The organism is Pseudomonas lurida (assembly GCF_013522705.1).
In the GTDB taxonomy this organism is placed as follows: Bacteria; Pseudomonadota; Gammaproteobacteria; order Pseudomonadales; family Pseudomonadaceae; genus Aquipseudomonas; species Aquipseudomonas quebecensis.
Map to the genome: position 1 here is coordinate 1 of NZ_JAAMRE010000039.1, position 53,510 is coordinate 53,510.

Consider the following 53,510-nt stretch of genomic DNA (forward strand, 5'->3'; position numbering starts at 1 on the left):
TACGGAGGGTAAACGTGCCTGCCGGAATGTTGATTTCCAGCAGCGGTCGGCCTTTCGAATCCACCGCCGGCGAGCGAAGCACCATGCCCAGGATGATTTCCTGAATGATCGCCTTACTGATGATCGCCGTGTTGAACACAGCTTGGCCGTTCTCGATGACGAACATCGGGTCAACCTTTCCGCTCACCTCGTTCACCACCGCAAAGCGCTGAGCGAAGATCAAGAATTCCGACTGCTCTCCATTCGATCCAAACGCTAGCCCCGACACCACCTTCCTCCCATCCACGATTGTCTGGGCCTTCATGGTGGTCTGTGCCGAAACTCTGCCGTCCAGACGGACGACTGTCTCGCTCACCGCCTGCACGGACGCACTTGTCTGCCCGATACTCGACTGCAGCGTTTCCGATACCTTGGCCTGCGCCTCGATTTCAGATGCTCGCACCCGCTTCTCAGTGCTGATAGCCGCGGTCGATTCCCACGCCTTAATGGCCCCCGCCAGATCGCCTGAGCCGTTGTCACCGCGGACAGAAGCACGCAGCGCCTCATTGCTCGAAGCCTGCGACGTGATCTTTCCGTCCAGGTTCGTGACTTTCGAATCCAAGCTTGTGATCGCCTGGGCATTGCCGGTCGCCTTCTGATCAACAGCAGAAAGATCGCTTTTAAGCTGGGTGATCTGCGTGGCCGACGTCTCGCGGTTGCTGGCTACCACCTGCTCCAGGACGGTCAGCGACGACTTGTTTTCGCCAACCTGAGCACCCAGGCTAAGCAGTTGCTGGGCCATCGCGTCGTTTTCACTAGCTCGGGTTTTACGCTCAACGGCAAGATCTGCCGTGGACGTCCACCCTTTGATCGCGTCGGCAAGTTCGCCGGCGCCGTCACCACCACGAGCAGCGGAGCGCAGCGCCTCCACCGAGGTAGCAGTAGCCACGATTTGGCCGTCGAGTTCCCCGATCTTCGTCTCGATGATCTGCACCTGGGATGCCAGCGCGTTCGCTGTTTCCAGGATGGTGCCGATGTCGGTCCAATAGTCTGCGTCGGGCGGCGCCTCTCCCACGGGCACCGGACCTTTTGCTTGGTAGAGACGTTGATCAAGCCGGACTATGTCGCCCTTAAGATAGGGCTTGGCCGGGTCGTAAGCGAGCGCATCGGTCACTTGCTGGATCAGGTCTTCCAGTTCCTGCTTGGCTTCCTCGAGGCGTTCATTTACAGAGCCTGGACCGTCGCCGGTGATCAGCTCGATCTCTGCGCGCAGGCCTGGGTACAGAGCGCCCTTGCCGATCTTCTCGGCGTAGTACGCGTCATAGTCGCTCTCGTTGGTGCTGGCTTGGCCATTGACGGCGCCAGGTACCGGGAAGAAAGGGCCGACGTTGCCGGTCCTGTCCACCAGGCGAGCCCAGAAGAACAGGCTTGCACCAGGCAACAGCGCGTGCATCTCGTGCTTCGCCTGCGGATAGCTGAAGTCGCTAAGCTTGATCGCAGTCGTCAGGTCCGCCGATTGGCTGTACCAGAGTTCCGTCCGCTGGGTGTCTTCGGCACCTGGTGGAAATCCCCACTGGATACCGATGCCATAGACCAGGCTGGTGGTGGTCAGGAACGACACCGCCGGCGGCGCCCCGGTTTTCCCTTCCAGATTGGTCAGGACTGAGGTTTTCGGGATCGACGAAACGTTGAGCGCGCTTACCGCCCTGACTCTCGCCATGTACTGACCCGAGTAGATTCCGCGCACGTCGACCATTAGCTCGGCGGTTTGCGGTACCGTCATCCATTCGCGCGCGCCCCACTTCCACTCGACGTCATAAGCGACCGCACCCGGCGCTGCATCCCAGGCGATAGACATAACCGTGACGGCGATACCCTGCTCTATCACGACGTGCTGGCTCAGCATCACGCGCGCCGGAGCATCCTGCGTGCCCACGGGGATGCCGGTGATTGGCCGGGTATCCACCACGGCACCGTTATCGATCGCCGGAAACTTGCTCGGGTCGTGTTGGATTACCTCGAGCTGGTACTGGTGCCACTCCGGCCGCGTGACGTTGCGGACGTAAAACTGCATCAGCTTTAGGTCTTCGTAATCGAGGATCCAGCCGCTTTCTGGCAACGGCTGCTCACTGAAATCTGCCATGACGGTGACATCTCGGCCGGCTACGGACTTCACAACACGGGCCTCAGATTTCCCACTGGGTAGGTTGACCATTAAGCGCGCGCCAACGGGCACAACCGTATCCCGATCAAGCGTAACCACGCGGCCGGCGGACGCTGAGATGCGCCCGCCGTTGTTTCTGCCCACCAACATCGGGTCTGCCACGGCGATGACCTGCCCAGGCTTTGGAATGCCGCCATCCAAGCCGACACGGAACACACCGCCTTGTGTTTGGAGCTTCTCCGTAAGGGCAGCCCACTGGCCGGCGCGCTGCGCCTGGCCCTGCGATGTGCACGCGATAGCGCTCACAGACGTCTCGCGAACGATACCGCCCAACTCAACCATTGCCTCATCGTCGAACACCGGTTCCTTGTCGGTTTCGAAGCCCTGGTCAGGGTTGTCCCAGGCCACCATGTACAGCGTGTGGCGATCACGCGCGCGCGTGCCCTCGTACTTGACGGCGCCGTTGTTCAGGATTTGGGTCTGGTTGTAGGTGTAGACCGGGTCGCCCGGCATATCCGCATTGACCACGATCTGGCTTCCATCCCAGTAAGCCAGACCGTGAAAGATCGATGCCAGGTCCTGCAACACGGCGTAGGCCTCGGCCTGCTTCTGCAGGTACAGGTTGCAGGTGAAGCGTGGCTCCATGCCGCCTTTGCCGTCCGGCACCATCTGATCGCAGTGCTGCGCAATGCGATAAAGCGACCAGCGATCAACCATCGTGGCATCGATGCGATCGCCCAGGCCGTAGTACGGGTGCAGCACCAAGTCGTAAAAGACCCATGCCGGGTTGTTGGTGTAGGCCTCTTTGAATGTACCGTCCCAGATGCCGTTGCTGGTACCGGTGCCCGACGTCGCATAAGTGCGCGTCGAGGCGTCATAGTTGCTCGGCACGCGAACGATGCGGCCGCGCATCAATACCGCAATCTTGGCGATATCGCCGCCGAATGTCTGGGCGTCGTACTCGATCGCGCTGACGGCGGTAAGCGGGTATTCCTGGTCGCTGTCGACTACCTCAGCGATGGCCTTTACCACCATCTGATCGGCCACCAAATCCGAATTGGCGTTCGGCGTCAGCCGGCGAACTCGAATCGTCCAGCGGTTGCCGTCTGGCAGTTCCAGCCGGTGCGCACGCTCGTACTCGGTGACGTTCTTGCGATCAACGAACGACACTAAGGCCTCGACGTACGGCCCGCCGTCAGTTGCGATATCCACGGCGTAATCGATTCGCACGCCATTGATATTGCCGGACGCGTCCTGGCTTCGCAGGGCTGGCCAGCTCAGGCGCAGGCGGATCGCGTCGGCCACCTGGTTGGTCACGGTGTGCAGCCAGGGCGTGCCGAAGATCAACTCCTGCTTTACGTCGATCTCGTTGCTGGCCTCGGTGATTCCTTCCAGCCGCTCCTGGTTGAGCTCGCCGCTGCGGAACTGCCATTTCACGCTCGGGTAGTTGAGCGTACCGTCCTCGCCCTGAATGGGCGTCCCGTCCAACTTGACCGAACGCAGCCCATTCACCGGACCGACGATGGGGCCCCAGCTCCACATGTAGACGATGCGCGCGGTGGAAATCGACGGCACGCTGTTCAGGGCAATGCTCGGCTTTTTCTCTTTGGCCTGGCCGCCCTTGCCGCCGTGCACGGCGCGGCGCTTGGGAGTGATCGCGCGGGGCGCCTTCTTTGCTACTGCGCTCATGCGCCCTCCAGAATGCAAAAACCCGCCGAAGCGGGTTGTGGTGTTGGTTGGATCAGATGTTGTCTTGGGTGTAGACCCCACCCGACTCCACCGCGCCACCGATCTCGCGCTCTCCGTACAGCAACGGGTATGGGTTGCCCTGGGCGATGGTGGTGACGGCGCCGCCGAAACCGTAGCTTGGGTTGTTGCCGTCGTCGTTTTGGTTGTCCGTGGATACGTTCGTGGCCGGCGAAAGCATCTGCACCATTCCGCCCAGGCCGACCGCCGCACCCGCAGCCAACAGGCCCATGCCAAGGGCAGACGACGTGCCGCCGGTGAACAGGCCACCCACAATCAGCGCCACCCCGAGGATGGTCTGGAACAGGCCGGCCTGCTTACTTCCCTGGATAATTGGCTGGATGCGGATATCGCCTTCGGTCCGACCAACCATCCCGAGCTCTTCAAGGCCTATATTTCGCTCGTCGACAAACACAGCGAAAACCATGCCGCGCTCTTCGGCGCTGCGCATGAACTTCTCGAAACCGGGCTTCATCATGCAGAGCGCTGTTGTTGCGTCGTGGATGCCGTGCAGGTCGAGCCGGTATTCCTTGCCAAACTTCTTGCCCAGCACCCCGCCGAGCTTGATGGTGCGCATTGTCATGGGCGGTAGTCCTTGTGCCGGAGTATCAGCCGAACGCGGTTGGCCAGCGACCAGCCGTAGATCTCGCGCGCCGCCAGGCGGCCGGCCATGTGGTGATAAATGAACGGTCCAAAGCCGCCCAGGACCGGTGCAGGTTCACTGGCCAGCGACGGGTCATCACCCAGATAGATCGCGGCGTGGTTGGGGAAATAGCATTCCCGGCCCGGTGTTGGAACCTGCAACACCAGCATGTCGCCCCGCTGCGCCTCGCTCACCTGGTAGAAGCCGACCGCCGCGAAGTTGTCTTCGTAGAGGCTTGGGCCGTCTTTCTTCTCCCACCACAGGTCGGTGCGCTCGAAGTTCGGCAGATCCAGGCCAGCCTCGCGCGCGTACCAGTCGCGACATGCTGCCCAGCAGTCCAGCAGACCATGGGAGAAATCACGGCCCAGCAGTGGCGCCTGGAAGCCCGCTGGCTTGAACCACTCGAAGTCCCCGCCGGGCCAGCCCACGATGCCCCAGGGCAATTCGTGCAATTCGCAGCTGACCCGGTCCGCCATACTCGGCGTGGGCGCCTTGTCAGGGTGGCTGTGGATGATCGCCAGCACGTCACCGCGATCCTCGGCGGCAGCCATGTCCTTGTGGTCGATCTGGAAGTGTTCGCGCGGCGTCGTGGCGAGGTTCGAGCAGGGCACGTACTCCCTACCGGCGGCCGACTTGATCAGCACGCCGCAGGCTTCTGCCGGGTAGACACGCTCAGCGTGCGCGCGGATCTCGTCCTGCAGTGTTTTGTTGATGCGCATGGTCACCTCGATCGTGCGATAAGGCTCGCGCCCATGGACCCACCAAAGCGGCGGGTGTTGCCTCGGATCTTGCAGCTGCTCCACCAGCCGCCGCACCGGTCCAGCGCCGGGTTGTCGGTAGGTTGGTTCTTTTTGTCGAACATCGCGCTGCCGGTATAGGCACAGGCCTCCTGCCGATACCCGCCGCGGCACGCCCACCGGCAAAGCTTGGTGATCTGCTGGGAAGGCAACATCTGCCCTTCCATGTCCGTCGGGCTCGACAGCGAAAACGTGACAGAGATGCTGGGCAGCGCCTCTGTCTTCTGCTCGATAAACCAGAGGTTCGTCCTGCTCTGGTTGCTGGCATCCGGGTTGCCCTCGGGGAAGTTGGCCGCATCCAGGAAGTGACGGAATGTCTCAATGACCTTGACCCGGCATCCAGCCAGGTCGCGGAACTGGAAGCACAGGGCGGTGATTGCGCCGCGCACGCCGCCGAGCTCATCGTCGACCTGGAGCGTCGGCGTGGCCGGCCGGCCGTCACCGCGAATATCGAACCCCTTGGCCTCGATCTGCAAAGGCGAATACAGCTGGCCCTGCCAGATGATGTCGCCCTCATGGGCGTGCCCGTGGAAGCGCCAGATAGTGGCGCCCAGGCGTGTGGCGTCCAGTTCGTAAAGCCTGATTTGATTGCCAGGCTCCAGCTTTTGAAGATCGGAGTTGTAAATCATGGGGCCCCACAAACAAGAAGCCCCGCACAGGGCGGGGCTTGATAAGGGTTAGGGTCTAGGGTTGAAAACCTGCTTCACCGAGAAGGTGACGGTGTAGATGTTCGCGCCCAGCGCTTTCTTCTTGTAGCCGTTGGTTCTGTACCAGCCTTCCGGTTCCCCGGGCGGCGAGTAGCGGAAGGCCTTGTAGCCTTCGTGTCGATCGAGGAACTTGATCAACTCCGGCAACTCTTCGCCGGGGTAGTCTTCGCCGGTGTGCACCAGGTTCCAGACTTGGCTCTTGGTGTTGATACCAATCCCCCCCGCCTGGGCCATGCCATCGCCGAACTGGTTCTCCCATGTGCGCTGACTGACATCGCCGTCTGCCCCAGCCTCAACGTCAAAATCAAATGTCTCAGCCATCAACGCCTCCACAGCAGACCGTTCTGCCCCATTTCACGTTGGAGGAATCTCCTGAACTGAGCCTCCTGCCCCGCTTCCATCGCCTCTCCTTGGCGTCGAGCATCCTGGTCGCTCATCCCTGGTTGAGCCTGAACTGTTACCTGAGGGCTATAGACAATCTGAACGGGGCCGCCAGTAGGCGCGCTTGATGCCCCGCCGGAGTCGACCATGGCAGCACGTCCATTACCAACTGACTCCAGGCTGCCAGCGCCGATCTGCGCATAGGGCTGGGCACCGCTCAGGCTGTTGTCGATCCTGGACAGCATTGCATCCAGTTTCGCGCTGGTTTGAGCAGTGGTCACCCGCTCGCCCTTTTGCAGGAACCAGCTGCCGTCTTCTGGAACCGAGTCGATACCGTCGTGCGCCATACCCGAGAGGGCAGTCATGCCCACCGCTTGCGCAAGAGGGCCGGTGACGGTCAGTGCTGTAGCCATCGCGGCAGGCGCAGCCGCTGGCCCGATGATCGGGATAGCGGCCGTTGACGCGTACGCGTTGAGCCCCGCCTGGAGCGACATCGCCGCAGCATTCGCACCCAATGTCGTCGCGGCGCCCGCCTGGGTGGTCTTACCCACCAATAGTTGCACACCTTGGTAGATCAGCCACTGGGCTGCCATATCACTGAGAGCATTAAGCATTGACTTGGCGAAGTTACCGACCATGTCACCCAGGGCGTCCCCGGCATCCTCTGCGCCACTGGCCACGTCCGAGAAGAACGTGCCGAGACCACTGGTGCCTTGCTGTAGCGCTGTGTTAGTGAGGTCTGCGGCCTGGGCAGAATAGTTCCTCGCCGCGTCTGCGTAGTTCGCCCACGCTTCGTTGACGCCGTTCATCCAATTGGCTTGCTGCTCATCAGTGGCAGCATAAAAGTTCTGCTGATCTTGCAAACGCTTGTCGTACTCGCGCTTGAGGACCGCCGTTTCCTTCGCGTATAGCGAGTCTCCTATTTGACCGGTGTTGTGCTGCTCCTCAAGGTTAGCCACATCAGCTGCATATTTTTGGCGCATTGCCAGGTCAGCACGCATCCGGTCACGGGCCTTGTCGCCCATCCCGACGCCGGCAAGTTCCTGATCAAACCCGTCCTTTGTGGTTTGAGTGGCCAACGCTTGCGCGTTCTTGAACGCCGTCAGCTTGAGGGCGTCCTCATTAGCTTTCTGGATCTCTTTGAGCTTATCGAGCTCGGCGGCCAACCCCATGAGTTCCTTCTTGCGCGCTTCGCTCAGGTTGCCGAGCTTGCCCTCCTGCAGCTCGAACGAAAGCTTCATTACCTCGGTGGCGTCTTTCTGCTTGTCGCCCGTGGTGTTGATCAGCGCAATCTGCCGCTTGTAGCCTTCCTCAGTCGTCTTGAAGGCGTTGTCCAGTGCCTTCTGCGCGGCCTCAGCGGCTTTATCCGGACCGTTTTTGCCCAGCAAGCCGGTGATGCTGGTGGCTGGAAGTACGGTCGCAGGCGTCTCTGGTGTTTCCGACTTGCCGTCATCCCACCCCATTTGCTTGGTGTAGCGCTTGTACTGGTCCAGCTTGGCCTCGGCCTCGCGCTGGGCGGCCTTCCAGTCCTTGTTCAGCAGAGCGTCACCAACGTACAGCGACGGGTCAGTAGCAATCTTTCCCAGTGGCCCGGATGCATTGTTGTAAGCGGCCAGGTTGTCGACCAGTTCCTGCTGCTTGGCTACGCCAGCCAGGTGGCGGTCCTTGTCGGAGCCGAACGCCGATGCTTTGAGCACCTGGTACTGGTTGATCAGGCTTTGCACGTCCGCCGGGAGGCGGGCTATGCCCTGAGCGGCAGCACCCGTTATTTTGAGCACCATCGCCGCCAGGTCGGTCATGCCCTGCTGAAACTCGGGATCAGTGACAATGGCGTGCAGTGAATCCATCGAGTCTTGCAAGGGACTGATATCAACGCTGGCCAGACCGGCAGCGAACTCGTTTTTGAGACCCTTGGCTTGGTCTTCCATATCCTTCAGCAGATCGTAGGTCTTCACAAGAGCGTCGATCTGCTTCTGGTCCATTGCAATGCCGTAGTCGCCGGCCTGCTTCGCCAGCTTGCGGAAGCCCTCGGCGTTGTTGTCCAGCAAGGGCAGCATCCGCGATAGGTCGTTGCCAAGGCTTTCAAGGATGTTGATCTTCTCAGCCTGAGTGCCGACGCTCTCCAAGCCTTTGGCGATCGCCAGCAGTTGCTGGTCGGGTGTGAGCGTGGCAAGCGCCTTGGCCGAAAGCCCTAGCTTGTTCAGCGCGTCTACCGCCTCACCGCCGTTGGTGATCAGCACGTCACCGATCTTGTCTCCAATGTCCTTGAAGATATCGGCCATGTTGTCGCCGGATAGACCGGCGCGCTCGGCGGCGTACTGCCACTCCTGGAGTGACCGAGTGTTCATCCCAAGGGACTTGGCCCAGCGCTGCGTCTCGGCTGTCGCCTCTGCGGTCTGCTTGAGCATTGCCAGGGAGGCGGCGCCGGCAGCGGCGGCGCCAGTGACCAGGCTGGCGACCGCAGTGCCGGCGAGCTTTCCAGCTTGTTCTGCGGATAACCCCATGCGATTAAAGGCACGGTCCACTACGCCCAGGTTACCGTCGATTTTCTTACTTGCGTTGCCGACAGCGTTATCAGCACGGTTCAGCTCACTGCGCAGCTGTTGCGTCGTCGCTTCAATGCGCACCAGCATCCCGTGTACGTCAGTGTCGGCCATACTTTTCTCCAGGCAAAAAAAACCCAGCACGTGGCTGGGCTCTTCGTTTTCTATTTCTAAAGCGGATTACGGGTTCGCGGTATCTGTAGTGGTGAAGCTCGCCACCTTGCCGGTGGAGTCCAACACAACACTCAATGCTTGGTTGGTGTAACTGGAGCCAGCGAAACCGACCTTTGCATAACCCCAAGACATAACTTGCGTTCCATCAGAGTTTCGCGCGGTAACCAAAGGCTTGCCAAAACTGCTAAGCAAGTCCTGTTTGGTTGTTACGCCCGGTTTGATTTGGTCAAGTTGGGCTTGAGTAACAGGCTTGCCGTATGTACTGCAGGCTACCAGCAGGCATACCGCTATTAAAGTGAGTACCTTTTTCATTACGTTGCTACCTCTCCATTTGAGAGCGCAATCTACCAGAAACAATATGGCTCAAGCTGTCTGCCTACCGGTCAGAGCGTGGCGCAGCTTATCCGCCACGGTAGACGCCGTAGGCTTCTCGGTCTTGGCCTTTGTCTTGCCAGTGCCGAAGGGGTTGGTCATCTGCGCCCACTCGATCTTGGCATCCATGGCCAGGAACAGTTCGGGTATCGGAGTGGACCAGGCCAGCTCCGGCGGCCAACCCAGCCAGCCGGTGGCTACCGCATAGAGCCGGTCGACGTAGCTGCCGTTCTCGACAGCACTTACGCCGCCGCCGGCTTTTCCTTTCCCGCGTCAGGGCCTTTCGGGTTGTACAGCGCCACCAGGTAAGCGTTCAGCTGCACAGAAACGTCCACCACGCCCGCCAGCCAGACCTGCTCAGCGACAGCCCCGGCCGCCTTGCCTGTCAAGCCAGCACCGCCGGCGATGATAACCGCACAACCTTCGATGCTCAGCGCATTGATAGCCTGAGACGCCCCGCGCAGCCCTCCGAAGTGCGCCTCGATCGCGCGGACAGCGCCAAGCGTCGGGGTCAAGGTGTAAGTCTCGTCGCCAAGCTTGATGCCGACCGTTCCGTAAAGGGTCTTGCTCATTTGTCGAATCCTTGGGGTTCGGGGCCGGAGCCCCGCAGGTTAGGCGGCGGCAGCCGGGAGGATTTCCAGGATGTCGGAGTTGATGCCGATGGTGACGTTGCGGCGAACCACGTTGTCAGCAGCGCCGGCGGCGACTGTGTTGTTCATCACCTTGCCACGCAGGTAGAACGTGGTAGGCAGGATTGCCGGGGTGGCATCAGGATCGCCGTCGTTCAGGGTGATCTTGATGTTGTAATCGCCCTTGCTACGGTCGCGGTGAGCGATCTTCAGCTTTGCCTGGCCCAGGTCGCCGTTGTCCAGGCCTACGGCCAGGGTGAGGTCTCCGGCGTCCGCCGTGCCCTTATACTTGCGCACGCGGCCATCGCGCAGCGAGGTGAAAGTCACGGAGCTGAACGTATCACCGAACTCACCCAGGTCTTCCACCTCGCCGATATCGACGTAGGTATCCGCCTTGTAGAGCGCTTCAGTGTCTGCGCCGTTCTTGCTGCCGATACCGATACGGCAGCCGGCGGCTGTATTGAGGTTGTCTTCGGCCATGGGGGATCCTCCAAGGGCACATTGGATAAAGCCGCGGTGCGGCCGGGTGTTGGGATTAGTGGGTGGTGATGACGCGCACCGTTACCGATCCTTGATACGTGACGCCATCAGCATCGCGCTGGGCGTCGGCCTGCTCGACGCGGACCGATACAGCACGCCCGACGGTCAACGGCAGGCGGCGCTCGTCCAGAGCAGCAACAACCTCGCCGAGGATGCGCTTCACCTCGGCCTGGCCATGGGCGTCAGACCAGACCGACAGGTAGATCAGCCGCTGCTCGCGCTTCCGGCCGGCAATGGGCGAGATGTTTGTGGATATCTCTCGATCAAACGAAACGTATGGCATAGGCGAGTTCATGGGCGCGCCGTCGTAGACAGGGCACGACACCTCAGCCAGTAACCGAGCGTAAAGCGCCTCCTGCAGCGCAACAGACGGATCAGCCATTAGATAGTCCCTTGCTTGCCTTGCTGAGTGTCCGGCCTATTGCCGCCTGGATATTGGCAATCACATATTCCCGGTTCACGTCCTTCGCAGGTCGAAGCCATGGATGCGCAGGCCTCGCCGGAATATCCGGATACTTGCCGAAGAAGTTTGAGCCGTCGGCCTTATTCGTCGGTCGGCGAGCTCTGCCGCCGGCACGCTTGTTGCCGGTGTATCCCTTGGTCCCGTATTCGACAAACCGCATGTAGAAGAAACGCTGCTTGTTCTTCTTGCCCCTGATACCGATCTGGGCGTCGAGGCCACTTTGCGAAACAAAAACCGTCAGAGCGGCGGCGGCGGCGCCCGTATCTTTCGGGATCAGGCTTTTCATCGTGGAGAGAATCCGCTCGGCACTGTCGCGCATTACCGGCGCCAGCTCGTTATCCATGGTCGCGTGGATGTTGCGCAGCGTGCGGCGCAACTTGAAATCACCGGACATGCGCGATCGACGGGCGGCCATGGCCTACTCCTTGGGCTTGGCCGGCTTTTCAGCGGCGGGCGCTGCTTCGGGTGCTGGTGCTACCAGGCCGCGCGCAACAAGATCGGCGCCGAGTTTGGCATCGACCACAAACTCATCACCCTTCTCTCGGTCACCAGTGGCGCCAGACAGGGTTCCCAGGGCAACAACTTTCATAATTTACCTCTATGGATTGGGTACGTTTGAACAGAGCAGTCGAAGCATGTCGCGCTCGTTGTTTGGGAGCGCAGCTTCGATCAGGTATGTGGTGGCGATTCCATTTGCGGTGTGCACCAGCCGGTTCCCGGCCACTGCGTCCGCGCGCGGTCTGATGCGTATCTCAGCGGCCACCACCGCCTTCAACTGCTCAGCGACTGGTGCGGTCCGCCCGGTCGGCATGGTGATCTCACACCAAAGTTTTACGAGCTCCACCCATGAAGTGTCGAAGCCGCCCGTTTTATTTTTCGTCAGGACCGGTTTGAACATGGTGCATCGATGACGCAATGGGCCGGCTCTCATCAGACCCCCATGCCGATACGGTACGGCGCCAGCAACGATTTGCTGGTCAGCGGTAGCTCGGTCCCAGTAGTTCCCACTACAACCTCTTCACGGTTGGCGTAGAGGTGTCCAAGCTTCAGCAGGCAGGCCGCCTCGATCGCTTTGTTGGTGACCATCCCGAACTCGTCCATGTCGATAATCTCGAAGGTTTGCACCAGCACTTTGCGAGCCAGCTCTCGCAGCCTGCCGCGATCCTCGGCATTTTCTGGAGCGTCGGCCTGAACCAAGGCGGCCCGATAGACAGCACGCGCTGCCTGGGTGCGCTGGAAAGTTGTAGCCTTCGCTAAATCAAGGGCGGCTTGATCAACAAAGAACGAACGATTCAAGTACGCCATCGCTGCCGCCTCAGCACCATCCAACTGGGATTGCACCAAGTCCCGGTCTTCGCTTTCAGCGCGCAAGTGCTTCATGGCCAACTCGATATCGATCACGCTCATGCTTAATCAGCCTTTTTCTTGTCGGTGGCGTTTGCCTTGGGTGCAGACTTTTGAGTAGCGGCCAAACTAGTGGAAGTCATTGGGGCGGTTTCAGCTTCTGTGTCAGTCAGATCCACCAAGGCCTCATCCTTGCCTTCGTCTGGCTCGGCATAGCCTTTCTGCAATAACTGCCGGCCGTGCTGCTCACCAGTTAAAAACGAGGTGCCTTCAACCAAAGTTCGGCCACCGAGATACAGCGGCTTGAGGGTCTTCAATTTCATGTCAGCCTCCGAAGGGCCGCCACTCAGGCGGCCCCGATATATCAAGGGGTTGGAGTGGCGAAGGTGCCGTAGATGAACGCTTCCGGACGCTTAACAGCCAGCGCCAGACGCTCTTCGCAACGGATCGAGATCATGTTCTTCTCGAAGTCATCGGCGTTTTCGGTGGAGATCACCACGTTGGCGTCCTCGCGGTCGAAGATCTGTGCGCCTGTCTGGAAAGCACCGGTCAGGAACTTGCCCAGGAACGCTGCCAGTTCGGTTGCAACAACAGGCAAACCCCACAGAGTTGGGCCGGCGAGGCTCAGCGGGTTGCCTATGATGTAGCGACCCAGGGTGTCCTTGGTCAGCTCGATCTTCGCCCAGTCGGTGAAGTGGAGCACGTGCCCGCTGGCCGGCAAGCGCGCCAGCTGCGACTGGAGCATGGCCAGACGCAGTTGGTCGATCTGAGTCATGGCGTCAGGCTGGAATGCTGCCGAATAAGCTTCGGCCTGCGGCACGATTCCGTGCAGGTGCACACCAGTGCCGTCGCCGAACAGAATCTCCGACTCTTCCGCGTATTTCAGGCCGTAGCGCATTTCTGCGTCGATGGTCGATTGCAGCTGTGCGAAGTCATCCAGGATCTGCTTCGAAGCCTTGAACATGTGCGCGATAGTGGTAACCGGCGTGATCTTGGTATTGAACTGGATGTCGCTGTACGGTTTCTGGGTGTTTTCAGCGACAACGCGCGCGGCGTTGGTAAAGCCGGTCTGTTGCACCCAGAAGATCGCAGGGGACGTGGTGCGCCCCGGTGCGATGAGATCACGGATGAACAGTCGCTGCTTCGGCATCACGTCGATACCTGGCAAGCGCTGAGGCTCAACAACGCCTTCAGCAACTCCGGTGCTGAGCAAAGCGGCGTGTACGGGGACGCTGACGCGGCGGTTGCCTTGGATGCTCTTCGCGAACTCGGCAAGAGCTTCGCTTTTGATCACGGTGCCGCCAAGGGTTTCGCGCTGAGCGGCAGCTGCCTGGGTTGGAATTCGGGCGAACTCCTGCTCCAGTTCGCCGAGTTGAGCCTTGAGTTGCTTCTCAGCTTCAGTGAGGGTATTGAACTTCAGGGCCATCTCGTCGACGGCAGCCTTGGTTTCTGCGGAAAGGGTGCCGGCCTTCTTGGCCTCGCCCAAGGCGGATTCGGCCTTGGCGCTGAATTCGCTGGAAGCCTTTTCCAGCTCGGCACTCATTTTCGCAAGCAGTTGGGCTTGTTCGGACATATTGAATTTCCTCTATTTGGTAGCGGCTGCCGAGAAACGAGCGAGAGCTCGTTCCAGATCGGCTATCGGTTCGGCCAGATTGGCCAGCGTGTCGGCAGCGTCTTGCGTACCGGGCCCGGCAGCGCAAGGCGTGCCAGACTTGATTTCTTGAATCAGGGATCGGCGCTCACTGCGGGGCATGCCCTGCTTGGCAAGCAGCAGATCAAGTTTTCGGGCGGCTACTAGGCTTGCCTGAGTCTTCCCGCCCTCCTTGATCGAATCGGAATCGAGCAGCGAATCGGCAAAACCCTGGTCAACCGCCGCGGATCCACCGATCCAAGTCTCGGCATCCATCAGGGCCTGCATAGCCTTGAGATCGCCGCCAGTGCGGGCAGAGTAGATATCGCCCATGGCCGCGTCGAACGGCTCCATCATGTCGGCCACTTCGCGGAACTGGTGGCGGTTTCCGGCGGCGATGGTCCAGCCGTTGTGGATCATCAGGAAGCCAGAACGCGCGACCTGTAGGTCGTCGGCAGCCATGGCGATGATTGAGGCCGCAGAGGCGGCTAGGCCCAGCACCTTCACTGTCACATGCCCCTTGTACTCCCTGAGAATGTTGTAGATCGCCAGGCCCTCGAACATGTCCCCGCCTGGGGAGTTCATGTTCACCGTCACGTCAGCGCCGTCCATGCTGCGCAGCGCGGCCGAGATCCACTTGGCGGTAACGCCTTCACCGGACCAGGGATCGAAGCCGATCGCGTCGAGCATGGAAATAGTGTTCTTGGCATCGCCATCAGCAGCCTGGATGGTCGAGTTCCAACGCTCCAATGCCTGTGGCATCAGATCGAAGGAAACACCCGCGCACGGGCGACCCACCGGAGCTGCCGGAAGGCTACGAATTGTCATGGGTTATTCTCCAGATCTGCCGGTGGAACGGCCTTTATCAGTTGGGTTTAGCCAGTCGGACAGTGCAGACCTGACCCTTTCGCCGCTATCCGCCCCCTGGCCAAGCTGCTCAATGGGCAACAGGTTCGATTGCACGGTGTACACGTCGCCACCGGGAATCGGCGGGAGGTTCTCCAGCCGACGGACCTCATTGCGGCTCATCCATCCATTCTGCAAGCAGATGTTGTAATAGCTGGCCCTGCCCTGGCTGTCGGCGCGGAGCAGGCCTTCGACGGCGAACTCGGCGAAATAGCGATCATCACGGTCCAGCAGACACCGGCCGATTTCCTGCTCAATGTTTTCCAGCAGGGGCCGGAGGCAGTTGGTGAGGAACTGCAGGTTCTGGCCCTCAACGCTGGATGCCCAGCTGCTCTGCTTGTCCATGTGCCCGACCATGAACGGGGGCACCCGGAACCACCGGCAAACCTCCTCAATACCATAGGCTCGGGACTCAAGCATCTGAGCCGCCTCGGGGTTCATGGTGATGCCCTGGTACTTCAACCCTGCCTCGGCCACCATGATCTTGCCGGCGTTCTTAGAACCCATGAAGGCCTGCAGGCTGGCTCGAAGCTGCTCGCGCTGCTCGGGCTTGAGAGCGGTGTCGCTGCTCAATATCCCCGATGCCTGCATGCCTTGGGCAAATACCTTCGCCGCCGCCTCTTCAGCAGAAATTGCGGCACCCATGATCTCCTTCCCGGTAGAGACAGGGAGCATCCCGCAGACCCCATCCAGGCCGAAGCCGCGGATATGCATGAGGTCACCCTCAGAGATTACCCTGGGCTTTCCGTCGAGCGTATAGGTGTACTGGAGGCGCCCCGTATCAAGGCGCTTTACCGTCATAAGCTGCGGCAGCAACGGGTTCAGCGCAACGATCCGCGCACCGATGCGCTTCTTCTCGACGAAGGCATTCCCGCGCAGGCAGATGCTGGCCACCACCATAAGCATGAAGCGACCCGGCGTCATTTCTGCGTTCGGACGTTTCGTGAGGATGTCGTAGAGCGGGTGGCTCGTGGCGGCGATACGACTGCCGTCCGCGCCACGCTCATACAACCGCAGAGGCAGAGTGGAAACTGTCTCCGAAAGCAACCGCACGCACGACCACACAGCCGATAGCTGCAGCGCCTTGTCGACCGTGACAACCTGGCCGCTCGCGGAAGTGCCGAACCATTCTTGCCAGAACGCCTTATCGTTCAGGCCTACGGGCACGCCGAGCCAGCTTTGCAGGGCCGATCTGACCCGTCCAGGCTTCTTTTCGCGCGCCATCAAATGCCTACCATAATTGGATTTTCGTAGAAGCCACTCGTATCAGGCTCGCCCGCATTCGCCAGCACCCGACCTATGGCCATGATCAGCGCGACAGCGCCGTCGATCTTGTTGTCATCGCCCTGCTTGATGGGGCGAACGACGTCGTCGTTGCCCGGCAGGTTCTTGCCAATCACGTTGCCGACACACCAGGTCATGATCGGATTGCCGTCGTGATGAAACCGGCCCGCTTCAATGGCGGCCTCCAACTCCTTCATGGGGTCGGACATGTTGGTGTAGTTTTGCGTGATCGTGATCGGCTCAAAACCCTGGTCATCAAGGTCATGACTCAGGCCTGTCGCACCATGAGGGTCAATCGGACACTCGCGAACCGGGGCTTGGTGGTTCGCCTCCTTGGTGTCCTCGAGGATCTCGCGGTAGTCGACCTCTGCCCCGTCGGTCACATCCAGATGCTTGGAGTGAATCCAGGCCTGGAAGCGCTCAGCCATTCGCTTGTTATCGGTATTGAAGGCAGTGTCGTACGGAACCCAGAACTTCGGCGCAATGCTGTAGTAGTGGTTCTTGCCATCGACCACCCGCCAGAACAACCTGGCCCTCGAGTTCATATCGAGCTTGCGCGCTAAGTCGAAACCGGCAATCCACTCCTGCCCCTCGAACTGCTCCAGGGTCAGCGACGTGTCTTCACATGCCTTCCAGCTTTCCATGTTGTAGAAGCCGGACTTGGCGCTCACCCAAAGGTTGAGGTGCTTGGTTTTGAACGTGTTGGCGAAGCGCGCCGAACGAATGGCCCTGGCCTGCTGACTTTCCAGGTACTCCTGAAACACCGAGACGCCGTGGTTCGGATTGGCCTTGGCCAACATCTTCGGGTCGGTCCAGTCGTCTCCCTCGTCCAGCGTCCAGATCCAGCCGAACAACTCTTCGTCCGGTACGGTGCCGGCCAGCATCTCAACGACCTGGCGCCGCTTGTCGTAGCACGGCCCCTCAATATCGGCGCCGGCGGTGGTGATGATGAACATCAACGGCTGACGCCGTGCGCCCATGCCTGTGAGCATGGTGTCGTACTGGGCCGAAGTTGGGTGTTCGTGATACTCGTCGACGATGGCGCAGCTTGGAGATGCACCGTCGCCAGGGTTGCCGATCAGCGGCTCGAAGCGGCTGAAGTCGGACGGGATGTTCATGTTCGAGGCGTTCACCTCGATCCCGGCAGCCTGAATCAGCATCGGCGACTTGCTGACCATCAGCTTGGCGGGCCGGAAAACCTCCCAGGCTTGCTTCTCAGTGGTCGCGCCGGCGTACACTTCGGCACCGAATTCGCCATCGGCGACGAACATGCTGATGCCCACGCCTCCGGCAACAACCGATTTGCCGTTCTTCCTGGGCACTTCCCAGTAGCTTTCACGGAACCGGCGGTGCCCTCCCTTCTTCTTTACCCAGCCGAATGTCACGGCCAGGCCAAAAAGCTGCCAAGGCTCGAGCGTGATCAGCTGACGCTTGAATGCCCACTCACCCTTGGTGTGTGGTAACAGCTGCATCAGCTTGAGCTTTTTCTCTGCCTTCGCTGGGTCGAACTTGAAACGGAACCCGCGCTTACGGCTGGCCGCCAGGTCGTCGAAGTGGCGCTGCACTGCCTGGTGTATGTAGCGGCATGCCGGGACCTTCCCGCGGAGCAACGACCGACCCCACGCCATCGCCTTGTCGACGTTGGGATGGGCAGATTTGGTCATCAGCTACTCAGTAGTTTGGCGAATTCATTGGTTTCTTTTTCCTTGTTGCCGCCGATGAGTCGCGTGCGGCTGGCCGGGTCCAGGCCCAGCATCGAACCGAACGTCACCATCTGGCGCATCGTTTCGTTCGCGGCGGTAAGCGCGGGGTTCTTCATCGGTCCACCGGTGGCTCCGGTAACGACGATGCCGTGCAGCTGTATCGATTCCTGCGCAAGCCTCCAGTTGTCGTAGGCGCTACAGAAGGCCTCGACGTTGTGCAGGTCCGTGATCGCCACCACGTTCTCGCGCAGCAGCTCCGGAACAATCATGTTCCACATGGTGGCGGCCCGAGGGGTGAACCACTCAGGCGGATCGATCTGGGTAATCTTGGAAAACTGCGGCTCGGCTGTGTTCAGCGCGCGCTTGCCAGGGTTTCCGGCGAGTGCTTTTTTGGCCGTTGGCTTGGGTTTGCGACCACGGCCGGCGACCGTGGCGGTGCCTCCCATCGCGCAACTCCTGAATTTTTAATTTCGCGGGTGTAAGAAAAAGGCCAAGGGGACGGTCTAGCTACCAAAAGCCCCAGACTTTTGCCCCTCCCCCTCCGGTATTGAGAATCAACCTCATAAACCCGTCACAGTCGGTCAATTCGCACGATTTCTCGATGGATTGCCCCAACCGCCGTCCTCTGACGCTGTCTTGCGGCTGTGGCACGAGTGGCAGAGCGACTGCCAGTTGCTGCGATCCCAGAAGAGGGCCATGTCTCCCTTGTGAGGCACGATGTGGTCAACCTCAGTGGCAGCCGCAACCTCACCGCGTCGCTCGTGCTCCGCGCATAGGGGGTGCTTGACTAAGAACCCTTTGCTTGCCTGCTGCCACTTATAGTTGTAGCCGCGCTGCGCACTGGTTTCGCGTTGCCTCTCACGCCTCTTTGCCTCGGCACTCTTTCCAATGTCAGCATGGTCATCGCAGTAGCGAGCGTTTCGGGTCAGCGCATTGCAGCCCTGAGCGTTGCATGGTTTCTTCGGTCTCAAAGGCATAACCGCACCAACTCCGAATCATTGAGCAGCGCGACTGAGCGCTTCATCGGCCTTATCAGCTGCCTTGGCCGCCGTGTCTGCCGCCTGGACCGCCGTGTTCGATGCCTCTTGCACCTTGACCGCCGCGTCCTGGGTCTTCTCGGCCAAAGAGGTCAGCCGAAGGTCACGCTTGCCCAGGGCGGCGTCGTAAGCGGCGCGTACTTCGGCAAGCTGCTTGGTCTGCTCGCTGCTGGCTGACCATACACCGGCCTGGTATCCAAGGATGGATCCGCCGGCTACCAGCAACAGCGCGATTACCCAAACCTCAGCCCGCCTCCACCAGTGGCGGGCGATGAAGTTGATTGCGCATCTGTCCATCAGTTGACGCCTCCCAGCTTGGTTCGCAGGCGGGCGATCTCATCGCTCTGCGAGGTGACCGTTGCAGTGAGTTGCGCGACCTGGCTGGTGAGCGCCTCAATCTTGCCCTCCATCCGTCCAACCGCCGCAGCGAGCTCGTTGCGCTCTTTGGCGAACTGGTCGGCGCGTGCCTCGGCGGCGTTCGCTCGTGCACGCTCAGTGTCCAGTAGTTCGTTCAATCGCCTGACGGTGCCGATGTCGGCGTTATCCATCGCCCGATCGGTGGCGTCCTTCGAGAGGAACTTGCGAAGCCAAAGTAGGCCGCCAAGCGCGACGGTGGCACTACCGCCAAGCCAGGTAGCCGTGCCTGGGCCGAAGTCAGTAGGATCCATCCGATACTCCAGAAACGAAAAAGCCCCGCACAGTGGCGGGGCTCAGAATTTTGGGTCGTCTCTCATAACGCGCAAGATCGACATGATGGGGTTAATTTACGGCCAGTCGGCCAATGGGTCAAGCGGCATCTACAAAGATTTGCTCACTGTCGAATATCTCGGTCGCGTGGATGACAGCCTGCTCTTCCAGCTTCTCCAAACGCTTGTGGATTCCGCCGCGCCAGTTGCGGCGCGTCCGCTCCGGGGAGCCAGCAAGATCCCAGGTGTTCATGTCGTAAAACTCGGCGGGCAGCACGATCATATCTGTGGAGCGTTTCCCTATCTGCACGCCTTTCAGCTTCGGTATGGCCCACGCTGTCAGCGCCTTATAGACGAACAGCTGTGGCGCCGGGGAAACCATGCGGGCCACCAGCCTGCCGATGGCACCGACCTTGTTGGCCTTGTGCGTTGAGTACTTGGCCACCAACACATCCCATTGCGCTGGATCGAGTTGACGATGAAGCAGCGCGTACAGGCAGCAGTCGTAATCGAACTTGTCGCGCACGGACAACGTGCTGCCGGTGCCGCCCTGGCGAAGGTCGGCGTCGATCAACTTTTGCCATGACTGCTTGGTGCTGTTGTCTATGTTGTCTGCTGCCAGCACCCGCACCAGGGTACCCATCACGTCCTTATACATAGCCATGGCTCAATCCCCTGTGTAATTGGTGCCGCCGGCGCCGCGGCGGTTGTTCTGTTCGTATTGCTCGTGGGCACCGCCGATAACATGGCGAGCCCTGGCGATCTCGGTGAGCGCGTCTTTCAACCGCGCATTCAGCACCGGCACTACATCGCTCAACGGAAGAGTCTGGAGCGTGTGGCCGCAGACCCAACCAGAGCCCAGGCAGTGATCGCACTCGAGGTAGTGGAAAAGCCCGAGCACTTCGCCCTTCCCGTGGCAGAGGTTGCACTCGACGATGAACTTCAACTCCCGTCGGAATGCTGGGCCATGAGACTTTTTCATTCGGCCTCCAGGGGCAAGAAGTGCACGTCTGCGCGCGCAGCAATAAGCCCGCCACCGACAGCAAAAGTGCCTTTTTCAACCCCCATTACCACTGCAGGGCGATACCACGTTCCGCACCATTCGAAATTATCGAAGTTGGTCGGGCGCTGGTCGAGAACCTCAGTTTTGACCGCAACGCCTTTGACGATATAGCGAACAGTTACCTTCTGTTCGCCATCCTTGACGAGGTACAGCCACGTCGGATTAGCCATTTTTAAACCTCGCCTTTTATGGTTTCTGAATTTGGCTAGAGGCCGCGTCATTCATGGCCTCTGCGTCATTGTGCGAATTTCCGCTTCTAGTCATGGTCGAGCGGTGAATGAGCTTGAAACCCTTCCCGTCTAACCAGTCGTGCCACTTCACCAACGCCTCGCGCTTGAGCAGTTCGGCCGATGTGTGGATGTAGGTCTGCACGTTGCGGGTGAGCGTGTGGTTCACCAGCATCTCGCCAATGAGGAAGTCGACGCCCAGGTCTGTCCACCCGGTTCGGGCCACCTTGCGCAGGTCGTGGCTCGTCCACTCACCCTTGCCCAGCCTGGTGAACACTGCGCAGGCCTGACTGTCACTGATCGGCCCACGGCCCCGCGCCGGGAACACGTAGGTGCCCTTGTAGCCCTTGGCTGACTGCCAGTCCCGATACCGCTCCAGCAGCGCGCACACCTGATGGGTCAGTGGCAGGTGATGTTCGCAACGGGTCTTGGTGTTTTCGGTGGGGATGAACCACTCACCCTGCTCACCCAGGGTGAAGTGGGACCACTGCGCTTGCCTGGTCTCGCCTGCCCGGGTGCCGTGGCACAGCATCATCAGGGCCAGCATGCAGTCCTGTGGGTGCTGATCGAAGCCGGCGGCCAGTTCGCCAATCACTTCCTCGAGCTGTACGGCGCGCAGACGAGACGGCTTTGGCTGGATGCGGGCCTTGGTGAAGTCAGTGAACTTGAACCCGGCAATGGGGTTGGTGGTGATCAGGCGCAGCTTCTCGGCCTGGCGGAACGCAACCACCAGTACGCCCCACATCAGACGGACATACGACAGCGACATTTCAGCCTGCATCGGCCACATGACCAGTTTGTCGAGGGTGGAACGGTCGATGTCCTCCACCGACAACTCCGCGAGCCGTGGCTTCAGGTGGCAGGCGATGATCGAGGTGTTGGTGGAACGCCGCTTGGCTGAAAGACTGCGATCAATGGCTTGGCGCGCGGTGAACCAGTCGAGCAGATCGCCGACAGTCTGCAAGGTGCCGGCGGCGGCCGAGGCCTTTGGGTCAGCGGCCAGACGTTCGCGGATTTTCGGCAACGCGACGATCAACCCTTTCACCGGCAGCTGAGGAAACCCGGCGATCTTGTCCCACTTGCCGCCTGACACGAGGTACCAGGTTCCGCGCTCGCGGTTTTGATGGAAGCGGAAGTACACGCCAGGGTACCGAGCGTCACGCAGATCGCGGATCTGGTTGTTACTGGCCTGCCTGCGGATCTCCGCATCGGTAAACGAAGTGAGCATTGTCTGGGTCATGCGGCAGCCTTGGTTTGAGGTAGGAGTAGGTAGGCCCTCACAGCCTCGATGGCGTCGAAGTGCCCACGACAGACGATGGCCAGGTAACCCTGACCAGTCAGCGCCTGCAGGTATGCGTCCTGGGCCGGAGATACAGCCGCGTCGTGCGGCGCGGTCGCCTTGAATTCGATGTACAGGCCGAAGTACCCGCCGCGGGCCATGGGCAGTACCAGGTCGGGAACGCCGGCCTTCACGCCCTGCTCTTTCAGCTTGATCGCCACCAGCTTGTGCCGGTGCCCACCGTTAGGGACGTGGTAGATCAGCTTCGCAGCAGCGGGATAGCGCAGGCTGATCTCCTTGAGCAAGGCGGCCTGCTCCAGCCCCTCACGGTCGATGGACTTGGCGCGCGCGGGCTTCGCGCCAACGGACTGTGGGTTAAAGGGCTTCAAAGTTTCACCTTCCCTTCACGGATCAGGATGTCCTGGGTGCGCATAACGCCCTCGGCGAGAAACAAGCGGATCTCGTACTTGGTCAGCTGGCCAGGTGCGCGCAGCCGGCCATCGGCGATATCGTGGCAATAGCCGCAGGCCCATGCAGCCTGGAAGTCGTTCGGCTTCATGCCAACGCCGCATGTTCCGGCAAGGCGGTAGTGCGCCAGGACTGTGGTGGACGGCTCGCAAGAACAGCCAGGAAAGCGCACCTGGCAATCGCGATCACGCGCGGCTTTGGTGAGCTTGCTCATCGCGCCTCCCGATACCGAATCTGGCCATCAACTGTTGGCGAGCCGCTTTGCCGTCAGTTGTGATCCCCATTCGGGCTACCTGAGCAGAGGCGACCCGCTCAGTGAGCTCGGAGGCACGTTCCGCGGCTGACTTGTTGCCGTCGTAACCGATGCCGACGGCGATTTCCTCAAGAGGCAGTCCCTGTACCAGACGGCGGATGGTGATGTCGTACGCCCGGTCAAAGACCTTGCTGGCCTTTTCTGGAATCAGGTCGCCAAGGTTGTGCATCTCGCACTGGAGCGCAGCATGTCGCACTGCAACGTGGGACCAAGTGCGCGCGCCGAAACGGCTTGGGTGTGAGTTTTCGAGCGCCTCACGGAACGCCTTATCGTGGGAAGGAATGCCCAACATCTCGGGTGTCGGCTGGCACCACTTGATGAACTTGCCGACGCTTGGAGCGAAGTCGCCACCGATCTGGCGGCAGTTCTGCAGGCCGTAACGGATCTGCTCAAGGGTCGTTATCCCCGCAACGATGAACGCCTTGATCCAGCTGCGCTTGGCAGCATTCAGCGAATCGGCATCAGGCCAGGCCTGTTTCCAGGCAGGGAAAATCGCCTGCAATTCTTTGAACAGCGCGTTCACGACGTCGGCGGTGCCCGGAGGCAACTGCTTCGGCTGAACCAGCGCTACCGGTGGTAGATTGCCCATCGTGCTGAGCAGTTGTTCGGTGCTGCGTGGCTTCTTGTTTTCCATCACAGGTCTCCCAGATCATTTGCCCAGCTGGTGTCATCGAAATCAGGCGCCTTGCCCTGCCCCAACGCTTTGACGCGTTCGCGCCTGACCCACTGAACCAGTCGGTAGCACCAGCCTGCCGATGTATCAACGGTCGCTGGCTTGGCGACGAAGAAGCCCATGAAAGCCCTGATCGCCGGCTCAGGAACCGCATCGGCAGGAAGCCCGGCGATTGCGATCTGATCCGACAGCGCCTTCTCGTTCGGAGCCCAGGTGGCGAACATGGCGAAGCGTTGGCGATCATCCTGCGGCTCCACGGCGGCGCGGTTCTGTTCGTCGAGAGCGGATTGGATCTCGCGCTGCTGCAGCTGCTCTTCGGTTCCTTGATGGTTAAGTGATGGATTGGGTGCAGCGGCTGCACCCCGTTCTGTTCCAGACTGCACCCCGTTCTGTTGTGGGTTGCACCCCGTTGCATCATCTGCACCCCGTTTTGTACGGGGTGCAGGATTTGCACCCCGCAGTATCTGGAGGTCATAAACGACTGGCCGGCGGTCATGCCGATCAATGTGCACAGCGGCGATAGCTTGATTGCCCTTCTGGATCAGCCCGGACTTCTCCAGATCGTCCAGCTTGTAGCGGACGGTACGCTCGGAAAGACCTGTGTCCTGGGCCAGGGTAGAGGCGGACGGAAAGGCACCTGTGCCGTTCGAGCCCGCGTAGTTGGCCAGGCACAGCAGTACGTGACGCGCGCTTGAGTCTTTAAGGGTTTCGGTGGGCAGAGAGAGCGCCCAGGACATTGCTTGAACGCTCACAGCGAGTTTCCTTGGAGTTGTTCGGCTAGGGTAGTAATGCCTTTCCGGGTGACCATGACCTGCTCCACGACCTTGAGGTCTTGCTCGTCACCCTTCCCCACCTTGACGAGCTTGTGCTCCAGCAGGCCCGCGGTGAGGCGAGGTTGGTACGCAGACCAGGCCGAGAACGCGGCGCGGCGGTAGATCCAGCGGTTGTCGCTGAGCCACTTGAAGAGCTTCAGAGGGCCGACGCCGAGCTGCTTGGCGGCCGACGTGATGCAGATCGAGCCTTGAGTTGCAGATAGGCGCTCAAGGGCCAGGACCTTTGGAGCCTGCTGCTGAATGACCTGGTGCAGCGAAGCGTTGTGCTTGGCTTGATCGGCGGCAAGCTGAAGGGCTTCCGCAAAGTTGGAAGGCATCGATATGGTGTGTCGCGACACCTTTTCGAGTTCAGCCAGGCGTTTCACGACACGGTGCCGAAGTGGGATGCTGTAACCGGTGAGCAGCGTTTCGGTCAGTACGCGATCTAGCCGAACCTCCGAGGTGCGACCACGTTCATCCGTGTATCGAATTGCCTGGCTCAAATCTGAGCCAGTCTTTTCGAGAGCATCAAGCATCACATTGACGTCCCTCAAGACGTTCTTGTGCTGCTTGCCGGTGAGATCGGCGATCTCACGGGTCGACATCGTGACGGTATTGCTTGGAGCGACGAGTGTGTTCATAATGGCCCCACAAGTTTTATTGCTGTTGAAAGAGCCGCCCTGCCAGGCGGTTTTTTTATGCCTGCGATTCAGGCGGCCTTCAGCGATTCGCGCAGGATGTGTAACGCCTCAATGGCTTCCTGAATCGCTTTCTCGCCCTGGGCTTTTTCGTGCTGGCTGATGTGGTTGTCCGCAGCCGCGTCGAAGATCAGCCGACCGACGTCACCGCACTCGGCGGATAGATGGCCGAGGGCAACCATCAGCGGCTTGGCTGCCGGCTTCTCGCGCGCGACCAGCTCGTAGCCGAACTTGTCTGCCAAGGCCATCAGCGGGCGCATGTCGCCGGTGTGCAGAAGAACGCCGAACAGATGCTCAATCGTCAGGTGGTGAGCCGAGTTATCCGGATTCGAGCGCTGCAGCAGGCTGACGTGCGCGAGGCACATCTTCCCGGCAAGTTCCTCTGCCCCACTCTCCTTGATGGTGGTGTGGCAAGCCCTCAAGAAATCTTCCATTCGTAAAACCTCAAATTTGTTTCCGTGGAAGCGGCCGCCAGGTCCGACGATCATTCGCTCAACAGATCAATGACAAGGACGCCTTATGCAGCGGTTTTCTTTTTGTCGGCCTTCAATTGGCCGTCGGTTACAAGTTCAAGCTGGTACTGACGTAGCTCGGGGATCTCTTCGCCCCACTGCCGGACTGCCTCGTATGTGATGCCGAGCGCTTTGGCGAGGGGGGCGATCCCTTTGAAATGTTTAATTGCGTCGGCACGGTTCATGGCTGACTCCTTTGGGTATACGGCAATTCAAGCATGCTTGTGTTTACTAAGCAAGCATGCTTGCCAAGCTAACTTGTAGATTGCTTGCATGAAAATTACTGACCGAATTGCGAAACTTGTCCTGGCGCGAAAGCCTGAGATCGGACCGCGAGGATTCAAAAGGGATATAGCGACCACCTGCGGGGTCAGCTATGAAGCTGTTCGTCAGTGGTTTGCCGGAGATACCGGCAACATAAAGAACGAAAACCTGGTAGCGATCGCTGAAGGTTATGACACGACGGTCGACTGGCTGCTCTCAGGCAAAGGTGAGCCACCAAGCCGGAAGGCCAATGATGCCCCTAAAGCCGGCAATTATTCTTCGGCGGATTTGGTCAAACAGATGCTCGCGAAGCACGGAAGGGGTCTATCGGAAGAGGCGCGAGCACGAATCGCCGAGGTTGTAGAAGAGGTGGCGCTTGAGTCGAAGTCGACAAATGTTGTGAAAGTCGACTTCACCAGAGCCGGCCAAGTCGGTGACGAAGTATGGATTGCCCATTACGACGTGCGCGCAGCGATGGGTGGCGGGCAGATCCCGCACGAATACCCGGAAATGCTCCAAGACATAAGGGTTAGCCCTAAGCACCTGCGCGACCTGGGCGTCACCTTCAAAGAGCACTTCCATCTCAAGATGATCACTGGGTGGGGACAGTCGATGGCCCCAACGATCAAAGACCGCGACCCTCTGCTCGTCGACATTACGATCCGGGAGTTCACTGGCGACGGCATCTACCTCTTCTCCCACGACGACATGCTGTACGTGAAGCGCTTGCAGAAGAAAGGCAAGGACCGTTTCAAGATGATCTCGGACAACAAGCATCATGATCCCGAGGATATCCGAGTGGATGACACCTATATTTTGGCTAGGGTGCTACTCGTGTGGAACGCGAATTTGCTATAAGTCTCTATGAAAATTTAAAAAACAAGAATATAGCTGCCATCTTGGCAGTTTTTTAATGGGAGCCTAGTGACATGGATGTTTACATGACAGCAAGCCCCGAACTTATGAAAACCTAGGGGGCGTTCGATGGACGGTAAAGTCGTAACTGAATTCACAATATCCTACGATGCAAAAGGTGCTCTGGCTCATCACCAGATAAAAGCCAAGGACTTGGGGAGTGCTATCCTAGGCATGGATGACTTGATTACCAAGTCCGCGAAAATTGTCAGCAATGGATCATCTGAAGCAGATTTGAGCGTGGTCGCCCCTGCAAAAGAAGGGTCACTAGAGATAATTTATTCGATATTCGCCGATCCACTTACTGCTATCACCGTATTAAAATCAATCGGCATAATCGGCGGTGCCGCAATTGCATCAACCGCATCAGCAATCGGAATAATTGACCGAATAAAAGATAAGAAAATAGAAAAGGTAGTTATAAACGCCAGAAAGAAAACTGCAATTATCACTGTTGACGGTAATGAAATTGAAACAAGCAGTGATGTAGCTCAACTCGTTTCAAGCAAAGAAATCAGACAGGCACTTCACAAGGTCATTCAAGGCCCACTCCAAGGCAAGGACAATCCGCGAGTATCATTCAAAGCCGAAGGCAAAGTGACTACTTTAGCAGAGGATAAAATAGCAAACTTCAAGCCCATTAAATCTGATTTAACCGAGAAAGTTAACATTGATACATTTAGAAAGAAAATCCAATTTACCAAGCTAAACTTCAAAGGGAAGAGAGGCTGGAGTATTGCTAGTCGCGATGGGTTTGAAGCTAGCGTATCTATACAAGATGAAGAATTCATGTTGAAGGTTGCCGATAATGAAGAGGCGTTCCTAAAAGACAAACTCTACATGGTTAATATCGAGAAGAAGGAAATCATAGATCTTAGCGGAACCAGAACAACCTATGCTATAGTTAAAGTTTTCGGTGAAGCTGTATAGCTGCCTGAGGTTGGACTATGTGGACTTATGATTTGATCTTTCAGGCGATCGGGTGGAGCATCCTTATTCTTGGATTTCCGCTTATTTTCGTATATGTTCGCAAGATAACTAAATACGCATCGTATTTTCTGTTTCCTAAAGACATGTTAATCCAATACAAAACTGACAACAACGAAACAGAAAGTTTTATTCTGCATCAGTCAATAATTGGTAGAAAGAGACTGACTAAAATTTCGCAGCAACAAGCGGAATCATTAGGAGGCAGCCTGTGAAAAACAATATGTTCATGGCTTTAGCCACCAGTCTTCTCAATGCGCTAGCTTTGGTTCTGATACCAATATTGACTACGCCCGAAGCAAAACAGGGTTTAATGGCCCTGACGGGCATATTAAGTCCATTTGTGTCGATTTGGCTTCTAAAAATATATATACGCGCCGACGATCCTCCAGATCTGACGCGTCGAATAGCTGCTCTCAAAGCATCAATAAAGATATGTAAGGGAGACCTGAAAGACAAGGGTGCAAATGAGATTTTCAAAAAGCGCACTCGAGCCCAGATGGAAAAGCTCCAATACGCTCTGCAAACTGTTAGAGATGACTACGGAAAATCAAAGGAATACGCTTTGAGCGAGATTCAGCCACCAACACCCGATTGATAAATGTGGCTTATCCTATAAAGAGCCCGCCTTGCGCGGGCTTTTTATCGCCTGCTAAAAAGGCGCCGCCTCTCCTTCCTGCTCAAACTCCACCTGGCCCTTCCCCGCCACTTCTACCTCTTGCTGCTCCCACCTCACCGTAACGCTGCTGTCGTCATTGAGTGTCAACTCAAGCTCGTCAGTTTCGGCGATCACCCCTAAAACCTCTTCCCACTCGCGATCGCCATCCGTGTCCAGGCGGTGAATTGTCACCCAGCGCTGCGCCTGCGCCACTGGGTGGTTGATCATCGATGACACCCTCAATCCCAGCCGTTCCATGCCCGTCATTTCTGCCCGTCCCGAGCCTGCCGGGCTTCCCTTCTGCTTAGCCATAACCACCTCCCAAGAATACTGTACATAAATACAGTAATCAAAATAAACACAAGCGTGCTTGCATTCAATTCACAAGCATGCTTTTATTGATGCAAGCCGACTTGTGCTTCTCAGCAAGCACAGGACGCCCACCGCTCTTTAACAGCCAGCGCAACAAACAACAGACCGCATTGCCTCTACCGGCGACCGGCGAGCAGACAGGCCCGAAAGCCTGCCAACGACACGGAAAACCCTGTACGGCTGCCCGATGGTGAAACGCCAGAACTGAGTGAGTGACCCGGCAAGCAATGCGCCCCGCGAATCCCAGCGGCAGAAGGGAGAGATACCGAATCGAATTAGCGGTCCCGATAGCCTCGGCTGGGACCGCCGGACCTCATGCACCCTGCCCCACTCAATCAGGTCACTCAGAGCTGTAGCGTGCATGTTGTAAGGACCTGTGATCCACGGCGAACAGATGCTGTTTGACGCTGTGAGTAGGAAGCTCGAAGCCCACCCACGAAGACGACCGGCCAGCCCTGCAATCAGCGGCGGGTAACTGGCCAGCACCGCTGACGCAACAAACCCAGGCTGTCGCCAGTAGCGGGCCTGGGCCCCACAGATTTCCTCGATGACCTTGGCGACAGGGTCATCCGGAAAATCAACGGAGACACCAAGATGCTGGCGAAAGAAGACACCCCCGCTTCCGGGCCGAGGCAAAGAGCTTCAGGGCTCACGCCAAGGCGGCGAGATCTGAGGCAGCGAAGTGCAAAGCGGCCGGCGACTGGGTCGGCAAGTTGAAAGCCGAGTGCCGGGCAACTGAATACGTTCGGGATGCCCAGGCGCGGGACAAGTGGATCAAAGAACTGAAAGCAGCATGACGGAGCTTTTCACTGATGCCCATCCAGAGCGGTGGGCATTGGGAAAACAACCGAGGGAAGCGAAATGCGTTCAAGACAGTACTACCTCGCCCACGACTGCCCGCACTGCGGCGCCAAAGATGCCCTGAATGAATGGGGCGGCGCTCGAATGAGCAGTTCGGCCTGGGGCCACAGCTTCAGCTGTTGCAGCGACGAATGCGGCCTCGCTTTGGCGAAAACGGTAATACCCGACAGGGAAACAAAGGCCGGTCGGAAGCGCCTGAAAGCACTCTGGGAGAAGTTGGCCGGACAAGCTCAGCACCAGTTATCAGGCGAACCATACCCGGGTTACCCATGGCGATGACCATCTGAACAACCAGCGCCAAAGCCAGCCTGGCTATAACTGCCCGATCCTCTCTATGAGAGCGCATCGGTGATCACTCTGACTGATGGCTTACGTCATCGGCTGCGAAACCGGCGAGTACCTGGGGCTGCGGGCAAGACAGAGTGATCATCGATGCGGACGAAACTGCGGCCTATAACCGCCCACCTGCATCTCAACAGACCCAGCACGGAGGATTGGCAGCCATGTGAACTTCAAACCCAGGCGCTCGACCGCCCCCCCTGCGTGACATAGGGAGGTCTATGTAACGCAACGTAAGCCCGGTTTCGACTGGGCTTTTTTACGCCTCGCCTTTACCCGTCAGCACCCTCCCCTGGGCCCACCGGCACAAACCAGGCGGTCAGGGTGCTGACGAATAAACGCAACCCACTGAGGTATTCACCATGCACGCATCAATTCAACAGCGCGTAGACGGGGTTGCGGCCCTGCACATTCGCTCTCGCATCGCCACTGCCGAGTTCTACGCCCTGATCGGCAAGGATCAACCTGTTCAGCAGATCCGCTTCCAGATCAAGAACGTCGGCAACGCCTACCACATCGTGGAGCGCGCCACCGGCAAGGTGAAGGGCTTCCGCTGGACGTGGAAGGAAGCAAGCAACCTTGCCCAGGCCCTGGAAGCGCGTGCGGACGGCGTAAAGGTAACGCTCTCTGGCGGTGCCCGGTGATCGGCGAGCCAATGCCGGACCCGCGGCACTCGATCATCGCTGAGCTGAACCAGCAGTTGGACGCCTTCTTCGGTTCAGGCAAGACGGCTCAGATTATCCCCAACGGCGTCGGAGTCGACGGCCCATACAACGGGACCACGGCGCATCACGAACGCCTCCGCAAAGAGCGCGACAAGCTGGCCCCCGCAGTGCGCGCGGAGGCCGCCAAAGGCGTCGTAGCCAGCGTGGCGGCGAAGAACCTGGGCATGCACATCAAGCGCGTGACGCTGATTGCCCAGGAGAACGGCTTCAAGTTCGCCGACACCCCATGAGGCGCATCAAAAGCCAGGCGTGGCAACGACTTCGATAAGCGGAGCCACATCTACACTGCATTAAATCGAAGAGGTAGCCCTAGCCAGCCGTATTGCGGCGGTTGGTTTCGACCGCTCACACGTTGCGCGCAGATCAATCCGAACCGATCTTACTAATTAAGCGCAACACTTATGAGATATCCGAAAAATATCTCCAAAATTACAGCCAGCTCGATTTTAAAAAACAATCAAACTGAGCGTGTCAATTCAAAAAATTAGATTCTGCTGGGCATTTAATTCCCTATGCGATTTTAGGACCTAAACAACGCCTGCCAACACACCGTTATTTTTTAAAGTCCATCTCGAAGCACTTAGTTTCTTTCTAAGTGCTTTCCGAGCTTCAGCCCTGTCAAGGTTTTCTCTGTTCACCCCTTCAACTGACCAACAGGAAACACCACTTAACGGAGGAACGCCGAGACTCAATCCATAATGACTATTTGTTGCACTACACCGCTGCCACAAACCTTCGATATTCGAACAGTATAAATAGTTCTTACCTATTATCAGCTCTATGCCATTATAAAGAATTGTACCTTTTTCTATTACCACGTCGCCTGGAGGGCGAAATTCTATTTTGAGGAATACTCTCTTCGGTCCTTGACGAATAGTAAGAACCTTGCCAACCCATTCCACGTCCCATTGACCTGTATCTATGACTATCTCATTCTCTACGACTTTCAAAATCAACTTCTGCTCATCATCATAAATATTTAGACTGAGATAGTTCCGCCCTTTCCTATGAACAAATGAAACTACAGGCACGCGATCTATTATTAAAGGACAAAACTTTTCCCCTTCGTTAATATCAGTCAAATTAAAAGAGTTACCACCGAGCTTTAAATCCACCTTACGGCCTGTGAAATGCAGCATAACAGCAGAAGACGCCCCGGCATTTAAGTTATAAGGCGCTAAATTAGCCTCTCTCACTATTTCAATCGGTAGTAGCCCGCTCGTGCGCTGCCCATGATGAAATCTGCAAAGTAGTGTTATTTCAGAAGCTACGTGACGCTTCACCACTGACCATTTCAGCATGTGCTCATATTCGTAAAGCGGTATTCCGCAAATAACGCAACCAAAACCACACCTTTGTCGAATTTCTCTTTTCATAGCCTCTTGAATAGCTGGTCGTTTTTTCAAAGTTCATACCCTGCGATTGCACGTTGACACATCAAAAATTCCCGGCAATTCCCCAACCTCTCGACAACTGCTCATCCACTAATAGCTCATAAAACCTAACGACGCCAGCCGGCGAGGATCCCCTATGCCTACTCACAACATCGTCAGCATGAGCGGCGGTAAAGACAGCACGGCTACGCTGCTGGTCGCCCGCGAGATGGAGGTGCCGAATCTCAGCGCCGTTGTGGCTGACACCGGGCATGAGCATCCAGAGACGTACGACTATATCCATTACTTGGCCGAAGCCACCGGCGTTCCCATCCGTTGGGTGAAGGCAGACTTCTCCAGGCAGATCGCCGGCAAGCGCAAATTCATCGAAACGAAGTGGCGCGAAAAGGGCGTCGCTGAATCTGTGGTGCTGGGCGCTCTGGAAGTCCTACACCCAACAGGAAACCCATTCCTGGATCTGTGCCTTTGGAAAGGCCGGTTCCCCAGCACCAAGGCGCGCTTCTGCACCGACGAACTCAAGCGCAACCCAATCATTGAGCAGATCTACCTGCCACTCATGGACGGCGAAAACATGCTGCTGTCCTGGCAAGGCGTTCGGGCTGATGAATCGCCGGCCCGCAGGCATCTACCAGAGTGCGATGAGGTTGGAGGCGGCCTGTTCAACTACCGGCCAATATTGAAGTGGACAGTTGAGTCGGTATTCGAGGCTCACCGGGCAGCTGGTATCAAGCCGAACCCGCTTTACTTGCAAGGCTGTAATCGCGTTGGCTGCATGCCCTGCATCATGTGTGCGAAAGACGAGCTCCGGCAGATCGCAGCCAGGTGGCCAGAGGAAGTTGACCGGGTGCGCGAATGGGAGCGACTGGTAAGCATCGCCAGCAAGCGTGGCGCGGCTACATTCTTTGCTACCGTCACCGACCCCACCGTCCGCTCAGATGAGAAGGTGAGCGCCGTCACGCACGGAATCGACAGGATCGTCGACTGGAGCAACACCGCGCGCGGCGGCCGCCAGTTCGACATGGTCGACCTCATCGCCCGCACAGACAGCCAAAACAGCTGCTCTTCAGCCTACGGGCTTTGCGAATAATCCCCCACTCCACCGCCCGGGCATGGCCCGGCAAGGATTCCCCGTGATCAACTTGTTCTGGCGCCTTGTCGCCAAACTGCTTGCGCGCCCGGCGGTTGCCGCCTGGCTCATCGCCCGCGCCCAGCGCACCCCATACCTGCACATCATGTCCGCCGACGACACCGAGATGTACATGGGCCGCTGGTGGCTGTTCAACCCCTACTCCCGCGAAACGCACAAGCCGGCGATGTGGTGGTGCCCGTGGTCGTTCCGCGTGCACCACATAATGCGGCCCGATGAAGACCGGGATCTGCATGACCATCCCTGGAACGCCCGCACCATCATTCTGCGCGGCTGGTACACCGAACAACGGCTAGATCCTGCGACCTACTTCGAAATGCTGACACCAGGCCTTCCTCTGCTGTGGCGGGAAGAGCAGGACGATCTCTGCAAGCTGTCAATGAAGAGTAGGAGGCCGGGCGACACCGCGCGCCTCAATCACGGCGAGTACCACCGTATCGACGAGGTCTCGCCCGGCGGCGTCTACACCCTATTCATCACCAGCAAGTGGCGTGGTGACTGGGGCTTTCTGGTCAACGGCGTGAAGGTGCCATGGCGCACCTACACCGGCGCAGATGACTGAAACCCCGACAGGAGTACATCCGTACTCAACCCGCAAAACCTGTAACCCCTCCCCCTTCAAAGTCAGCCGCTATAGCGGCAAGGACGAAGTCATGCCTTTTTTTGCCATCGCCTACATGGCCTGGCTCATCTACAAAGGGGCGCGGTGATGATGGTGGATACCAAAAGCTAAGCGATCATCAACCAAAATACGAAGGCGCCAGAAACGTGGCTTCCGAAGCACTTTTTTAGCTCTCTTTTAGAATCATTCTATGTAGCCTACCCAATGGACCTTTTCGATCATTAATAGCGTCCGCGAGCTTTTTAAGGGCCTCTCTGCGCTTGCCGAAAACCTCCTCAAGCAGATATTCCATCATCTCTAACGCATGCAGCGCATCGTCAGGCTCAATCTCGTTTCCAGGGTGACTGCCATGATTTCCTAACCAGCGCAAAGCGCTAAATAGCTCTTTCACAGATTTTTGTTCTTCTGAGAGTTGCTGGATTCTTTTTCCAAAGGAAACATATGAATCTCCATCTTTCTCAGGAATACCCAAGTGATTCAAGACTTGTTCAGCCGCAATTCTGATGTTATTGCAGCATGAGGCCGGACTTGTGAAATACAAACTTGAAGCAACTGCCAAAGGAGAAGCTACCTCCGCAGGTGCATTTGCGGGATAATCAATTAGTTGAAGTGCTGGATGAAAAAAGGTAGGGGTGTAGTATTCGACGTAGTCGCGATGCCACTCGCCATCGTCATCGACTCCAACCTCTTCTTCTACGACCCCATTGCCTACAACAAACACAAGCTCCCGACATGTTGTGCACTTTAAAGTGATATTGAACACCAGCCGAATCATCTCTGGCTCCCACCAGTCTTCATTGTGTTCGGTACTTGAGACTTCTGTTTCTTCAGAGTTGAACTTCCCTTCAAGGCGAAGTAACCCTGCATAGCAGCGCGGACATTTGTAATCAAATACTTTTTCTTGAGTGAAAGCGCCCTTCAGAATTTCCTTGTTCATCCTTTTCTCCATGCAGTACTGACGATCAAGATCCAATCTTAATCTCGAGACATACTTATGCCCATAGAAAACCGTAAGCTCGGAATAAATACTTACCGACACGCCTTCGCAGCCGTCTGCCCGTCGGACGGCGAATTGATCATCTATCAGCTGGAAATCCGGTCGCCAGCGATGATCCGCGTCGAGCATATCAAGGCCGCAACAGCGATCATCAAAAAAGGCTGGCATGAACAGATTGCCGACCGCCTGGCCGAGGATATCGGCGGCGATCAAACGATCATCGCCAGGCACCAGGGCGTCGAAATCGAAACAGTGAGGCTCAGCGGATGATCCATTACCACGGCACGCCTGTCGGCGGTAAGCGCGAGGACGCCGCTAAGTTCCTGGCCGGCCGGCACGCGCTGGTGCCGTTCCCGCGCAAGGATGACCTCGGGGTTGTCGCCGATGTATGCAAGTCGTTTGTTTTTGATAACGGCGCCTTCACAGTGTGGAAGAAAGGCGGCCAGGTAGACGTCGAGGGCTACACACGCTGGGTCGAAGACTGGCACCGCCATCCTGGATTCACTTGGGCGCTCATTCCGGACGTCATCGACGGTGATGAAGAGGCAAACGACGACCTTGTTCGGCAGTGGCCAGAAGAGCTTCGCGGGGTGCCTGTTTGGCACTTACACGAATCGCTTGAGCGGTTGCAGCGGCTGGCAAGGTGTTGGCGTACGGTTGCCCTGGGCAGTTCTGGGCAATGGGCTTCACCGGGAACTGGCGCATGGTGGAAACGAATGGGCGTGGCGATGGATGCCATCTGCGATGACTTGGGCCGCCCAGCTTGCAGGCTTCATGGTCTGAGAATGCTCGACCCAGCGATTTTCCAGCACCTGCCCTTCGCGTCCGCCGACTCCACAAACGCCGCGGTAAACGGCGGCAGCATCAGCCGTTTCGGCATGTACGCACCGCCGACCGCCGGCCAGCGCGCGAACGTCATCGCCGATCGCATCGAATCGCACAACAGTTCCCCGATCTGGCAGCGAGAAACCCAGGGCGAAATGCCGCTGTAACCCCAATCCCCCTCCCCTACATGCCTGCCGGTGAGCGGCGGGCGAGGTATTCCTATGTCCGAATCCGAAGAAGTCACCAAGCTCAAAGCCGAAATCGCGCGGCTTCGAATGCACCTGGTCAGGCATCACCAGCTGACTGACGCGCCATTCCTCAAGAATTACGAGCCCTACAAGAGCCTGGACATGCCCACGCAAGACGACTTCAACGCAGTTTTTGATGACCTTCGGCGCAAAGGAGCCAGCATCGACGGCGACAACGCCTACAAGCGGGATCTACTGGACTGCGTTGTCGGTGCCCTGGCTACGGGCGCGCAAAACTCCAACCCGCCACCGGCCGGGCACTGGGGCCAGCGCTTCTGGGATATCGGCCGAGAGGAACGCGCCAGCAGCGAGCAACTGCTGAAAGCACTGACAGCGCTCAACCAGGTGGCGGGCGAATGCGAGCAGATCGCAAGCAACTACAGCGGCACCATCGACGGCGTCTTCGAACACGGCGGCGACGATCACGAAGATCCGAGCTGCGCGATCTTCCACCGCCTGTACTACGCCATGTTCGACGCCCGGGCCGCGATCAAGAAAGCCACAACTTAACCCACCTTCAGCCGCCCAGCGCGGCAAGGACACCCCATGTTCGCAATAAAACTCACCCTGATCCTGCTGGGCGCTTTGCTGTACCTGATCGCCAGCGGCTGCTGGATCTTCTGGGTCGGTCCTGACTTGGTTTTCACCGGCACCACTGAGGCACTGCTCTATGCGTTCGGCGGCACCTGCGCGTGGATGCTGATCAGTTTCGGCCTGATCGTTCACGTCATCAAGACAGCGCGGCCTACGGCCGGCGGGAGGTAGGAATGGCAAAAGTCCTTGCTCAAATTACGGTCAAGCTGCCGCGCCTGATGGAGGCCGGCGAATACAGGAAGTTGCGGTACGTCGGCGGAAAGCCGAGCCTGCAGCAGTTGAAAAAATGGATAGAGGAAGGCGAAGTGATCGGAGAGGTAAAAGGCGGGATGTATTTCGTCGATGTGCAGGCGGCGGTCATGGGATCGAATGACCCGCTGCTGGCCAAGATGCTGGAGATCGGGTGATGGCTGCCCGCCCCCGCACGCTGCAAAACAGAAAGCTGCCGCCAAACCTTTACCCGAACGGTAAGTACTGGCGGTACCGCAACCCGGTCACCGGCGTGATGACCAGCATCAACCGCCCTCTTGAGGAGGCAATCAAGCTAGCCCGGGCGGCCAACCTCAAGTTCGCGGAGCTGGTCGTCGATGATGGCTCGCTGCTGGCTGTACTGACAGGCGACCGCCTACCAATCGTTCGTAATTTGCTGACACGCTTCGAAGAGGAATGGCTGCCGGATCGCTCATACGCCGCGCGAACCCTGGAAGAAATCAAGTTCAAGCTCGAGCGGTACCGGCAGGATCTGGGCGACCGCCTGATTGGGCAGTTGGATGTGCTGTCCATGGCCGAGTACCTGGACAACTTCAGCAACAACGCCTATACGAAGCACCGCGGGCTGTGGGTGCAGATCTTCGCGTTCGCGGTGGCCAAGGGCCTGGCCGAGCGCAACAACGCCGAGCTGACCCTGGTGAAGAAAGAGGCCGAGAAGAAGCGCCAGCGCCACACGCTCGAAGGATTGAAGATGATCATTGATGCAGCGACAACCCCGCCGTGGCTGAAGCGGGCAATCCGGCTGGCCCTGGCCAGCCTTCAGCGCCGGGACGACATCGTCACCTGGCTGAAGTCTGCGGCCGACATGGAAAAGAATACGCTGACCGTCTCCCCCGGAAAGACCCAGGGTTATGAGAACCCTGTGCACCTCAAAATCACCATGGGCGCCGCGCTGCGGGAGGTGGTCGGGGAATGCCTGCGCTCGCCGCTCGCATCGCCGTACTTGATCCACTACAAGCCCAAGGCGCGCCGGCGGGAACAGATCGACGCCAAGGACCACTGGACATCCGTGACCCCGGACTACCTGACCAAGGAGTTCAGCAAGGCCAGGGACGCCGCACACGCCTACGACCATGTGCCGGCCGGCGAGCGCCCCACTTTTCACGAGATCCGCGCATTGGGCGCATGGCTGTACGAGCAACAGAAATTCCCACAGGAGTACATCCAAGCGCTCATGGGTCACGCGGACGAGAAGATGACGAAGCACTATCAGGAGGGGCACGACGAAAAGAAGATCGAGTACCTGGAGGTGGGCGCCGAATTGGCGTTCTGAGGTGGGTGTTTTGCAAAAGTTTTGCAAAAGTTTTGCAAATCCCAGAAAGCAAAAAGGGGTCACCGTTTCCGGTGACCCCTCTAGACCGCCCAGCAGAGCGGATTTTGTTTGGTAGGCGCGATTGGACTCGAACCAACGACCCCCACCATGTCAAGGTGGTGCTCTAACCAACTGAGCTACGTGCCTGCTGTGAGGCGGCATTCTACGGAATTCCAAAGGGGTGTCAACATCTTTTTTGCAGCTAACCCTATGAATATGCGAATTTTTTATTGAAGCGCGCCCTGCCCGCTTTTTTTGCATGGCTGGCGGCCGATTTTCAACTCGGGTAGGATCGGCGCACTCGTAAAAAATATAAAACAGAGGTTCCAGGATGGCGAACACCCCCTACCCCCAGTCGTATTACGCCGCTTCCGCTAACGCCGTTCCACCTCGCCCCGTGCTGCAAGGCGAGATCGAAACCGATGTGTGCGTCATCGGCGCCGGCTATACCGGCCTTTCCAGCGCATTGTTCCTGCTCGAGAACGGCTTTCGCGTGACGGTGCTGGAGGCCGCCAAGGTGGGGTTCGGCGCCTCGGGTCGCAACGGTGGGCAGATTGTTAACAGCTACAGCCGCGATATCGACGTGATCGAGCGCAGCGTCGGCCCCAAGCAGGCGCAGTTGCTGGGGCAGATGGCGTTTGAGGGAGGCAGGATCATTCGCGAGCGGGTAGCCAAGTATCAAATCCAGTGCGACTTAAAGGACGGTGGCGTTTTCGCGGCACTCAACGGCAAGCACATGGCTCACCTGGAATCGCAAAAACGCCTGTGGGAGCGCTACGGCCATACGCAATTGGAGCTGCTCGACCAGCGTCGTATCCGCGACGTGGTGGCCTGCGAGAACTATGTGGGCGGTTTGCTGGACATGAGCGGCGGCCACATCCATCCGCTGAACCTGGCACTCGGCGAAGCCGCTGCGGTGGAATCCCTGGGCGGTACGATCTACGAGCAATCAGCCGCCGTACGAATTGAGCGCGGCGCGAACCCGGTGGTGCACACGGCCGAAGGCAGAGTCAGGGCCAAGTTCATCATCGTCGCGGGGAACGCCTACCTGGGTAACCTGGTGCCGGAGCTGGCGGCCAAGTCGATGCCGTGCGGCACTCAGGTCATCACCACTGCGCCGCTGGGCGATGAGCTGGCCAAGTCGCTGCTGCCGCAGGATTACTGCGTCGAAGATTGCAACTACCTGCTCGACTACTATCGCCTGACCAGCGACAAGCGCCTGATCTTCGGCGGTGGCGTAGTGTACGGCGCGCGTGATCCGGCCAATATCGAGGCCATCATCCGACCGAAGATGCTCAAAGCCTTCCCGCAACTCAAAGACGTGAAGATCGATTACGCCTGGACCGGCAACTTCCTGCTGACGCTGTCGCGCCTGCCTCAGGTCGGGCGACTGGGCGACAACATCTACTATTCCCAGGGCTGCAGCGGTCACGGGGTAACGTACACGCACTTGGCAGGCAAGGTACTGGCGGAGGCATTGAGAGGTCAGGCCGAGCGTTTTGATGCGTTTGCCGACCTGCCGCACTATCCGTTTCCGGGCGGGCAGCTGTTGCGCACGCCTTTTGCCGCACTGGGGGCGTGGTATTACGGGCTGCGGGACAAGCTGGGCTTCTGATAGACCACTGGAGCCGGTTCGCCGGCTTCAGCTTCAGTACGCGTTTCAAATCGCACAAACAAAAAACCCCGGTCTTTCGACCAGGGTCTTTGCTATCGAATCAAAGCAACGTTGAGTTTGCTTCGTGCTCCAAGGCGTTCAGTGGGCCTTGGGGCAGATATGGCGCAGCGGACGGGACTCGAACCCGCGACCCCCGGCGTGACAGGCCGGTATTCTAACCGACTGAACTACCGCTGCGTATCGCTTGACCGGTTGAACACACACCTCAACCACGTCGTTAACTTCTGATCAATCAACCTGGGCTGTTCGATCTCAGACCCGACGTATCGAACCTGGAAAATATGGCGCAGCGGACGGGACTCGAACCCGCGACCCCCGGCGTGACAGGCCGGTATTCTAACCGACTGAACTACCGCTGCGCGTCGGTGCAACCTTTAACGTTGCGTCTTGCCCGAAGGCAAAACTCTCAAGAAGTGGTGGGTGATGACGGGATCGAACCGCCGACCCTCTGCTTGTAAGGCAGATGCTCTCCCAGCTGAGCTAATCACCCTTTGCTTCGTTGAGGCCGCGAAATTTACGCAGGTAGCCGACCTAAGTCAATAGCCCGCTTGAAGTTTTTCCGAAAAAGACAAAATGGCTTCAAGACAGGCATGCGCCCTACTCGCTGTAAATCATCTTCTTGCTCATACCACCGTCCACGACGAACTCTTGCCCCGTCACGAATCCGGCCTGGCGCGACAGCAGCCACGCCACCATCGCCGCCACATCCTCCACCGTACCCACTCGACCGGCCGGATGCTGGGCATGATCGGCGTCATTTAACGGTTCGGCGCGCCGCGCTGCGGGATCACGCGCATCAATCCATCCCGGGCTGACGGCATTGACCCGCACTTCCGGCCCCAGGCTGATGGCCAGCGCGTGAGTCAGCGCCAGCAGCCCGCCCTTGCTCGCCGCATAGGCTTCACAGTCCGGTTCCGACTGCCGCGCACGGGTCGATGCCAGGTTGACGATCGCACCACCGTGGGCTCGCAGGTAGGGCGCACAGTGCTTGGCCAGCAACATCGGCCCGCTGAGGTTAACCGCCAGCACACGATTCCAGTACGCCAGATCCAGGCTTTCCAGCGTGATGTTATGCGGGTCGGCAACCGCCGCATTGCACACCAGCGCATCCAGGCGCCCGAATTGTCCGAGCACTTCGGCAACCCCTTGGGCGACCTGTTTTTCGTCCGCCACGTCCATGCTGATAAACCAGGCATTGTCGCCCAGCACCGTGGACACTTTGGCTCCACGCTCGCGATCCAGGTCGGTCAATACGACCTGCCAACCCTCGCTGATCAACCACGCCGCAATGCCCAAACCAATGCCACGCGCCGCGCCGGTCACCAGGGCAACACGACCGTTACTGGCGACCGCAGCTTCCATGGACCACTCGATCACAAGGCCGCCAGCCCGCGAGCCAGGTCGGCCTGCAGGTCAGCCACATCTTCCAGGCCCACCGCGACGCGGATCAGGCTGTCACGGATGCCGGCCGCTTCCCGCTCCTGCGGTGCCAGGCGCCCGTGGGACGTGGTGCTCGGATGGGTAATGGTGGTTTTGCTGTCACCCAGGTTGGCGGTAATGGAGATCAAACGCGTGGCGTCGATAAATCGCCAGGCGCCGTCCTTGCCGCCTTTGACCTCAAAACTCACCACAGCGCCAAACCCCCGCTGCTGACGCTGGGCCAACTCGTGCTGCGGGTGGCTCTTGAGGCCTGCGTAGTGAACCTTTTCGATGCCGTCCTGCTGCTCAAGCCACTCGGCCAGGGCCTGGGCATTGGCACAATGGGCTTTCATGCGCAGGTTGAGAGTCTCCAGGCCCTTGAGGAAGATCCAGGCGTTGAATGGGCTCAAGGTCGGGCCGGCGGTGCGCAGAAAGCCCACCACTTCCTTCATCTGTTCGCCACGACCGGCCACCACACCGCCCATGCAACGACCCTGGCCGTCGATGAACTTGGTCGCCGAATGCACCACAACGTCCGCGCCCAGCTTCAGCGGCTGCTGCAAGGCGGGCGTGCAGAAGCAGTTATCGACCACCAGCATCGCACCTTTGGCATGCGCCACTTCGGCCAGGGCAGCGATGTCCACCAGCTCGGCCAATGGGTTGGACGGCGACTCGACAAACAGCAGCTTGGTGTTGGCCTTGATCGCCGCGTCCCAGCCGGACAGGTCCGCCAAGGGCACGTAGTCCACTTCGACGCCGAAGCGCTTGAAATATTTTTCGAACAGGCTGATGGTCGAGCCGAACACACTGCGCGACACCAGCACATGATCGCCGGCACTGCACAGGCTCATCACCACCGCCATGATGGCTGCCATGCCGGTCGCGGTAGCCACCGCTTGCTCGGCGCCTTCCAGGGCCGCGATGCGCTCTTCGAATGCGCGCACGGTCGGGTTGGTGTAACGCGAGTACACGTTGCCCGGCACTTCACCGGCAAAACGCGCAGCGGCATCAGCGGCAGTGCGGAACACGTAGCTGGAGGTGAAGAACATCGGGTCGCCATGCTCGCCTTCCGGCGTGCGATGCTGGCCGGCACGCACAGCCAGGGTATCGAAAGCTACGCCATCGAGGTCGCTGTCCAACCGACCGGCATCCCATTCCTGACTCATGCTGCCACTCCTTACTCAATACGGTATTTAACATACAAAACCGGCCCCTCAGGGCCGGTGTCTACTCAGTTGTTGTACAGATCGATGATCGCGCTGACCGCCTGGGTCTTGATCTTGGACGAGTCGTTACGCGCCTGCTCGATCTTGTTCAGGTAGGCCTCGTCGACATCCCCGGTCACGTACTTGCCGTCGAACACGGCGCAGTCGAACTGATCGATCTTGATCTTGCCGCCACCGACCGCTTCGATCAGGTCCGGCAGGTCCTGATAGATCAGCCAGTCGGCGCCGATCAGATCGGCCACGTCCTGGGTCGTGCGATTGTGGGCGATCAGCTCATGGGCGCTCGGCATGTCGATACCGTACACGTTCGGGTAGCGCACAGCGGGTGCGGCGGAACAGAAATACACGTTCTTCGCACCGGCTTCACGGGCCATCTGAATGATCTGCTTGCAAGTGGTGCCGCGCACGATGGAGTCGTCCACCAGCATCACGTTCTTGCCACGGAACTCCAGCTCGATGGCGTTGAGCTTCTGGCGCACCGATTTTTTGCGCGCGGCCTGGCCCGGCATGATGAAGGTACGGCCGATATAGCGGTTCTTGACGAACCCTTCGCGGAACTTGACGCCCAGGTGGTTGGCCAACTCCAGCGCAGCGGTACGGCTGGTATCCGGGATCGGGATCACCACGTCGATGTCATGCTCGGGACGCTCGCGCAGGATCTTGTCGGCCAGCTTCTCGCCCATGCGCAGGCGCGCCTTGTATACCGAAACGCCGTCGATGATCGAATCCGGACGCGCCAGGTAGACGTGCTCGAAGATGCACGGCGTGAGTTTCGGCGCCACGGCGCACTGACGCGTGTGCAGCTTGCCGTCTTCGGTGATGTACACCGCTTCGCCCGGCGCGAGGTCGCGAATCAGGGTGAAGCCCAGCACGTCCAGGGACACGCTTTCCGAAGCGATCATGTACTCGACGCCTTCGTCGGTGTGACGCTGGCCGAACACGATCGGGCGGATGCCATGGGGGTCGCGGAAACCGACGATGCCGTAGCCGGTCACCATGGCCACTACCGCGTAGCCACCTACGCAACGGTTGTGCACGTCGGTGACGGCGGCGAATACGTCTTCTTCGGTGGGTTGCAGCTTGCCGCGCTGGGCCAGCTCATGGGCGAACACGTTGAGCAACACTTCCGAGTCGGAGCTGGTGTTGACATGGCGCAGGTCAGATTCGTAAATCTCCTTGGCCAGTTGTTCAACGTTGGTGAGGTTACCGTTGTGCGCCAGGGTGATGCCGTAAGGCGAGTTGACGTAGAACGGCTGAGCTTCGGCCGACGTCGAGCTGCCGGCAGTCGGGTAGCGCACATGGCCGATGCCCATGTGTCCGACCAGGCGCTGCATGTGACGCTGATGGAACACGTCACGTACCAGGCCATTATCCTTGCGCAGGAACAACCGGCCGTCGTGGCTGGTCACAATACCGGCAGCGTCCTGGCCGCGGTGCTGGAGGACGGTTAGCGCGTCATACAGCGCCTGATTGACGTTCGACTTACCGACGATACCGACGATGCCACACATGCGACGCAACCCCTACTTAATGGATCTTGACTGAGTACCGCTTACTGAGGCGTTTTGGCCGGTAAGAGGTGCTCCTTGAACGGCATATCAGCGGGTACGCTGATGCCGCTGGCCAGCCACTGACTGCTCCACCCCAATATGAGGTTCTTGGACCAATCTGCAACCAATAGAAATTTTGGCACGAGTACCGACTCCTGCCACCATGCATCCTGCTGTACCGGCCCCAGGCTCAACAGCCCGACCGCCACGACCACCAGCAACGCGCCACGCGCGGCGCCGAAGGCCATGCCGAGAAATCGATCGGTCCCGGAGAGACCGGTGACACGTATCAACTCGCCAATAAGATAATTGACCATTGCCCCCACCAGCAGCGTGGCGATGAACATGATGGCGCAGCCCGCGATGACGCGAGCCGAAGGTGTCTCGATGTAACCGGCCAGGTAAACCGACAGTGAACCACCGAACATCCAGGCTACGACTCCTGCGATGATCCAGGTCAGCAACGACAGTGCTTCTTTGACGAAGCCGCGGCTTAGACTGATCAAAGCGGAGATGGCGACGATTGCGACAATCGCCCAATCAACCCAGGTAAATGGCACGTTTGAGCCTACGGACAGATAAGGCGGCGCATTTTAGCAGAGCGTCGGGCTATCGGTAAGCGGTGATTGCGGCTGCTTTGCAAATCAATAGTTTGTGGCGAAGCCATCACATTTCAACCTCACCGCTAAACCCATGGGCAAGCCCCCTGCCCCATATGATTGGCTTGCCGGTTTAAACGATGCTGGCTCAGCCACGCTCAGGCTGGAAACGAGTTACGAACCCTTTCAGGCCCTGCTGCCGATCCAGCAAGTCCCGCAAGCGGTCCGCTTCGGCGCGCTCGATCAGCGGGCCGATAAACACGCGGTTCTTGCCATCGGCGCTGCGGATATAGGAGTTATAGCCCTGGCTGCGCAGTTTTTTCTGCAACGCCTCGGCGCCCTCGCGATTACCCAGGCTGGCGACCTGGATCGACCAACTGATCGACAGGCCATTCGGGTCGATACGGCTCTGCCCTACCTCCGGCTTGCCCGGCGCGGCAGGCTGTGGCGCCACGGGCTTGGGCGCGGGGGTCGGCGCGGCAGGTTTGGCGGCCACGGCGGGCGCTGGCTTGACGACCGGCACGCTTGGCTGCACCGGCATCGACGGCGCCTGCTGCGCCGCCACGTCCGACTCGCTCGGCACGGGCTCTTCTTCCGGCAAGGCCTGTGGTTCAGGCACCACTACCGGCTCGACCTGTACCTGCGGCATTACCGGTGCCTGCGGCGCAGCTGGCGCCTCGACCACGACCTGGCGTTGTTCGTCCTGACGGGAAAACAACATCGGCAGGAAAATAACCGCCAATGCCACCAGCACCAGCGCGCCGACCATCCGCTGCTTATAAGCGCTATCCAGTAATGCCATGTGCAGCTTCCTCCGTGGAGCGCCGGGCCAACCACTCGAGCGCCTCGGCAACACAATAAAATGATCCGAACAACAGAATCTCGTCCTCGGCCGTTGCCACCGCACACTGCGCCTCAAGGGCAGCGATGACGCTTGCATACGACGTCACCGGAGCACCAAGGTTCTGCAGCGCCGCCGCCAATTCCGAGGCGGGACGACTGCGCGGCGTATCCAGCGGCGCTACCGCCCACGCCTGGACGCTGCCCAGCAAAGGCGCAATCACCCCTTCCAGGTCTTTGTCGGCCAGCAGGCCGAAGACCGCCAGACGACGCCCGATCGGCGGCGTGCGCGCCAGGCGCCGTGCCAGGTATTCGGCGGCGTGGGGGTTATGACCGACATCCAGCAACACATTCAGGCGTTTGCCCTGCCATTCGACCACCCGACGATCCAGTCGCCCGGTGATGCGGGTCGCCAGCAACGTCGCCGCGATCTGTTCGGCGTGCCAGGGCAGATCCAGCAGCAGATAGGCCTGCAGCGCCAGGGCGGCGTTCTCCATCGGCAGGTTCAACAGTGGCAGCTCCGGCACTGTCACGACCTGGCCGCGCGCATCGCGCCCTTGCCAGTGCCAGTACTGATCACCTATCTCAAGATTGAAATCGCGCCCACGCAGGTAAAACGGGCAATCCAGCGCGCGTACTTTGTCCAGCAACGGCTGCGGCGGGTCAAGATCACCGCACAGTGCAGGCTTGCCCTGACGGAATATGCCGGCCTTCTCGAACGCCACGGACTCGCGGGTATTACCCAGGTAATCGGCGTGATCCACGCCAATGCTGGTGACCAGCGCCAGGTCGGCATCCACCACGTTGACCGTGTCCAGGCGCCCGCCCAGGCCCACTTCCAGCACCACCACATCCAGCTGCGCGCGCTCGAACAGCCAGAACGCCGCCAGGGTGCCCATTTCGAAGTAAGTCAGGGAAATATCGCCACGCCCGGCATCGAGCGCGGCGAAGGCCTCGCACAGTTGTGCATCAGTGGCCTGGACGCCGTTGATCTGCACCCGTTCGTTGTAGCGCAGCAGGTGCGGCGAGCTGTACACGCCCACGCGCAGGCCCTGGGCCTGCAACAACGCGGCGACAAAGGCACAGGTCGAGCCTTTGCCGTTGGTGCCGGTCACCGTGATCACACGCGGCGCCGGCCGGCCCAACCCCAGGCGGGCCGCTACCTGTTGCGAGCGCTCCAGGCCCATATCGATGGCGGAAGGATGCAACTGCTCAAGGTAGGCGAGCCACTCGCCCAGGGTCCGCTGGGTCATAGGTTTGCAGGCACCGGCGGCACAACGATGGGCTCGACTTTAGGCGCGACGTAAACAGGCGTCGGCAAGCCCATCATTTGCGCCAGCAGGTTGCCCAGGCGCGGACGCAGTTCGCCGCGCGGGATGATCATGTCGATAGCGCCGTGCTCCAGCAGGAACTCGCTGCGCTGGAAACCTTCCGGCAGTTTTTCGCGTACCGTCTGCTCGATCACACGCGGGCCGGCAAAACCGATCAAGGCTTTCGGCTCGCCGACGATCACATCGCCGAGCATCGCCAGGCTGGCGGAAACCCCACCATAGACCGGGTCGGTCAGCACGGAGATAAACGGAATGCCTTCTTCGCGCAGACGCGCCAGTACCGCAGAGGTCTTGGCCATTTGCATCAGGGAGATCAAGGCTTCCTGCATGCGCGCGCCACCGGAGGCAGCGAAGCAGATCATCGGGCAGCGATTTTCCAGCGCATAGTTGGCCGCGCGCACGAAGCGCTCACCGACGATGGCGCCCATGGAGCCGCCCATGAAGGAGAATTCGAATGCCGACACCACGACAGGCATACCCAGCAGCTTGCCGCTGACGGAGATCAGCGCGTCTTTCTCGCCGGTCTGTTTTTGCGCTGCGGTCAAACGATCCTTGTATTTCTTGCCGTCGCGGAACTTGAGCCGATCGACCGGCTCCAGGTCGGCGCCCAGTTCATTGCGGCCGTCGGCGTCCAGGAAGATGTCAATGCGGGCGCGAGCGCCAATGCGCATGTGGTGGTTGCACTTGGGGCAAACGTCCAGGGTCTTTTCCAGCTCAGGGCGATAGAGCACCGCGTCGCAGGATGGGCACTTGTGCCACAGACCTTCAGGAACCGAGCTTTTCTTCACCTCGGAACGCATGATCGAAGGGATCAGTTTGTCTACTAACCAGTTGCTCATGCTTTCTTTCTCCAGTACCGGTGGCTTGAACTCAGCCCCGCGTATGCCCTTGAGCTAAATTCATATGTGGCGATAACACAGACTGGACGGGGTCAGACGTTCGACCTGCCATTTCCAGCCTGTGCCCTCAGCCTTCCAGACAACCTGCCGATGCAAGGTTGCCACTTCGTTTCCGAGCCACCCGCAGGCGGCGTCGGGCTGTTTTACACAGTGGTAGTTATGGACGGCGGCAGACTGCCAGCCGTCACATCCCGCCACTGCTGTTGCGCACGGCCTGCATGAACGCGCGAATCCTGCTGTGATCCTTGATGCCCTTGGCCTGCTCCACCCCGCCGCTGACGTCCACCGCGTAGGGCCGCACCTGCCGGATGGCGTCGCCGACATTCGCCGGGGTGAGCCCGCCGGCCAGGATAATCGGCTTGCTCAGCCCTTCGGGGATCAGCGTCCAATCAAACGCTTCACCGGTGCCGCCCGGCACTCCGTCGACATAAGTATCCAGCAGTATTCCGCGCGCACCGGCATAGGCGGCGCAGGCACTGGCGATATCATCACCGGCCTTGACCCTCAGCGCCTTGATATAGGGGCGCTGGTAGCTTTCGCATTCGTCGGGGGTTTCATCACCATGGAACTGCAGCATGTCCAGCGGCACGGCATCCAGGGTTTCGTTGAGTTCGCAGCGACTGGCGTTGACGAACAGCCCCACGGTGGTCACAAACGGCGGCAATGCGGCAATGATCGCCCGCGCCTGCAATACATTCACCGACCGCGGGCTCTTGGCATAAAACACCAGACCGATGGCATCCGCCCCCGCCTCGACGGCCGCCAACGCGTCTTCCATGCGGGTAATCCCGCAAATCTTGCTGCGAACGGCGGACATATCGAAGAAACCTCAGGGGTTGAGCCGAGAAAGTCCCGGATGGTAACAAAAGCTATTCCGGGCGTCAGCCGCCAAGTTCACTGAAACCTGTGAGGAAGTGTGGACCGATGAAGCGCTCCGGCAACTCGAACTCATCCCGATATTCGACCTGCACCAGGTACAGGCCGAACGGGTGCGCGGTCACCCCACCGGTGCGGCGGATACGGCTTTCCAGCACTTCCCTGGCCCATTCCACCGGACGCTCGCCAGCGCCGATAGTCATCAGCACGCCGGCGATGTTGCGCACCATATGGTGAAGGAACGCCCCGGCGCGAATATCCAGCACAATCATCTTGCCGTGTCGGCTCACACGCAGGTGATGGACTTCCTTGATCGGCGACTTGGCCTGGCACTGGCCGGCACGAAACGCGCTGAAATCATGCACGCCGACCAGATGCTGCGCCGCCTCGGCCATGCGTTCGGCGTCCAGCGGGCGGTGGTTCCAGGTGATTTCTTGATTGAGGTGCGCCGGACGGATCTGGTCGTTGTAGATCACGTAGCGGTAGCGCCGCGCGATGGCCTTGAAGCGCGCATGAAAATGCGCAGGCATCACCTTGGCCCAACTGACGCTGACATCATGGGGCAAATTGATATTGGCCCCCATCACCCAAGCCTTCATCGTGCGCTCGGCCTGGGTGTCGAAATGCACCACTTGGCCGCAGGCATGCACGCCGGCATCGGTACGCCCGGCGCACATCAGCGACACCGGCGAGGCGGCGACTTTGGACAGCGCGTTCTCCAGGGTTTCCTGCACCGTCGGCACGCCTGACGCTTGACGCTGCCAGCCGCGATAGCGCGAGCCTTTGTATTCCACGCCCAGGGCGATGCGGTAAAAGCCTGCGGCCGCCATTTCGGCGGCCGCGTTATCTATATTTGCCAAGAACTGAGAGCCTGATGAGTTGCGCAAAAGCCGCCATTATAAGGCGACATGCTTGGGACGCCATGGGTTTGCAGAGCCGCAAAGCAAAACGGCGGCCCGAAGGCCGCCGCAGTATCACTGAACGACGATCATGCCAGCCGGCCGAGCATCTCCTTGGCCTCGCCGCGCTGCCCTTCGTCACCCTCGGTCAGCACTTCGGAAAGGATATCCCGCGCGCCGTCGGCGTCGCCCATGTCGATGTAGGCCTGGGCCAGGTCCAGCTTGGTCGCCACTTCATCCGTACCGGAGAGGAAGTCGAACTCAGGCTCATCGTCGCCCAACGCGGCGTCCTGCGCCGTGAAGGTTGGATGTTCAAGGCTCTGGGACAAACGGTCCAACTCCGCGTTGACGTCATTCAGCTCCGAAGCGAACGCGTCCGGCTTGGCCTCTGACTCGGGCTCGTCCGCCAGGGACAAGTCAAAGTCTTCCGGCAGGTCGAAGTCTTCCAGCGCGGCCGGCGTCAGGGTTGGCGGCTCGACGGCCGGCACGTCTTTCATCTCGCCTTCCAGGCCCGAGAGGAAATCCTCATCCGATTGGGTCGACGTCGGTGCATCCAACTGCAAGTCGAAATCCGAGAGGTCATCCTTGGCCGCATTGGCTTGGGTCTGCTCCTTGAGCAGCGATTCGAACGTCTGCTGATCACCCTTGAGCTCGGCCGGCGACGTCGATTCCAGCTCGTCCAGGCTCAGGTCGAAATCCGTATCGAAGTTCTCGGGCGCCGCCGGCTTGTCTTCCAGCAACTCCTTGACGTACTGCGCGTCGAGGGCCGCCGCGGCGACCGCTGCGCTGACACCTGCGGCGAGTACCGCCATTGCCGGGAACCGTGCCTTGAGCTGCTCGACCTGGGCGTGGTTTTCACCGTTGGCCACCAGTTGACGCTCCTGGGTCACGAAGCCGTCCTTGTCGTTTTGCAGGCCGTAGACTTCCATCAGCTTCAGGCGCAGATCGCTGCGCTTGGGCTCATGCTTGATCGCTTGTTCCAGCACATCGGCGGCCTGGTTGAGCAGGCCACGATCAATATGTGACTGAGCCAGCGCCAAGGCGTCATTGGCGTTCTGCGGCGCCACGGCGGCGGCCAGCGGCGCCAGCACGGAGGCAACGGTCGGTGCGGCGACCACCGGCTCGATCACCGGCGCAGGTGACGGCGTAGCCGCCAGCTTGACGTTCGGCGGCGGTACTTCAAGGCCTTCGAAGCTGTCCGGCGGCAGGTCCTGGTCGATATTGGAGCTGAACTCCGGCTCTTCGGCCAGCGCACGCGCCATACGCAGGTGCTTTTCTTCCTCGCGACGAGCGTTGCGATGGCGCACGAACAGCAACAGGAGCAACAACGCAATCAAGGCTGCCGCACCGCCGACCACACCGAGCACAATCGGGTTGGTCAGCAGCTCGTTGAACTTGCCCTCGGTCGGCGTAGCAGGCGCCGCGTCCGCCTTGATCGGCTCAGGCGCAGGCGCTACCGGTGCGGGCGTGGCCGGGGTTGTTTCAGCCGCGGCGGGAGGCACGGCCGGGGTTGCGGCGGGGTCGGCGGCCAGCTGTGCCGGGATGGCCGCTGTCGCCGGGGCGGCGGGGTCGACTTTTTCAGCCTGCAGACGCGCCAGTTGATCGTTTTTCAGTTGAATCAGCTTTTGCAGTTTGTCGAGCTGGCTCTGCAGGTCGGCGGCACGGCTTTTCAGCTCTTCGTTGTCGCGGCGCGTGGTGTCCAGCTGTTCCTGAGTCATTGCCAGCTTGTCGCTGAGTACCTGGCTGTCGCCGGCCTTGCCCTTGGCGCCCTTCTTGGCCGCCTCTGCAGAAACCAGGCTCAGGTTGTCCTGGGTTCCAGTGGTTGCGGGCGCGTTGCCTGCCTGGGTGCGCCTGGTAGCATCCAGTTGCTGCTTACCGGCCGGCTGGTTGGCCGCACTGCGCCGCCCCTGACGCCAGGCATCGTTCTGCGCCCTTACCTCGGCAATCGCCTGGGGTTGCGGCAGCGCCGTGCTTTGCACGGTGTCCGGCAGGCGCAGGACCTGGCCGGTTTTGAGGCGATTGATGTTGCCGTCGACAAACGCATTCGGGTTAAGCGCCTGGATGGCCAGCATGGTCTGCTGCACCGAGCCGCCATTGCGGTTTTTTTCGGCGATTTCCCAGAGTGTGTCGCGGGAGGTGGTGACGTGCTGGGCGGGCCTGGTCACCGCCGGCGCGACAGGGGCGGGCGCATTCAAACGTGGTGCCGCTGCGGGGGTAGTCGCCGGCTGATCGAACTTGGCCGGATCAAGCAGCACGCTGTAGTCACGCATCAAACGGCCGTTGGGCCACTGCACCTGCAGCAGGAACCGGATGTAGGAATCGGGCAATGGCTTGCTGGAGGTGACGCGCACCACGCTGCGGCCGTTGGGGTTGACCACCGGGGTAAACGTCAGGTCGTTGAGAAACGCCTGACGGTCAACCCCGGCATCCACAAACGCCTGGGACGACGCCAGGCTCGGCGTGATCTCGGAAGCCGTCAGGCCACCGACATCGAGCAATTCGATTTCCACCGACAAGGGCTGGTTCAGCTTCGACTTGAGGGTCATCTCCCCCAACTGGAGCGCCTGCGCCATACCGGAGGACAGCGCCGAGGCGGCCGCTATTGCTAACACCAGTTTGCGAACTTGAACCATAGCCTCATCCTTTGTTTGAACACTCCCCGGCTTGCGAGAAGGTTGGTAACCGCTGCCATATAAGGCATGGCGAGCCGATAGGTCACCGACGCGCAATTGTTCCTGCTTGGGGCCAAGCATAGCGCCTGGTTAGAATCAATCTACAAATTGCCGCCAAGTATCTTTTACGCAAGGCCTTTTATCAACAACTGCGCCAGTTGCACGGCGTTCAGCGCGGCGCCTTTGCGTACGTTATCTGACGTCACCCAAAGATTTAGTTCCGCCGGGTCATCCACGCCGGCACGTATACGCCCAACATAGACCACATCCTGGCCCACTGCGTCACCTACGGCAGTCGGGTAATCGCCCTCCTCGACCCGTTCAATGCCTGGCGCCGCATCCAGTGCACGATTCACGGCGGCCAGGTCGACCGGCGCCGCCAGCTGCAGGGACACTGTCAGGCTATCGCCAAAAAACACCGGGGCTTGAACGCACGTTGCGCTAATTTTCAGCAACGGAGTGTCCAGCACGGCACGCAATTCGTGTATCAGCCTTTTCTCCAGGTCGGTATGCCCCTGGGCATCGGGCTTTCCGACCTGCGCCAGCAAGTTAAAGGCCATCTGACGATCAAAGAACGTCGGTTCCAACGGGCGTACATTAAGCAGCTCCGCCGTCTGCCGCGCCAGCTCACTGACAGCTTCGCGCCCCTGGGCCGACACAGCCAGGCAGGCGGTGACGCTCACGCGCTGGATATCCAGCAGACCCCGCAGCGGGGCAAGCACCACCGCCAGGTGGGTCGCCGATGGGCTCGGGCTGCCAAGCTGGAAAGGTTTGCGCATGCCGTCCAGTACATGGGCATTGGCCTCCGGCACCACGTGCGGTGCCTGCTCGGCGGGCAGCGCGCCCGACAGATCGATCACCGAGCAACCCGCCGCGGTGGCGCGCGGGGCGAAGCTTACGGTCACGGCCGGACCGGCGGCGAAAAACGCCAGCTGCGCTTTGCTGAAGTCGAACTCATCGACCTCCCTGACCCGCACGTTCTTGCCACGAAACGGCACCGAGGCCCCGGCGGAGTTACTGCCCGCCAACAGGTACAGGGTGCCTACCGGAAAATCCAACTCTTCGAGAATCTGCACCAGGGTTTCACCCACGGTGCCGGTGGCGCCGATCACGGCGATTTCAAAGGTCTGGGTCATGGCGGTAGCCTCGGGCAGTGCGGGGGGAGCGGCACTTTACCGGGTGGCCGGGAGTGAGGCAATTGGTGTGGGGGTGTGGTGGGGC

63 protein-coding genes and 4 tRNA genes are annotated in these 53,510 nt (G+C 59.4%); 14 read left to right on the forward strand and 53 right to left on the reverse strand.

Features of this window, described 5'->3' with window-relative positions:
- From gpJ to G7025_RS24770, 35 genes are all read right to left on the reverse strand, one after another.
- Positions 1 to 3,832: TipJ family phage tail tip protein (gpJ, locus tag G7025_RS24605; protein ID WP_181081614.1), on the reverse strand; the 3,832-nt coding region annotated here is incomplete at its 3' end.
- Between the two features lie 52 nt (positions 3,833 to 3,884).
- On the reverse strand, positions 3,885 to 4,472 hold the full coding sequence (locus G7025_RS24610; RefSeq protein WP_181081615.1) for a tail assembly protein: 588 nt from the start codon (positions 4,470 to 4,472) through the stop codon (positions 3,885 to 3,887).
- Complete coding sequence (locus G7025_RS24615) at positions 4,469 to 5,251, reverse strand: C40 family peptidase (protein ID WP_181081616.1); 783 nt, start codon at positions 5,249 to 5,251, stop codon at positions 4,469 to 4,471. The genes G7025_RS24610 and G7025_RS24615 overlap by 4 nt, the downstream gene beginning before the upstream one ends.
- Positions 5,252 to 5,253: 2 nt before the next feature.
- Positions 5,254 to 5,958: a phage minor tail protein L gene (locus G7025_RS24620; protein WP_181081617.1), complete on the reverse strand. Its 705-nt coding sequence runs from the start codon at positions 5,956 to 5,958 to the stop codon at positions 5,254 to 5,256.
- Positions 5,959 to 6,006: 48 nt separating this feature from the next.
- Positions 6,007 to 6,357, reverse strand: a complete 351-nt coding sequence (locus tag G7025_RS24625) for a phage tail protein (RefSeq protein WP_181081618.1) — start codon at positions 6,355 to 6,357, stop codon at positions 6,007 to 6,009.
- Positions 6,357 to 9,074, reverse strand: a complete 2,718-nt coding sequence (locus G7025_RS24630; protein ID WP_181081619.1) for a phage tail tape measure C-terminal domain-containing protein — start codon at positions 9,072 to 9,074, stop codon at positions 6,357 to 6,359. The genes G7025_RS24625 and G7025_RS24630 overlap by 1 nt, the downstream gene beginning before the upstream one ends.
- A 66-nt stretch (positions 9,075 to 9,140) precedes the next feature.
- Positions 9,141 to 9,446, reverse strand: a complete 306-nt coding sequence (locus G7025_RS24635; protein WP_181081620.1) for an outer membrane protein assembly factor BamE — start codon at positions 9,444 to 9,446, stop codon at positions 9,141 to 9,143.
- Between the two features lie 51 nt (positions 9,447 to 9,497).
- A complete protein-coding gene (locus G7025_RS26900) occupies positions 9,498 to 9,692 on the reverse strand; it encodes a hypothetical protein (RefSeq protein WP_258197734.1) in 195 nt (64 codons plus the stop codon).
- Positions 9,693 to 9,748: 56 nt separating this feature from the next.
- A complete protein-coding gene (locus G7025_RS24640) occupies positions 9,749 to 10,078 on the reverse strand; it encodes a hypothetical protein (protein ID WP_181081621.1) in 330 nt (109 codons plus the stop codon).
- A gap of 39 nt (positions 10,079 to 10,117) precedes the next feature.
- The gene (locus G7025_RS24645; RefSeq protein ID WP_181081622.1) at positions 10,118 to 10,615 is read right to left on the reverse strand and encodes a hypothetical protein; all 498 of its coding nucleotides are present in this window, start codon (positions 10,613 to 10,615) and stop codon (positions 10,118 to 10,120) included.
- A 55-nt stretch (positions 10,616 to 10,670) separates the two neighbouring features.
- Positions 10,671 to 11,057 carry a DUF3168 domain-containing protein gene (locus tag G7025_RS24650; RefSeq protein WP_181081623.1) on the reverse strand — a complete coding sequence of 129 codons (387 nt, stop codon included), beginning with the start codon at positions 11,055 to 11,057 and terminating at the stop codon, positions 10,671 to 10,673.
- Positions 11,050 to 11,553: an HK97-gp10 family putative phage morphogenesis protein gene (locus G7025_RS24655; protein ID WP_181081624.1), complete on the reverse strand. Its 504-nt coding sequence runs from the start codon at positions 11,551 to 11,553 to the stop codon at positions 11,050 to 11,052. Before G7025_RS24655 ends, G7025_RS24650 begins: the two co-directional genes overlap by 8 nt.
- A gap of 3 nt (positions 11,554 to 11,556) precedes the next feature.
- Positions 11,557 to 11,727: a hypothetical protein gene (locus tag G7025_RS24660; protein WP_181081625.1), complete on the reverse strand. Its 171-nt coding sequence runs from the start codon at positions 11,725 to 11,727 to the stop codon at positions 11,557 to 11,559.
- A gap of 9 nt (positions 11,728 to 11,736) precedes the next feature.
- The gene (locus G7025_RS24665; RefSeq protein ID WP_181081626.1) at positions 11,737 to 12,069 is read right to left on the reverse strand and encodes a head-tail adaptor protein; all 333 of its coding nucleotides are present in this window, start codon (positions 12,067 to 12,069) and stop codon (positions 11,737 to 11,739) included.
- Positions 12,069 to 12,545, reverse strand: coding sequence for a head-tail connector protein (locus G7025_RS24670; protein WP_181081627.1), 477 nt, complete (start codon positions 12,543 to 12,545; stop codon positions 12,069 to 12,071). Before G7025_RS24670 ends, G7025_RS24665 begins: the two co-directional genes overlap by 1 nt.
- Positions 12,546 to 12,547: 2 nt before the next feature.
- On the reverse strand, positions 12,548 to 12,805 hold the full coding sequence (locus G7025_RS24675) for a hypothetical protein (protein WP_181081628.1): 258 nt from the start codon (positions 12,803 to 12,805) through the stop codon (positions 12,548 to 12,550).
- Positions 12,806 to 12,846: 41 nt separating this feature from the next.
- Positions 12,847 to 14,055, reverse strand: a complete 1,209-nt coding sequence (locus G7025_RS24680) for a phage major capsid protein (RefSeq protein ID WP_181081629.1) — start codon at positions 14,053 to 14,055, stop codon at positions 12,847 to 12,849.
- Between the two features lie 12 nt (positions 14,056 to 14,067).
- Entirely contained in the window at positions 14,068 to 14,940 is an 873-nt protein-coding gene (locus G7025_RS24685) for a head maturation protease, ClpP-related (RefSeq protein ID WP_181081630.1), read from the reverse strand.
- A 3-nt stretch (positions 14,941 to 14,943) separates the two neighbouring features.
- The gene (locus tag G7025_RS24690) at positions 14,944 to 16,242 is read right to left on the reverse strand and encodes a phage portal protein (RefSeq protein WP_181081631.1); all 1,299 of its coding nucleotides are present in this window, start codon (positions 16,240 to 16,242) and stop codon (positions 14,944 to 14,946) included.
- Complete coding sequence (locus G7025_RS24695) at positions 16,242 to 17,966, reverse strand: terminase large subunit (protein ID WP_181081632.1); 1,725 nt, start codon at positions 17,964 to 17,966, stop codon at positions 16,242 to 16,244. Before G7025_RS24695 ends, G7025_RS24690 begins: the two co-directional genes overlap by 1 nt.
- Positions 17,966 to 18,451: a phage terminase small subunit P27 family gene (locus G7025_RS24700; protein ID WP_181081633.1), complete on the reverse strand. Its 486-nt coding sequence runs from the start codon at positions 18,449 to 18,451 to the stop codon at positions 17,966 to 17,968. The genes G7025_RS24695 and G7025_RS24700 overlap by 1 nt, the downstream gene beginning before the upstream one ends.
- A 135-nt stretch (positions 18,452 to 18,586) precedes the next feature.
- The gene (locus G7025_RS24705) at positions 18,587 to 18,982 is read right to left on the reverse strand and encodes an HNH endonuclease (protein WP_181081634.1); all 396 of its coding nucleotides are present in this window, start codon (positions 18,980 to 18,982) and stop codon (positions 18,587 to 18,589) included.
- Positions 18,983 to 19,000: 18 nt separating this feature from the next.
- The gene (locus G7025_RS24710; protein ID WP_181081635.1) at positions 19,001 to 19,339 is read right to left on the reverse strand and encodes a hypothetical protein; all 339 of its coding nucleotides are present in this window, start codon (positions 19,337 to 19,339) and stop codon (positions 19,001 to 19,003) included.
- Positions 19,339 to 19,710, reverse strand: coding sequence for a chemotaxis protein (locus G7025_RS24715; RefSeq protein WP_181081636.1), 372 nt, complete (start codon positions 19,708 to 19,710; stop codon positions 19,339 to 19,341). The genes G7025_RS24710 and G7025_RS24715 overlap by 1 nt, the downstream gene beginning before the upstream one ends.
- 118 nt (positions 19,711 to 19,828) lie before the next feature.
- Complete coding sequence (locus tag G7025_RS24720; RefSeq protein ID WP_181081637.1) at positions 19,829 to 20,392, reverse strand: hypothetical protein; 564 nt, start codon at positions 20,390 to 20,392, stop codon at positions 19,829 to 19,831.
- A 3-nt stretch (positions 20,393 to 20,395) separates the two neighbouring features.
- A complete protein-coding gene (locus tag G7025_RS24725) occupies positions 20,396 to 20,710 on the reverse strand; it encodes a hypothetical protein (protein ID WP_181081638.1) in 315 nt (104 codons plus the stop codon).
- A complete protein-coding gene (locus G7025_RS24730) occupies positions 20,707 to 20,961 on the reverse strand; it encodes a hypothetical protein (protein WP_181081639.1) in 255 nt (84 codons plus the stop codon). Before G7025_RS24730 ends, G7025_RS24725 begins: the two co-directional genes overlap by 4 nt.
- A 16-nt stretch (positions 20,962 to 20,977) precedes the next feature.
- On the reverse strand, positions 20,978 to 22,258 hold the full coding sequence (locus G7025_RS24735) for a tyrosine-type recombinase/integrase (protein WP_181081640.1): 1,281 nt from the start codon (positions 22,256 to 22,258) through the stop codon (positions 20,978 to 20,980).
- Entirely contained in the window at positions 22,255 to 22,686 is a 432-nt protein-coding gene (locus tag G7025_RS24740; RefSeq protein ID WP_181081641.1) for a VRR-NUC domain-containing protein, read from the reverse strand. The genes G7025_RS24735 and G7025_RS24740 overlap by 4 nt, the downstream gene beginning before the upstream one ends.
- Positions 22,683 to 22,979: a DUF1364 domain-containing protein gene (locus G7025_RS24745; RefSeq protein WP_181081642.1), complete on the reverse strand. Its 297-nt coding sequence runs from the start codon at positions 22,977 to 22,979 to the stop codon at positions 22,683 to 22,685. Before G7025_RS24745 ends, G7025_RS24740 begins: the two co-directional genes overlap by 4 nt.
- Positions 22,951 to 23,712, reverse strand: coding sequence for a replication protein P (locus tag G7025_RS24750; RefSeq protein WP_181081643.1), 762 nt, complete (start codon positions 23,710 to 23,712; stop codon positions 22,951 to 22,953). The genes G7025_RS24745 and G7025_RS24750 overlap by 29 nt, the downstream gene beginning before the upstream one ends.
- Positions 23,712 to 24,488 (reverse strand): helix-turn-helix domain-containing protein, encoded by a 777-nt coding sequence (locus G7025_RS24755; protein WP_181081667.1) that lies wholly within the window; start codon positions 24,486 to 24,488, stop codon positions 23,712 to 23,714. The genes G7025_RS24750 and G7025_RS24755 overlap by 1 nt, the downstream gene beginning before the upstream one ends.
- A gap of 11 nt (positions 24,489 to 24,499) precedes the next feature.
- A complete protein-coding gene (locus G7025_RS24760) occupies positions 24,500 to 25,204 on the reverse strand; it encodes a phage antirepressor KilAC domain-containing protein (RefSeq protein ID WP_181081644.1) in 705 nt (234 codons plus the stop codon).
- A gap of 68 nt (positions 25,205 to 25,272) precedes the next feature.
- A complete protein-coding gene (locus G7025_RS24765) occupies positions 25,273 to 25,695 on the reverse strand; it encodes a phage regulatory CII family protein (RefSeq protein ID WP_169902699.1) in 423 nt (140 codons plus the stop codon).
- 83 nt (positions 25,696 to 25,778) lie between these two features.
- Positions 25,779 to 25,958: a Cro/CI family transcriptional regulator gene (locus G7025_RS24770; RefSeq protein WP_128876632.1), complete on the reverse strand. Its 180-nt coding sequence runs from the start codon at positions 25,956 to 25,958 to the stop codon at positions 25,779 to 25,781.
- An 88-nt stretch (positions 25,959 to 26,046) separates the two neighbouring features.
- Between G7025_RS24770 and G7025_RS24775 the strand changes: the two genes are divergently transcribed.
- The 3 genes from G7025_RS24775 (at position 26,047) to G7025_RS24785 (ending at position 28,537) form a co-directional block, all read left to right on the forward strand.
- Positions 26,047 to 26,895 (forward strand): XRE family transcriptional regulator, encoded by an 849-nt coding sequence (locus G7025_RS24775; protein ID WP_181081645.1) that lies wholly within the window; start codon positions 26,047 to 26,049, stop codon positions 26,893 to 26,895.
- A gap of 126 nt (positions 26,896 to 27,021) precedes the next feature.
- Positions 27,022 to 27,882: a hypothetical protein gene (locus tag G7025_RS24780; protein WP_181081646.1), complete on the forward strand. Its 861-nt coding sequence runs from the start codon at positions 27,022 to 27,024 to the stop codon at positions 27,880 to 27,882.
- A 268-nt stretch (positions 27,883 to 28,150) separates the two neighbouring features.
- Positions 28,151 to 28,537, forward strand: coding sequence for a hypothetical protein (locus G7025_RS24785; protein WP_181081647.1), 387 nt, complete (start codon positions 28,151 to 28,153; stop codon positions 28,535 to 28,537).
- A gap of 54 nt (positions 28,538 to 28,591) precedes the next feature.
- Here the strand turns inward: G7025_RS24785 and G7025_RS24790 are convergent, their stop codons facing one another.
- Positions 28,592 to 28,909 (reverse strand): DUF1654 domain-containing protein, encoded by a 318-nt coding sequence (locus G7025_RS24790; protein WP_181081648.1) that lies wholly within the window; start codon positions 28,907 to 28,909, stop codon positions 28,592 to 28,594.
- Positions 28,910 to 30,531: 1,622 nt separating this feature from the next.
- Here G7025_RS24790 and G7025_RS24795 point away from each other — a divergent pair.
- Positions 30,532 to 30,813 (forward strand): hypothetical protein, encoded by a 282-nt coding sequence (locus tag G7025_RS24795; RefSeq protein ID WP_181081649.1) that lies wholly within the window; start codon positions 30,532 to 30,534, stop codon positions 30,811 to 30,813.
- Entirely contained in the window at positions 30,810 to 31,124 is a 315-nt protein-coding gene (locus G7025_RS24800) for a hypothetical protein (RefSeq protein WP_181081650.1), read from the forward strand. Before G7025_RS24795 ends, G7025_RS24800 begins: the two co-directional genes overlap by 4 nt.
- Positions 31,125 to 31,421: 297 nt before the next feature.
- Here G7025_RS24800 and G7025_RS24805 read toward each other — a convergent pair whose 3' ends face one another.
- On the reverse strand, positions 31,422 to 32,300 hold the full coding sequence (locus G7025_RS24805; RefSeq protein WP_181081651.1) for a cell division protein: 879 nt from the start codon (positions 32,298 to 32,300) through the stop codon (positions 31,422 to 31,424).
- Between the two features lie 124 nt (positions 32,301 to 32,424).
- On the opposite strand from G7025_RS24805, the gene G7025_RS24810 reads away from it, so the two are divergent.
- The gene (locus G7025_RS24810; RefSeq protein WP_181081652.1) at positions 32,425 to 33,375 is read left to right on the forward strand and encodes a phosphoadenosine phosphosulfate reductase domain-containing protein; all 951 of its coding nucleotides are present in this window, start codon (positions 32,425 to 32,427) and stop codon (positions 33,373 to 33,375) included.
- Between the two features lie 43 nt (positions 33,376 to 33,418).
- Positions 33,419 to 33,997, forward strand: a complete 579-nt coding sequence (locus G7025_RS24815) for a hypothetical protein (protein ID WP_181081653.1) — start codon at positions 33,419 to 33,421, stop codon at positions 33,995 to 33,997.
- A gap of 226 nt (positions 33,998 to 34,223) precedes the next feature.
- On the opposite strand, the gene G7025_RS24820 is transcribed toward G7025_RS24815, so the two are convergent.
- Entirely contained in the window at positions 34,224 to 34,994 is a 771-nt protein-coding gene (locus tag G7025_RS24820) for a DUF4145 domain-containing protein (RefSeq protein ID WP_181081654.1), read from the reverse strand.
- Positions 34,995 to 35,051: 57 nt separating this feature from the next.
- Here G7025_RS24820 and G7025_RS24825 point away from each other — a divergent pair, with 57 nt between their 5' ends.
- From G7025_RS24825 to G7025_RS24850, 6 genes are read left to right on the forward strand one after another with little or no spacing between them, the layout of a single operon-like run.
- Complete coding sequence (locus tag G7025_RS24825) at positions 35,052 to 35,324, forward strand: hypothetical protein (protein ID WP_219855441.1); 273 nt, start codon at positions 35,052 to 35,054, stop codon at positions 35,322 to 35,324.
- Positions 35,321 to 36,046, forward strand: a complete 726-nt coding sequence (locus G7025_RS24830; protein WP_181081655.1) for a hypothetical protein — start codon at positions 35,321 to 35,323, stop codon at positions 36,044 to 36,046. Before G7025_RS24825 ends, G7025_RS24830 begins: the two co-directional genes overlap by 4 nt.
- Before the next feature lie 54 nt (positions 36,047 to 36,100).
- Complete coding sequence (locus tag G7025_RS26905) at positions 36,101 to 36,637, forward strand: hypothetical protein (protein WP_258197733.1); 537 nt, start codon at positions 36,101 to 36,103, stop codon at positions 36,635 to 36,637.
- Between the two features lie 36 nt (positions 36,638 to 36,673).
- On the forward strand, positions 36,674 to 36,892 hold the full coding sequence (locus tag G7025_RS24840) for a hypothetical protein (RefSeq protein WP_181081656.1): 219 nt from the start codon (positions 36,674 to 36,676) through the stop codon (positions 36,890 to 36,892).
- Positions 36,893 to 36,894: 2 nt separating this feature from the next.
- On the forward strand, positions 36,895 to 37,128 hold the full coding sequence (locus G7025_RS24845; RefSeq protein ID WP_049712342.1) for a hypothetical protein: 234 nt from the start codon (positions 36,895 to 36,897) through the stop codon (positions 37,126 to 37,128).
- On the forward strand, positions 37,128 to 38,264 hold the full coding sequence (locus G7025_RS24850) for a tyrosine-type recombinase/integrase (RefSeq protein WP_181081657.1): 1,137 nt from the start codon (positions 37,128 to 37,130) through the stop codon (positions 38,262 to 38,264). The genes G7025_RS24845 and G7025_RS24850 overlap by 1 nt, the downstream gene beginning before the upstream one ends.
- A gap of 109 nt (positions 38,265 to 38,373) precedes the next feature.
- Here G7025_RS24850 and G7025_RS24855 read toward each other — a convergent pair.
- Positions 38,374 to 38,450: transfer RNA gene (locus G7025_RS24855), tRNA-Val, on the reverse strand.
- 184 nt (positions 38,451 to 38,634) lie between these two features.
- On the opposite strand from G7025_RS24855, the gene G7025_RS24860 reads away from it, so the two are divergent.
- Entirely contained in the window at positions 38,635 to 39,918 is a 1,284-nt protein-coding gene (locus G7025_RS24860) for an NAD(P)/FAD-dependent oxidoreductase (RefSeq protein WP_181081658.1), read from the forward strand.
- A 160-nt stretch (positions 39,919 to 40,078) separates the two neighbouring features.
- On the opposite strand, the gene G7025_RS24865 is transcribed toward G7025_RS24860, so the two are convergent.
- The 14 genes from G7025_RS24865 to G7025_RS24930 form a co-directional block, all read right to left on the reverse strand.
- Positions 40,079 to 40,155, reverse strand: a tRNA-Asp gene (locus tag G7025_RS24865).
- A 105-nt stretch (positions 40,156 to 40,260) separates the two neighbouring features.
- A tRNA-Asp gene (locus G7025_RS24870) sits at positions 40,261 to 40,337 on the reverse strand.
- 55 nt (positions 40,338 to 40,392) lie between these two features.
- Positions 40,393 to 40,468 (reverse strand) — tRNA-Val (locus tag G7025_RS24875).
- 107 nt (positions 40,469 to 40,575) lie between these two features.
- Positions 40,576 to 41,340, reverse strand: a complete 765-nt coding sequence (locus G7025_RS24880; RefSeq protein WP_181081659.1) for an SDR family oxidoreductase — start codon at positions 41,338 to 41,340, stop codon at positions 40,576 to 40,578.
- Positions 41,341 to 41,351: 11 nt separating this feature from the next.
- Entirely contained in the window at positions 41,352 to 42,563 is a 1,212-nt protein-coding gene (locus tag G7025_RS24885; protein ID WP_181081660.1) for an O-succinylhomoserine sulfhydrylase, read from the reverse strand.
- Between the two features lie 65 nt (positions 42,564 to 42,628).
- Positions 42,629 to 44,134: an amidophosphoribosyltransferase gene (purF, locus tag G7025_RS24890; RefSeq protein ID WP_181081661.1), complete on the reverse strand. Its 1,506-nt coding sequence runs from the start codon at positions 44,132 to 44,134 to the stop codon at positions 42,629 to 42,631.
- A gap of 41 nt (positions 44,135 to 44,175) precedes the next feature.
- Positions 44,176 to 44,733, reverse strand: a complete 558-nt coding sequence (locus tag G7025_RS24895) for a CvpA family protein (protein ID WP_034099153.1) — start codon at positions 44,731 to 44,733, stop codon at positions 44,176 to 44,178.
- 187 nt (positions 44,734 to 44,920) lie between these two features.
- On the reverse strand, positions 44,921 to 45,574 hold the full coding sequence (locus G7025_RS24900) for an SPOR domain-containing protein (protein ID WP_181081662.1): 654 nt from the start codon (positions 45,572 to 45,574) through the stop codon (positions 44,921 to 44,923).
- Positions 45,558 to 46,865 carry a bifunctional tetrahydrofolate synthase/dihydrofolate synthase gene (gene folC, locus G7025_RS24905; RefSeq protein WP_181081663.1) on the reverse strand — a complete coding sequence of 436 codons (1,308 nt, stop codon included), beginning with the start codon at positions 46,863 to 46,865 and terminating at the stop codon, positions 45,558 to 45,560. Before folC ends, G7025_RS24900 begins: the two co-directional genes overlap by 17 nt.
- Entirely contained in the window at positions 46,862 to 47,782 is a 921-nt protein-coding gene (gene accD, locus G7025_RS24910; RefSeq protein ID WP_034099158.1) for an acetyl-CoA carboxylase, carboxyltransferase subunit beta, read from the reverse strand. The genes folC and accD overlap by 4 nt, the downstream gene beginning before the upstream one ends.
- Before the next feature lie 244 nt (positions 47,783 to 48,026).
- Positions 48,027 to 48,659: a phosphoribosylanthranilate isomerase gene (locus tag G7025_RS24915; protein WP_181081664.1), complete on the reverse strand. Its 633-nt coding sequence runs from the start codon at positions 48,657 to 48,659 to the stop codon at positions 48,027 to 48,029.
- A 64-nt stretch (positions 48,660 to 48,723) separates the two neighbouring features.
- Entirely contained in the window at positions 48,724 to 49,548 is an 825-nt protein-coding gene (gene truA / locus G7025_RS24920; protein ID WP_181081669.1) for a tRNA pseudouridine(38-40) synthase TruA, read from the reverse strand.
- Positions 49,549 to 49,706: 158 nt separating this feature from the next.
- Positions 49,707 to 52,250 (reverse strand): FimV family protein, encoded by a 2,544-nt coding sequence (locus G7025_RS24925; RefSeq protein WP_181081665.1) that lies wholly within the window; start codon positions 52,248 to 52,250, stop codon positions 49,707 to 49,709.
- 164 nt (positions 52,251 to 52,414) lie between these two features.
- A complete protein-coding gene (locus G7025_RS24930) occupies positions 52,415 to 53,425 on the reverse strand; it encodes an aspartate-semialdehyde dehydrogenase (protein WP_181081666.1) in 1,011 nt (336 codons plus the stop codon).
- Positions 53,426 to 53,510: the final 85 nt, after the last annotated feature.

Coding starts and splice junctions, on each gene's coding strand:
- G7025_RS24610 (WP_181081615.1), bottom strand. CDS start 4,472: ATGACAATGCGCACCATCAAGCTCGGCGGGGTGCTGGGCAAGAAGTTT.
- G7025_RS24615 (WP_181081616.1), bottom strand. CDS start 5,251: ATGCGCATCAACAAAACACTGCAGGACGAGATCCGCGCGCACGCTGAG.
- G7025_RS24620 (WP_181081617.1), bottom strand. CDS start 5,958: ATGATTTACAACTCCGATCTTCAAAAGCTGGAGCCTGGCAATCAAATC.
- G7025_RS24625 (WP_181081618.1), bottom strand. CDS start 6,357: ATGGCTGAGACATTTGATTTTGACGTTGAGGCTGGGGCAGACGGCGAT.
- G7025_RS24630 (WP_181081619.1), bottom strand. CDS start 9,074: ATGGCCGACACTGACGTACACGGGATGCTGGTGCGCATTGAAGCGACG.
- G7025_RS24635 (WP_181081620.1), bottom strand. CDS start 9,446: ATGAAAAAGGTACTCACTTTAATAGCGGTATGCCTGCTGGTAGCCTGC.
- G7025_RS24640 (WP_181081621.1), bottom strand. CDS start 10,078: ATGAGCAAGACCCTTTACGGAACGGTCGGCATCAAGCTTGGCGACGAG.
- G7025_RS24645 (WP_181081622.1), bottom strand. CDS start 10,615: ATGGCCGAAGACAACCTCAATACAGCCGCCGGCTGCCGTATCGGTATC.
- G7025_RS24650 (WP_181081623.1), bottom strand. CDS start 11,057: ATGGCTGATCCGTCTGTTGCGCTGCAGGAGGCGCTTTACGCTCGGTTA.
- G7025_RS24655 (WP_181081624.1), bottom strand. CDS start 11,553: ATGGCCGCCCGTCGATCGCGCATGTCCGGTGATTTCAAGTTGCGCCGC.
- G7025_RS24660 (WP_181081625.1), bottom strand. CDS start 11,727: ATGAAAGTTGTTGCCCTGGGAACCCTGTCTGGCGCCACTGGTGACCGA.
- G7025_RS24665 (WP_181081626.1), bottom strand. CDS start 12,069: ATGAGAGCCGGCCCATTGCGTCATCGATGCACCATGTTCAAACCGGTC.
- G7025_RS24670 (WP_181081627.1), bottom strand. CDS start 12,545: ATGAGCGTGATCGATATCGAGTTGGCCATGAAGCACTTGCGCGCTGAA.
- G7025_RS24675 (WP_181081628.1), bottom strand. CDS start 12,805: ATGAAATTGAAGACCCTCAAGCCGCTGTATCTCGGTGGCCGAACTTTG.
- G7025_RS24680 (WP_181081629.1), bottom strand. CDS start 14,055: ATGTCCGAACAAGCCCAACTGCTTGCGAAAATGAGTGCCGAGCTGGAA.
- G7025_RS24685 (WP_181081630.1), bottom strand. CDS start 14,940: ATGACAATTCGTAGCCTTCCGGCAGCTCCGGTGGGTCGCCCGTGCGCG.
- G7025_RS24690 (WP_181081631.1), bottom strand. CDS start 16,242: ATGGCGCGCGAAAAGAAGCCTGGACGGGTCAGATCGGCCCTGCAAAGC.
- G7025_RS24695 (WP_181081632.1), bottom strand. CDS start 17,966: ATGACCAAATCTGCCCATCCCAACGTCGACAAGGCGATGGCGTGGGGT.
- G7025_RS24700 (WP_181081633.1), bottom strand. CDS start 18,451: ATGGGAGGCACCGCCACGGTCGCCGGCCGTGGTCGCAAACCCAAGCCA.
- G7025_RS24705 (WP_181081634.1), bottom strand. CDS start 18,982: ATGCCTTTGAGACCGAAGAAACCATGCAACGCTCAGGGCTGCAATGCG.
- G7025_RS24710 (WP_181081635.1), bottom strand. CDS start 19,339: ATGGACAGATGCGCAATCAACTTCATCGCCCGCCACTGGTGGAGGCGG.
- G7025_RS24715 (WP_181081636.1), bottom strand. CDS start 19,710: ATGGATCCTACTGACTTCGGCCCAGGCACGGCTACCTGGCTTGGCGGT.
- G7025_RS24720 (WP_181081637.1), bottom strand. CDS start 20,392: ATGGCTATGTATAAGGACGTGATGGGTACCCTGGTGCGGGTGCTGGCA.
- G7025_RS24725 (WP_181081638.1), bottom strand. CDS start 20,710: ATGAAAAAGTCTCATGGCCCAGCATTCCGACGGGAGTTGAAGTTCATC.
- G7025_RS24730 (WP_181081639.1), bottom strand. CDS start 20,961: ATGGCTAATCCGACGTGGCTGTACCTCGTCAAGGATGGCGAACAGAAG.
- G7025_RS24735 (WP_181081640.1), bottom strand. CDS start 22,258: ATGACCCAGACAATGCTCACTTCGTTTACCGATGCGGAGATCCGCAGG.
- G7025_RS24745 (WP_181081642.1), bottom strand. CDS start 22,979: ATGAGCAAGCTCACCAAAGCCGCGCGTGATCGCGATTGCCAGGTGCGC.
- G7025_RS24750 (WP_181081643.1), bottom strand. CDS start 23,712: ATGGAAAACAAGAAGCCACGCAGCACCGAACAACTGCTCAGCACGATG.
- G7025_RS24755 (WP_181081667.1), bottom strand. CDS start 24,488: ATGTCCTGGGCGCTCTCTCTGCCCACCGAAACCCTTAAAGACTCAAGC.
- G7025_RS24760 (WP_181081644.1), bottom strand. CDS start 25,204: ATGAACACACTCGTCGCTCCAAGCAATACCGTCACGATGTCGACCCGT.
- G7025_RS24765 (WP_169902699.1), bottom strand. CDS start 25,695: ATGGAAGATTTCTTGAGGGCTTGCCACACCACCATCAAGGAGAGTGGG.
- G7025_RS24770 (WP_128876632.1), bottom strand. CDS start 25,958: ATGAACCGTGCCGACGCAATTAAACATTTCAAAGGGATCGCCCCCCTC.
- G7025_RS24775 (WP_181081645.1), top strand. CDS start 26,047: ATGAAAATTACTGACCGAATTGCGAAACTTGTCCTGGCGCGAAAGCCT.
- G7025_RS24780 (WP_181081646.1), top strand. CDS start 27,022: ATGGACGGTAAAGTCGTAACTGAATTCACAATATCCTACGATGCAAAA.
- G7025_RS24790 (WP_181081648.1), bottom strand. CDS start 28,909: ATGGCTAAGCAGAAGGGAAGCCCGGCAGGCTCGGGACGGGCAGAAATG.
- G7025_RS24795 (WP_181081649.1), top strand. CDS start 30,532: ATGCACGCATCAATTCAACAGCGCGTAGACGGGGTTGCGGCCCTGCAC.
- G7025_RS24810 (WP_181081652.1), top strand. CDS start 32,425: ATGCCTACTCACAACATCGTCAGCATGAGCGGCGGTAAAGACAGCACG.
- G7025_RS24820 (WP_181081654.1), bottom strand. CDS start 34,994: ATGAACAAGGAAATTCTGAAGGGCGCTTTCACTCAAGAAAAAGTATTT.
- G7025_RS24825 (WP_219855441.1), top strand. CDS start 35,052: ATGCCCATAGAAAACCGTAAGCTCGGAATAAATACTTACCGACACGCC.
- G7025_RS24830 (WP_181081655.1), top strand. CDS start 35,321: ATGATCCATTACCACGGCACGCCTGTCGGCGGTAAGCGCGAGGACGCC.
- G7025_RS26905 (WP_258197733.1), top strand. CDS start 36,101: ATGTCCGAATCCGAAGAAGTCACCAAGCTCAAAGCCGAAATCGCGCGG.
- G7025_RS24840 (WP_181081656.1), top strand. CDS start 36,674: ATGTTCGCAATAAAACTCACCCTGATCCTGCTGGGCGCTTTGCTGTAC.
- G7025_RS24845 (WP_049712342.1), top strand. CDS start 36,895: ATGGCAAAAGTCCTTGCTCAAATTACGGTCAAGCTGCCGCGCCTGATG.
- G7025_RS24850 (WP_181081657.1), top strand. CDS start 37,128: ATGGCTGCCCGCCCCCGCACGCTGCAAAACAGAAAGCTGCCGCCAAAC.
- G7025_RS24860 (WP_181081658.1), top strand. CDS start 38,635: ATGGCGAACACCCCCTACCCCCAGTCGTATTACGCCGCTTCCGCTAAC.
- G7025_RS24880 (WP_181081659.1), bottom strand. CDS start 41,340: ATGGAAGCTGCGGTCGCCAGTAACGGTCGTGTTGCCCTGGTGACCGGC.
- G7025_RS24885 (WP_181081660.1), bottom strand. CDS start 42,563: ATGAGTCAGGAATGGGATGCCGGTCGGTTGGACAGCGACCTCGATGGC.
- purF (WP_181081661.1), bottom strand. CDS start 44,134: ATGTGTGGCATCGTCGGTATCGTCGGTAAGTCGAACGTCAATCAGGCG.
- G7025_RS24900 (WP_181081662.1), bottom strand. CDS start 45,574: ATGGCATTACTGGATAGCGCTTATAAGCAGCGGATGGTCGGCGCGCTG.
- folC (WP_181081663.1), bottom strand. CDS start 46,865: ATGACCCAGCGGACCCTGGGCGAGTGGCTCGCCTACCTTGAGCAGTTG.
- accD (WP_034099158.1), bottom strand. CDS start 47,782: ATGAGCAACTGGTTAGTAGACAAACTGATCCCTTCGATCATGCGTTCC.
- G7025_RS24915 (WP_181081664.1), bottom strand. CDS start 48,659: ATGTCCGCCGTTCGCAGCAAGATTTGCGGGATTACCCGCATGGAAGAC.
- truA (WP_181081669.1), bottom strand. CDS start 49,548: ATGGCGGCCGCAGGCTTTTACCGCATCGCCCTGGGCGTGGAATACAAA.
- G7025_RS24925 (WP_181081665.1), bottom strand. CDS start 52,250: ATGGTTCAAGTTCGCAAACTGGTGTTAGCAATAGCGGCCGCCTCGGCG.
- G7025_RS24930 (WP_181081666.1), bottom strand. CDS start 53,425: ATGACCCAGACCTTTGAAATCGCCGTGATCGGCGCCACCGGCACCGTG.